Annotated in this window: 52 protein-coding genes; 23 read left to right on the forward strand and 29 right to left on the reverse strand. The window is 62.0% G+C overall.

Annotated features, from left to right (window positions below; genetic code table 11):
* Positions 1 to 188: 188 nt before the first annotated feature.
* The 5 genes from ACW9H9_RS22645 to ACW9H9_RS22665 form a co-directional block, all read right to left on the reverse strand.
* Positions 189 to 572, reverse strand: a complete 384-nt coding sequence (locus ACW9H9_RS22645; protein ID WP_457345469.1) for a DUF7079 family protein — start codon at positions 570 to 572, stop codon at positions 189 to 191.
* Positions 557 to 1,339: a hypothetical protein gene (locus tag ACW9H9_RS22650; protein ID WP_457345467.1), complete on the reverse strand. Its 783-nt coding sequence runs from the start codon at positions 1,337 to 1,339 to the stop codon at positions 557 to 559. The genes ACW9H9_RS22645 and ACW9H9_RS22650 overlap by 16 nt, the downstream gene beginning before the upstream one ends.
* Before the next feature lie 10 nt (positions 1,340 to 1,349).
* A complete protein-coding gene (locus ACW9H9_RS22655; RefSeq protein WP_457345465.1) occupies positions 1,350 to 1,895 on the reverse strand; it encodes a PAAR domain-containing protein in 546 nt (181 codons plus the stop codon).
* 191 nt (positions 1,896 to 2,086) lie between these two features.
* Positions 2,087 to 2,554 (reverse strand): cupin domain-containing protein, encoded by a 468-nt coding sequence (locus ACW9H9_RS22660; RefSeq protein WP_457345463.1) that lies wholly within the window; start codon positions 2,552 to 2,554, stop codon positions 2,087 to 2,089.
* 154 nt (positions 2,555 to 2,708) lie between these two features.
* Positions 2,709 to 3,917 carry an MFS transporter gene (locus tag ACW9H9_RS22665; RefSeq protein WP_457345461.1) on the reverse strand — a complete coding sequence of 403 codons (1,209 nt, stop codon included), beginning with the start codon at positions 3,915 to 3,917 and terminating at the stop codon, positions 2,709 to 2,711.
* Positions 3,918 to 4,146: 229 nt separating this feature from the next.
* Here ACW9H9_RS22665 and ACW9H9_RS22670 point away from each other — a divergent pair, with 229 nt between their 5' ends.
* The 5 genes from ACW9H9_RS22670 to ACW9H9_RS22690 all read left to right on the forward strand — a co-directional run bounded on the left by ACW9H9_RS22670 (position 4,147) and on the right by ACW9H9_RS22690 (position 8,450).
* The gene (locus tag ACW9H9_RS22670) at positions 4,147 to 5,808 is read left to right on the forward strand and encodes a protein kinase domain-containing protein (RefSeq protein WP_457345459.1); all 1,662 of its coding nucleotides are present in this window, start codon (positions 4,147 to 4,149) and stop codon (positions 5,806 to 5,808) included.
* 172 nt (positions 5,809 to 5,980) lie between these two features.
* Positions 5,981 to 6,538, forward strand: a complete 558-nt coding sequence (locus ACW9H9_RS22675; RefSeq protein WP_457345457.1) for a cytochrome b — start codon at positions 5,981 to 5,983, stop codon at positions 6,536 to 6,538.
* Positions 6,539 to 6,582: 44 nt separating this feature from the next.
* Positions 6,583 to 7,134, forward strand: a complete 552-nt coding sequence (locus ACW9H9_RS22680) for a tetratricopeptide repeat protein (RefSeq protein WP_457345456.1) — start codon at positions 6,583 to 6,585, stop codon at positions 7,132 to 7,134.
* A 96-nt stretch (positions 7,135 to 7,230) separates the two neighbouring features.
* The gene (locus tag ACW9H9_RS22685) at positions 7,231 to 7,686 is read left to right on the forward strand and encodes an RNA polymerase sigma factor (RefSeq protein ID WP_457370439.1); all 456 of its coding nucleotides are present in this window, start codon (positions 7,231 to 7,233) and stop codon (positions 7,684 to 7,686) included.
* A complete protein-coding gene (locus ACW9H9_RS22690) occupies positions 7,683 to 8,450 on the forward strand; it encodes an anti-sigma factor family protein (RefSeq protein WP_457345452.1) in 768 nt (255 codons plus the stop codon). Before ACW9H9_RS22685 ends, ACW9H9_RS22690 begins: the two co-directional genes overlap by 4 nt.
* A 2-nt stretch (positions 8,451 to 8,452) precedes the next feature.
* On the opposite strand, the gene ACW9H9_RS22695 is transcribed toward ACW9H9_RS22690, so the two are convergent.
* From ACW9H9_RS22695 to ACW9H9_RS22715, 5 genes are all read right to left on the reverse strand, one after another.
* Positions 8,453 to 9,481 carry an AraC family transcriptional regulator ligand-binding domain-containing protein gene (locus ACW9H9_RS22695; RefSeq protein WP_457345450.1) on the reverse strand — a complete coding sequence of 343 codons (1,029 nt, stop codon included), beginning with the start codon at positions 9,479 to 9,481 and terminating at the stop codon, positions 8,453 to 8,455.
* A gap of 26 nt (positions 9,482 to 9,507) precedes the next feature.
* The gene (locus ACW9H9_RS22700) at positions 9,508 to 10,329 is read right to left on the reverse strand and encodes an SDR family NAD(P)-dependent oxidoreductase (RefSeq protein WP_457345448.1); all 822 of its coding nucleotides are present in this window, start codon (positions 10,327 to 10,329) and stop codon (positions 9,508 to 9,510) included.
* A 147-nt stretch (positions 10,330 to 10,476) separates the two neighbouring features.
* Entirely contained in the window at positions 10,477 to 10,848 is a 372-nt protein-coding gene (locus ACW9H9_RS22705; RefSeq protein WP_457345446.1) for a helix-turn-helix domain-containing protein, read from the reverse strand.
* 3 nt (positions 10,849 to 10,851) lie between these two features.
* Complete coding sequence (locus ACW9H9_RS22710; protein WP_457345445.1) at positions 10,852 to 11,154, reverse strand: type II toxin-antitoxin system HigB family toxin; 303 nt, start codon at positions 11,152 to 11,154, stop codon at positions 10,852 to 10,854.
* Between the two features lie 84 nt (positions 11,155 to 11,238).
* On the reverse strand, positions 11,239 to 12,093 hold the full coding sequence (locus ACW9H9_RS22715; RefSeq protein ID WP_457345443.1) for a hypothetical protein: 855 nt from the start codon (positions 12,091 to 12,093) through the stop codon (positions 11,239 to 11,241).
* A 178-nt stretch (positions 12,094 to 12,271) separates the two neighbouring features.
* Between ACW9H9_RS22715 and ACW9H9_RS22720 the strand changes: the two genes are divergently transcribed.
* Positions 12,272 to 13,174, forward strand: a complete 903-nt coding sequence (locus tag ACW9H9_RS22720; protein WP_457345441.1) for a LysR family transcriptional regulator — start codon at positions 12,272 to 12,274, stop codon at positions 13,172 to 13,174.
* Here the strand turns inward: ACW9H9_RS22720 and ACW9H9_RS22725 are convergent.
* Together ACW9H9_RS22725 and tcuC are read right to left on the reverse strand one after the other, a co-directional pair.
* Entirely contained in the window at positions 13,166 to 13,924 is a 759-nt protein-coding gene (locus ACW9H9_RS22725; RefSeq protein WP_457345440.1) for a substrate-binding domain-containing protein, read from the reverse strand. The genes ACW9H9_RS22720 and ACW9H9_RS22725 overlap by 9 nt on opposite strands.
* 12 nt (positions 13,925 to 13,936) lie before the next feature.
* Positions 13,937 to 15,232 (reverse strand): tricarballylate/proton symporter TcuC, encoded by a 1,296-nt coding sequence (gene tcuC / locus ACW9H9_RS22730; protein ID WP_457345439.1) that lies wholly within the window; start codon positions 15,230 to 15,232, stop codon positions 13,937 to 13,939.
* A 438-nt stretch (positions 15,233 to 15,670) separates the two neighbouring features.
* On the opposite strand from tcuC, the gene ACW9H9_RS22735 reads away from it, so the two are divergent.
* On the forward strand, positions 15,671 to 15,817 hold the full coding sequence (locus tag ACW9H9_RS22735) for a hypothetical protein (protein WP_457345437.1): 147 nt from the start codon (positions 15,671 to 15,673) through the stop codon (positions 15,815 to 15,817).
* Positions 15,818 to 15,880: 63 nt separating this feature from the next.
* Here ACW9H9_RS22735 and ACW9H9_RS22740 read toward each other — a convergent pair whose 3' ends face one another.
* Positions 15,881 to 16,057 (reverse strand): hypothetical protein, encoded by a 177-nt coding sequence (locus ACW9H9_RS22740; protein ID WP_457345435.1) that lies wholly within the window; start codon positions 16,055 to 16,057, stop codon positions 15,881 to 15,883.
* 127 nt (positions 16,058 to 16,184) lie between these two features.
* Between ACW9H9_RS22740 and ACW9H9_RS22745 the strand changes: the two genes are divergently transcribed.
* Positions 16,185 to 17,120, forward strand: a complete 936-nt coding sequence (locus ACW9H9_RS22745; RefSeq protein WP_457345433.1) for a LysR substrate-binding domain-containing protein — start codon at positions 16,185 to 16,187, stop codon at positions 17,118 to 17,120.
* A gap of 120 nt (positions 17,121 to 17,240) precedes the next feature.
* On the forward strand, positions 17,241 to 17,603 hold the full coding sequence (locus ACW9H9_RS22750) for a 5-carboxymethyl-2-hydroxymuconate Delta-isomerase (protein ID WP_457345432.1): 363 nt from the start codon (positions 17,241 to 17,243) through the stop codon (positions 17,601 to 17,603).
* Between the two features lie 10 nt (positions 17,604 to 17,613).
* Here the strand turns inward: ACW9H9_RS22750 and ACW9H9_RS22755 are convergent, their stop codons facing one another.
* The 4 genes from ACW9H9_RS22755 to ACW9H9_RS22770 all read right to left on the reverse strand — a co-directional run bounded on the left by ACW9H9_RS22755 (position 17,614) and on the right by ACW9H9_RS22770 (position 23,053).
* A complete protein-coding gene (locus ACW9H9_RS22755) occupies positions 17,614 to 18,549 on the reverse strand; it encodes a LysR family transcriptional regulator (RefSeq protein ID WP_457345430.1) in 936 nt (311 codons plus the stop codon).
* A gap of 139 nt (positions 18,550 to 18,688) precedes the next feature.
* A complete protein-coding gene (locus ACW9H9_RS22760) occupies positions 18,689 to 19,876 on the reverse strand; it encodes a cyanate transporter (RefSeq protein ID WP_457345428.1) in 1,188 nt (395 codons plus the stop codon).
* A 112-nt stretch (positions 19,877 to 19,988) separates the two neighbouring features.
* Entirely contained in the window at positions 19,989 to 21,431 is a 1,443-nt protein-coding gene (locus ACW9H9_RS22765; RefSeq protein ID WP_457345426.1) for an aldehyde dehydrogenase family protein, read from the reverse strand.
* Positions 21,428 to 23,053 carry a 5-guanidino-2-oxopentanoate decarboxylase gene (locus ACW9H9_RS22770; protein ID WP_457345424.1) on the reverse strand — a complete coding sequence of 542 codons (1,626 nt, stop codon included), beginning with the start codon at positions 23,051 to 23,053 and terminating at the stop codon, positions 21,428 to 21,430. Before ACW9H9_RS22770 ends, ACW9H9_RS22765 begins: the two co-directional genes overlap by 4 nt.
* A gap of 111 nt (positions 23,054 to 23,164) precedes the next feature.
* On the opposite strand from ACW9H9_RS22770, the gene ACW9H9_RS22775 reads away from it, so the two are divergent.
* Positions 23,165 to 24,043, forward strand: a complete 879-nt coding sequence (locus tag ACW9H9_RS22775) for a LysR substrate-binding domain-containing protein (RefSeq protein WP_457345422.1) — start codon at positions 23,165 to 23,167, stop codon at positions 24,041 to 24,043.
* A 31-nt stretch (positions 24,044 to 24,074) separates the two neighbouring features.
* Here the strand turns inward: ACW9H9_RS22775 and ACW9H9_RS22780 are convergent, their stop codons facing one another.
* On the reverse strand, positions 24,075 to 24,941 hold the full coding sequence (locus ACW9H9_RS22780) for an MBL fold metallo-hydrolase (RefSeq protein ID WP_457345421.1): 867 nt from the start codon (positions 24,939 to 24,941) through the stop codon (positions 24,075 to 24,077).
* 104 nt (positions 24,942 to 25,045) lie between these two features.
* Between ACW9H9_RS22780 and ACW9H9_RS22785 the strand changes: the two genes are divergently transcribed.
* Both ACW9H9_RS22785 and ACW9H9_RS22790 read left to right on the forward strand, forming a co-directional pair.
* Positions 25,046 to 25,951, forward strand: a complete 906-nt coding sequence (locus ACW9H9_RS22785) for a LysR family transcriptional regulator (RefSeq protein ID WP_457345419.1) — start codon at positions 25,046 to 25,048, stop codon at positions 25,949 to 25,951.
* 100 nt (positions 25,952 to 26,051) lie between these two features.
* Positions 26,052 to 26,228, forward strand: coding sequence for a hypothetical protein (locus ACW9H9_RS22790; protein WP_457345417.1), 177 nt, complete (start codon positions 26,052 to 26,054; stop codon positions 26,226 to 26,228).
* On the opposite strand, the gene ACW9H9_RS22795 is transcribed toward ACW9H9_RS22790, so the two are convergent.
* Positions 26,212 to 27,108, reverse strand: coding sequence for a helix-turn-helix domain-containing protein (locus ACW9H9_RS22795; RefSeq protein WP_457345415.1), 897 nt, complete (start codon positions 27,106 to 27,108; stop codon positions 26,212 to 26,214). The genes ACW9H9_RS22790 and ACW9H9_RS22795 overlap by 17 nt on opposite strands.
* A gap of 189 nt (positions 27,109 to 27,297) precedes the next feature.
* Here ACW9H9_RS22795 and pobA point away from each other — a divergent pair, with 189 nt between their 5' ends.
* Together pobA and ACW9H9_RS22805 are read left to right on the forward strand one after the other, a co-directional pair.
* A complete protein-coding gene (gene pobA, locus ACW9H9_RS22800) occupies positions 27,298 to 28,482 on the forward strand; it encodes a 4-hydroxybenzoate 3-monooxygenase (RefSeq protein ID WP_457345471.1) in 1,185 nt (394 codons plus the stop codon).
* Positions 28,483 to 28,558: 76 nt separating this feature from the next.
* The gene (locus tag ACW9H9_RS22805) at positions 28,559 to 30,076 is read left to right on the forward strand and encodes an MDR family MFS transporter (RefSeq protein WP_457345413.1); all 1,518 of its coding nucleotides are present in this window, start codon (positions 28,559 to 28,561) and stop codon (positions 30,074 to 30,076) included.
* A 10-nt stretch (positions 30,077 to 30,086) separates the two neighbouring features.
* Here ACW9H9_RS22805 and ACW9H9_RS22810 read toward each other — a convergent pair whose 3' ends face one another.
* Positions 30,087 to 30,926, reverse strand: coding sequence for a cache domain-containing protein (locus ACW9H9_RS22810; protein WP_457345411.1), 840 nt, complete (start codon positions 30,924 to 30,926; stop codon positions 30,087 to 30,089).
* 394 nt (positions 30,927 to 31,320) lie between these two features.
* On the opposite strand from ACW9H9_RS22810, the gene ACW9H9_RS22815 reads away from it, so the two are divergent.
* The 5 genes from ACW9H9_RS22815 to ACW9H9_RS22835 all read left to right on the forward strand — a co-directional run bounded on the left by ACW9H9_RS22815 (position 31,321) and on the right by ACW9H9_RS22835 (position 36,035).
* The gene (locus ACW9H9_RS22815; RefSeq protein ID WP_457345409.1) at positions 31,321 to 32,694 is read left to right on the forward strand and encodes a glutamine synthetase family protein; all 1,374 of its coding nucleotides are present in this window, start codon (positions 31,321 to 31,323) and stop codon (positions 32,692 to 32,694) included.
* A 153-nt stretch (positions 32,695 to 32,847) separates the two neighbouring features.
* The gene (locus tag ACW9H9_RS22820; protein ID WP_457345407.1) at positions 32,848 to 33,456 is read left to right on the forward strand and encodes a class I SAM-dependent methyltransferase; all 609 of its coding nucleotides are present in this window, start codon (positions 32,848 to 32,850) and stop codon (positions 33,454 to 33,456) included.
* 113 nt (positions 33,457 to 33,569) lie between these two features.
* A complete protein-coding gene (gene rnd / locus ACW9H9_RS22825; protein ID WP_457345405.1) occupies positions 33,570 to 34,703 on the forward strand; it encodes a ribonuclease D in 1,134 nt (377 codons plus the stop codon).
* Positions 34,700 to 34,993 carry a YcgL domain-containing protein gene (locus ACW9H9_RS22830; protein WP_457345403.1) on the forward strand — a complete coding sequence of 98 codons (294 nt, stop codon included), beginning with the start codon at positions 34,700 to 34,702 and terminating at the stop codon, positions 34,991 to 34,993. The genes rnd and ACW9H9_RS22830 overlap by 4 nt, the downstream gene beginning before the upstream one ends.
* A gap of 109 nt (positions 34,994 to 35,102) precedes the next feature.
* On the forward strand, positions 35,103 to 36,035 hold the full coding sequence (locus ACW9H9_RS22835; protein WP_457345401.1) for a D-2-hydroxyacid dehydrogenase: 933 nt from the start codon (positions 35,103 to 35,105) through the stop codon (positions 36,033 to 36,035).
* A 209-nt stretch (positions 36,036 to 36,244) separates the two neighbouring features.
* Here ACW9H9_RS22835 and ACW9H9_RS22840 read toward each other — a convergent pair whose 3' ends face one another.
* Positions 36,245 to 36,838: a nitroreductase family protein gene (locus ACW9H9_RS22840; protein ID WP_457345399.1), complete on the reverse strand. Its 594-nt coding sequence runs from the start codon at positions 36,836 to 36,838 to the stop codon at positions 36,245 to 36,247.
* A 153-nt stretch (positions 36,839 to 36,991) separates the two neighbouring features.
* Here ACW9H9_RS22840 and ACW9H9_RS22845 point away from each other — a divergent pair, with 153 nt between their 5' ends.
* Both ACW9H9_RS22845 and ACW9H9_RS22850 read left to right on the forward strand, forming a co-directional pair.
* Complete coding sequence (locus ACW9H9_RS22845) at positions 36,992 to 37,441, forward strand: YcgN family cysteine cluster protein (RefSeq protein ID WP_457345397.1); 450 nt, start codon at positions 36,992 to 36,994, stop codon at positions 37,439 to 37,441.
* Positions 37,442 to 37,454: 13 nt separating this feature from the next.
* Positions 37,455 to 38,693 carry a hypothetical protein gene (locus ACW9H9_RS22850; RefSeq protein ID WP_457345395.1) on the forward strand — a complete coding sequence of 413 codons (1,239 nt, stop codon included), beginning with the start codon at positions 37,455 to 37,457 and terminating at the stop codon, positions 38,691 to 38,693.
* Between the two features lie 14 nt (positions 38,694 to 38,707).
* On the opposite strand, the gene ACW9H9_RS22855 is transcribed toward ACW9H9_RS22850, so the two are convergent.
* From ACW9H9_RS22855 to ACW9H9_RS22865, 3 genes are all read right to left on the reverse strand, one after another.
* Positions 38,708 to 39,058 carry a YgaP family membrane protein gene (locus tag ACW9H9_RS22855; protein WP_457345393.1) on the reverse strand — a complete coding sequence of 117 codons (351 nt, stop codon included), beginning with the start codon at positions 39,056 to 39,058 and terminating at the stop codon, positions 38,708 to 38,710.
* A 69-nt stretch (positions 39,059 to 39,127) separates the two neighbouring features.
* Positions 39,128 to 39,595 carry an RNA methyltransferase gene (locus ACW9H9_RS22860; protein WP_457345391.1) on the reverse strand — a complete coding sequence of 156 codons (468 nt, stop codon included), beginning with the start codon at positions 39,593 to 39,595 and terminating at the stop codon, positions 39,128 to 39,130.
* 102 nt (positions 39,596 to 39,697) lie between these two features.
* Entirely contained in the window at positions 39,698 to 40,072 is a 375-nt protein-coding gene (locus tag ACW9H9_RS22865; RefSeq protein ID WP_457345390.1) for a YajD family HNH nuclease, read from the reverse strand.
* Positions 40,073 to 40,219: 147 nt separating this feature from the next.
* On the opposite strand from ACW9H9_RS22865, the gene ACW9H9_RS22870 reads away from it, so the two are divergent.
* A complete protein-coding gene (locus tag ACW9H9_RS22870) occupies positions 40,220 to 41,140 on the forward strand; it encodes a ParB/Srx family N-terminal domain-containing protein (protein ID WP_457345388.1) in 921 nt (306 codons plus the stop codon).
* A 1-nt stretch (position 41,141) separates the two neighbouring features.
* Here ACW9H9_RS22870 and ACW9H9_RS22875 read toward each other — a convergent pair whose 3' ends face one another.
* Positions 41,142 to 41,828, reverse strand: a complete 687-nt coding sequence (locus ACW9H9_RS22875; RefSeq protein WP_457345386.1) for a spermidine synthase — start codon at positions 41,826 to 41,828, stop codon at positions 41,142 to 41,144.
* 78 nt (positions 41,829 to 41,906) lie between these two features.
* Here ACW9H9_RS22875 and ACW9H9_RS22880 point away from each other — a divergent pair, with 78 nt between their 5' ends.
* Positions 41,907 to 42,194: a hypothetical protein gene (locus ACW9H9_RS22880; RefSeq protein ID WP_457345385.1), complete on the forward strand. Its 288-nt coding sequence runs from the start codon at positions 41,907 to 41,909 to the stop codon at positions 42,192 to 42,194.
* Here the strand turns inward: ACW9H9_RS22880 and ACW9H9_RS22885 are convergent.
* The 4 genes from ACW9H9_RS22885 to ACW9H9_RS22900 all read right to left on the reverse strand — a co-directional run bounded on the left by ACW9H9_RS22885 (position 42,191) and on the right by ACW9H9_RS22900 (position 46,140).
* Positions 42,191 to 42,664 (reverse strand): cyclic nucleotide-binding domain-containing protein, encoded by a 474-nt coding sequence (locus ACW9H9_RS22885; RefSeq protein WP_457345384.1) that lies wholly within the window; start codon positions 42,662 to 42,664, stop codon positions 42,191 to 42,193. The genes ACW9H9_RS22880 and ACW9H9_RS22885 overlap by 4 nt on opposite strands.
* Positions 42,665 to 42,745: 81 nt before the next feature.
* On the reverse strand, positions 42,746 to 44,797 hold the full coding sequence (locus ACW9H9_RS22890; protein WP_457345383.1) for a S9 family peptidase: 2,052 nt from the start codon (positions 44,795 to 44,797) through the stop codon (positions 42,746 to 42,748).
* 127 nt (positions 44,798 to 44,924) lie between these two features.
* On the reverse strand, positions 44,925 to 45,305 hold the full coding sequence (locus ACW9H9_RS22895; protein ID WP_457345382.1) for a histidine kinase: 381 nt from the start codon (positions 45,303 to 45,305) through the stop codon (positions 44,925 to 44,927).
* A gap of 91 nt (positions 45,306 to 45,396) precedes the next feature.
* Entirely contained in the window at positions 45,397 to 46,140 is a 744-nt protein-coding gene (locus tag ACW9H9_RS22900; RefSeq protein WP_457345381.1) for an EAL domain-containing protein, read from the reverse strand.
* Between the last annotated feature and the right edge of the window lie 59 nt (positions 46,141 to 46,199).

Raw genomic sequence — 46,199 nt, forward strand, 5'->3', positions numbered from 1 at the left:
ATGAGGCCCCCTCTTCAATTCAATGACCGTGTTGCACTCGGTTCCTGCAACCGCCCTCTTTAAAGCCAAAGCAGCCTGTCGTTAGAGTTAATATTTATCATCGTTAGTGCTAATTTGGTCGTGCTTGATTTTAGTGTGGTAAGTATCAAAAAATTTAGTGGCGAATAAAAATTGTCGATGGCGTCAGTTTAATTGTGTTGCTGAAATTGGCTGCTTTGGTAGTGTCTGGCTATTTCTAACCAAATATAGTTATAGCGATAACGAAGCCATTTGATGAATAATCTATCCAGCTGGCGCCGAAAAAAACTTTGCTTTCGTGCTTCAAGCATTTTTTCAATGTCGAATTCTAATTCTTTTCTGTTGAAACAAAGCCATATTGTGGGGAGAATACTCTCAAGATTAGAGTGGCAAACGGGCGCGACCTCTGAATAAAGGATGTTTTTTATTTCCGCCATGTCAAAATTTTTTATCTGTTTTACAATCGCGGCGTAGTCAACTTCGTTATCAACGAATGCGTCCGACAATGCCCATCGTATGTCTGCTCGTTCTTGTTTGCTTATAGAGTCTTCCATTTGGAAAACTCCTCTAATTCTTCATCCAGACTATCGGCAGCCATACTGCCAGCAATACCGCCGGCAATGCTGCCAGCAAGAACTATCGCTACGGCACATACCAAAGCACCAGGGCCGCACAGTGCTGATACGCCGAGGCCTGCGAGTCCACCACCAGCGGCGCCACCGCCAATGATTATGCTTTGTCGAGCCGTTTCCTTTACTTTGTTATCTGCATTCATGATTTCATAAACAGCAAAAGTTGCAGTGATAAGAATGCCAACCTTCCCCATGAGTCTCAATTTTTTTGTGACGTTGCTTACAGCGGCATTATCGCGGCCGGATGACTCTAGGATTGAATAATGAACTCTGTTTTTTTGTTCTGCTGTCAGTTTGTTATATTCGATCTTTTCTGCACGCAGAGCATATTTGTCGAGAGTTTCCTGTAGCGTTGGTGGGAGCTTCTTTTTTCGCTCTGCAAAAGCCAGGCCTTGAGCAGAGGTAAATTTTCGATGTTCCAGCATGATTCGGTTGCGCATTTCCTGGCAAAACTCGACTCCCTCACGAGCGCTAATTTTTCCTGCGATCACTTCGGCTTTAGTCTCAATCGATATGCGTTTGATATTGCTTATATAGTTGGCGCGAGTTTTTGCATCGGATATTGCATCCATTGAAAATCTAGTTGCAGCGCCTTCCATGCCGGCAATTGCCATGTCTAATGGGGAGTTCTCTAGCGTGTGTGCCTTTTGAATAACGTAACTGCCAGTTACGAGTAAAGGTTCAGACATGAAATGTTCCTTATTTCAATGCTGCATTAAGAAGGGTATCGAACATGGATTCACCATCCATTTCGGATGGAGTGCCGAAGTCGAGTTTTTGGCAGACCCTTCCACTAGTGTTGGCGAATTTCACAACGTTATTTGCATCGAACACGCCCGACATGGATGTCCCGTCTTCAAAGTGCGCGATGCAGGTCAGGTCCTTATACGACTCAGTTGCTGGAATGCTGAAGCTGATCCAGCTCGAGAGGATATTCATGGGGGTTGGAGGGGTGAACGGGGCGGGTGTGTGTGAGTCACCGATGATCACTGTGCCGGAACCTCCAATCACGATGTTGCCGTGAGTGCCGCCACTGCTCTGTAATGCGGCATTCTTGCCGTTAATGAACACTGTCGAGGACAGTCCCGAAGACAAAGCACTACCGCATGTGCAGGTATCGCCTTGGCTAGCAGCTGCAAGTCCATCGAAGAAGACGTTGGGGGAGCCTGTAGCAATTGCTTTTGGGCCGTGCCCAGGAATAGGGCAACTGGTTGGATCGGTGATACGTGCGGCTGGCTTTGCCATGCTTGACTCCCTGTCAACGAATTTACTAGGGCCGACTGTATCAGACTTGCATGGACCGCAGCTGTGGAAGAAGTGTTCGAGTGGCGCCTGGAGAGCTGGAGGTGTATGTCGGCGCCGAATCCGGACCGGATGTATCTCAAAAAAGCCCTACACCTCAATAACCGCAGGGCTCCTGCGCCTCTACCGTCGACTCAATGCCCCGCCGGAAAATGCGTGTCATATTCCAAGCTAAGCGCCACCGCCTTGGCCGGAGTAAACCCACCGCCGCTTGCCAATTCGTCGATCGCCTTGAAATACCGGTCCTGCCCGCCCGGCAAGGTCCAATCCAGCATGCGGGCGGGGGTGGTGCCGATGTTTTTGAAGCTGTGGACGGTGCCGCGTGGAATGAACAGCAAGGTGCCAGCGCCTACGGTTTGTTCGGCGCCATCGACGCGGACGCTGTAGGTGCCCTCCACCACAAAGATGAATTCTTCCTGTGAGTGGTGAAGATGGTCGGGCGGGCCTTCGCCGGGGTTGTGGGTGGCGATGAGCACGGAGGTAGCGCCGCCACTGGCTTCGGTGCTCAGCATCAGCCGTATATCCAGGCCGAATGGGCGCAGGGGCGTGGCGTCTTCGGGGGTTACGATCAGCGGAATCAGCGGCGAGTGTGATGTGCTCATGGTGTCCATCTTGCTGTTATCGACCGAGTGGAAAGGGGCCTGGGAAGCCCCCCTCGTTAATAACAAAACGCTTGATGGCCCGCTTTATTCCCGGCGTATACCGCAGGGCATAAAAACGGGGGGCGATGGTAGGAAATCGCCCCGTCAGACCCCGTCAGGCTGGCTGCGCTGCCAAGCTGTTGCTGACTTTGCGGCCCGCCACCAGCACGATCACAAAACCGACGCCCACCAGTGCCGTGGCCAGGCTCAGCAGTACCGCGCTGCCCATCTGGTCGACGATCCGCCCGCCAAAGAACGAACCCAAGGCAATGATAACCTGGAACAAGGCGACGAACAGCGGCATGCCGCGTTCGACGTCCTGGGGGGCGACGACGAACATCCAGATACTGGCGCAGGCCGGGAAGGCGCCAAAAGCGAAGCCCCAGAGGGCGATAAGCATTCCGGCGCCGGTCAGGCCGGTGGCGAAGTGAGGGAACAGTGCGGTGCTGGTGCCAATCATCACGGCCACAAGCAGCAGGGTGTAGCGCACGCTGCGGTTGGCGGCGAAACCGGCAAAGATGTTACCCAACACCCCCGCCACGCCAAACAGCAGCAGCAACGAGCCGATGGTGGGGCCGTCGAAACCGGCGCTGTTCTTGAAGAAAGGCGCCACATAGGTGTACGCCGCAAAGTGCGCCAGGCCGATCAGCAACACGGCGATCAGCCCGACCCGCGCCCGTGGGTTGATAAACAGGGCCGGCAGGTCGCGGATGAGAATGGCTTTTTCCGGGTAGAGCCGGGGTAGCAGCAAGACCTGCGCCAACAGCACCGGCACACCCAGCAGGGCGGTGGCCAGGAAGGTCATGCGCCAGCCCATCAGGCCGCTGAGCCAGGTGCCCACGGGCACACCTAGGACGGTGGCCAGGGTCACGCCCACCATGATAATCGACGTGGCCTGTGCCACCCCGACGCCCTTGGGGGCCAAGCGGCCGCTGAGGGCGATGGCGGTCGCCCAGAAACCGCCGATGCTGATGCCCAGCAGTACCCGGCCGAATAACAGGAGGTTGAAGTCACTGGCAAAGGCCACCACCGAGTTGGCGATGATCATGATCAGCGTCAGGCCGATCAGCAGGTAGCGGCGGTCCATCTTGCCAATAAGCACAGACAGCAACGGCGCGGCCAGGGCGCCCATGATACCGGGCAGGGTGACCATCAGGCCGGCGTGGCCCGCACTGATACCCAGGTCGCTGGCGACGTCGTTGAGTACGCCGACCGGCAGAAACTCACTGGTCACCAGGGCGAAGGCACCCACGGCGACGGAAAGTATCGCGAGCCACTGCTGTTTGACACTCTGTTGATCATGTTCGGGTAGGCCGCTTGGCATGGTGTTGTATTCCGGGGTAAATGTCGCCTGAAGCCAGACGCGGGGAAAATTGAGAGGCGATTATATAAATCAGCGGCGTGTAACACGCAGGCGAGCCGTTCGATAGTAATCATCAGCGCCATCAATGAGGCCCGCTGATACATAAAAGTGAACCGTACGTCAGCGCAGAGGGAACGCGAATCCGGTGGCAAACCACCCACTCATTTCAGACTTATTCAGGAGTCGCGCCATGCCGCCGGTCGACCAGAGCTCTCTCAGTGTTTCTTTGCCCCCCTCTCACTCCACGGCGCCCGCACCGGCAACCCTGCCAGCTGGGGCGTTGAAGTTGCCGGGGCACGCTGGCTGGGTCAACCCGCAAGCCTTGGGCTGGCTCAAGGAGGGGCCGCATGGCGCCACCGGGCAGGCAATTATCCACGCCATTGGGGCCGGGAATATTTTCCCGCAGGGTAAAAGTGGCCCCTCCACGGTGTTCAGTTCACCGGCCGTATCCGGCACCGATGGCAAGACCTTGCGTCCGGTATTGAGTTTCTCGCCGGTCAAGGGGGCGGGTGACGAGCCCCGTGAACTGGCGCTGGATCATGTGCAATTGCAGCGTGACGACGGTCACCAGGAACAATGGTCGGCGCCACGGCAACCCGCGTCGGGCGAGCGAGCGGCGCCCCCCCCATTGGCACCCGTGCCCCAACAAGGTGGGCCCGCCAGTACGGTTAAAGCGGGCCCGGCGCCCAGGCCCGTGGCACTCAACTCGGTGGTCACGCGCTTGCAAAACCCCACCGCGCCTTCGGGTGGCGCGCCGCTTGGGATGTCGAAAAAGCGCAAAAATGTACCCTCGTTGTCCGCAGGCGAGATGGGCAGGGCGAACAAGCGCACCAAGTACGCAGACTCGCTGCCCGCCGCGCTGCAAGACAAAAAACTCACCTTTGCGGCGCAGCGTTTTGGTGCTGGCAGCAACGGCGTGGTGTGCGGGTTGTCGGTGGACGGCCAAGTGTCGAATAACTTTGTGGTTAAAACTGCGCTGATGCAGGGCGATCGACCCAGTGAAGCGACCATGGACATGCTGCGCAAAGAGATTGGCTTGAACCAAGAGTTGGGCCGAATCAATAGCCTCAAGCCGATGCCTGGGATTGTGGTCGGCGCCGGTTCGGCAGAGTTGGAAAATCAACTGTGCCTGATACTGCCGCGCGTACACGGCGGCGCCATGACCCATCACATTGACGCGTTGTATGACGATTGCCTGGCCGGCAAATCGTCGCCCGCTGACTTTGCACACCAACTGCGTGAGCAAATAAAACCGGTCATCGACAGCATGGCGGTGCTGCACGAGAACGGCTTCATCGTGAACGATTTCAACGCTGGCAACCTTTTGCACGACAGCACAGCCAAGCACGGTAAGTTGATTGACTTCGGTTGCGCCGGGCATACCGGCGATTTCGTGAAGCCGGGTACGGTGGGCACCATCGCGCCTGAACGCATCGAGTCATCCGAACACGCCCCGCAAAGTCCTGGCCCGCGCAACAGGCCGTTGATGCCAGCCTCGGATGCTTACTCCATGGGGTGTGTATTGCATTTTCTGGTACACAACCGCTACCCGACCTGGAGCGACAAAGCGGCAGGGCTTAGCGATGAACAACAACTCCACGAATTGAGCGCCAGCACCGAGGCGTTCTTGAACCGTGGCAGTTTGTTCCCGGACGCTCACGCTGCGCTCAACCGCGACCTGCGCAGCACTGAGCATCCCCTGGCGGAAAAACAGCTGCGCGAACAGCTCAATGCAGCGGGCTTTTATGAGCTGGTAGAAGGGCTGACACGCCCCGATCCGGAAAAACGCCTGACGTTGGCCCAGGCAATGGACAGCCGCTTCCTGAACCCTGCGCCTGCGGCACGCCCGTAACGCCAGTGGTTAACCCCGTACATCGCTGCACAGAAAAGCCTTGGCACTGAAAAGTGACAAGGTTTTTTCTTTTCCGGTGTTTGCCGGGGCAGCACCCGCAAATTATTTGTGCGGGTGCCGAATAACTTCTCCCGCTGCCGTGTTCAGTACACAGACCACACAGAGAACGCCCATGAACACGCCCACCGACCACTACGACCGCCTGACTCGCCTTTTCCATTGGCTCACCGCTGCCCTGGTGATTTTCATGTTTGCCAGCGCCCATATCTGGGAAAACCTGGAGCGGGGCACGCCGCTGCGCAAAGGCTTGCAGTCGGTGCACATCTCATTGGGGATTGCCATGGCGGTGCTGATTGCCGCGCGTATCGTCTGGCGACTGATCGGTGGCAATCACCCTCGGCCCCACACCCCGGCGGTGGTCAATCTCGCCGCGAAAGTGGCGCACGGCTGTTTATACCTGTTGTTGCTGGCGCAGGTGATGCTCGGGTTTCTGTTTCGCTGGGCGCAAGGTGAGCCGTTCACTTTTTTCGGTTTGTTCCCCGTTTCGGCGCCGCTGGTCATCGACCGCGAGTTGCGCGGCACCCTGGGTGGCCTGCACAACAACGTGGCGTGGGCCATTATTTTGCTGGCCGGGGTGCATGCCATCGCAGCGCTATGGCACCACTACGTCATGCGCGACGGCACGCTGCGCCGCATGCTGCCTGCGCCCCGGCGTGATGTTCAACACTGATTTCTGCTGCTGTACTCCCCCCAACGTTACGGAGCATGACAACCATGAGTAATCGTCACGAACACGCCATCAGTTCCCGCACCGCGCTGTTTTTTGGCGCCTGCCTGGCCGCTGCACTGCTGGCTGGCCAAGCCCGCGCTTCGGGTGACGAGCCCGCGCCGCCCAAGCCTAACTGCCCCAAAGGCCAGGTCTGGGACAGCAAGACCGGCAAGTGTGCGCTGCAAACCAGCAAGGCCACCTCTGATGCCGACCGTACCGACTATGCTTACCGCCTGGCCAAGCACGGGCGCTTCGAGGAAGCCCTGACGCTGCTGGACACCCTGCAAAACCCCAACACGGCCAAGGCCCTGAACTACCGCGGCTATGCCACCCGCAAGCTGGGACGTACCGACGAAGGCATCGGCTATTACCTGCAGTCGGTGGCGCTGGACCCTAACTACGCGCAAGTGCGTGAATACCTGGGCGAGGCGTATGTGATCAAGGGCCGCGTTGACCTGGCCCAGGAGCAACTGGTGAAAATCAAAGCCCTGTGCAGCACCACCTGCGAAGAATACGAAGACCTGGCACACGCCATCGCCACCGCACCGCAGGCGTGATACCGGTGAGCCGAAAGCCGGGAGGCGGTCATCGCCAATGACGTTGATGTTCGCCGCGAGCTAGGCCCGCTGTTGCCCCGTCTGTGGCGATACGGGTTGTTGCTGTCGCGAAAAAAACACCTGGCCGATGACCTGGTGCAGGCCACCTGCGTGCGGGCGTTGGAGCGTGCTGGCCAGTTTGTGGCTGGCACGCGGCTGGACCGCTGGCTGCTGGCGATCATGCACTCGATATGGCTCAACGAACTGCGCTCGCAACGCGTGCGGCAAGGGCGCGGTTTTGTGGATGCCGAGCAAGAGTTGTTTTTTGACGGCGAAAGCCAGGCCCAGGAACACGTGCTGGCCGCGCAGGTGATCCGGCGCGTGAACGCGTTGCCGGATGCCCAGCGTGAAACGGTTTTTCTGGCCTATGTCGAAGGGCTTTCGTACAAGGAAATTGCCGAGGTTCTGACGATCCCCATCGGCACGGTCATGAGTCGGTTGGCAGCCGCCCGCTTAAAACTGGCTGAAACCACACGCGTCCCGTCGGACGTATCAAGCGGAGAACGACGATGACTCAACTTTCCTCCCCGTCGGATGAACTGTTGGTGGCTTATCTGGACGGTGAAGTGGCCCCCGAACAAGCCCGGGTGATCGATGACCTGCTGCGTACCGACCCCGCCGTTGCCGCGCGCCTGGAGCATTTGACCTGTGGCGATTTGCCGATCAAGGCCGCGTTCGACTCACTGCTCGACCAGGCCCCGACCCAGCGCTTGCGAACCCTGCTCGACGCGGTGCCTTCCACGCAAACGCCAACCCTGAGTCGGCGCCGTTTCCTGGCGGTGGCGGCAAGCTTCGCCGTGGCGGGCGTGGTCGCCGACCGTTTGTTCATGAGCCGGGCCCGCCCTGCGCCCGGTCAGGGCTGGCGTGCGTCGGTCGCCGAATACATGGCGCTCTACACGCCCCAGACCCTGGAAAACCTCAGCACCGACCCGCTCTCCCATATCGCTCAACTGAGTTCGGTGGGGCGCCAACTCAACTTGCCGCTGACCCCCGACGCCGTCAGCCTGGCGGGGGCGGACTTTCGTCGTGCGCAGGTGCTTGACTACGACGGCGTGTTGATCGGCCAGTTGACCTACCTGGACCCACGTCACGGCCCGTTGGCGCTGTGCATCACCGCCGCCCGCACAGGCGCGGTGGCCATGGCGACCGAACAGCGCCGGGGCATGAACGTGGTGTATTGGTCCAGCCCGTCTCATGCCTTCATGTTGATCGGCAGAAATCCGTTCGACGCCTTAGAGCGCATGGCGCAGGGTGTCGAGCGCTCGTTACCGGGCTAGGTTCAATGACGGGAGGAGGGCGCCTGCAACGCCCGCCAGCGTGCCGGGGTCGTGCCTTCCCACGTACGAAAGGCGCGGTAAAACGAGTTGGTGTCTTCGTACCCCACCAGGCAGGCGATTTCATCGATTTCCACCGACGGCTCGCTGAGTAGATGGCGCACCATTTCTTGACGGGTCTCCAGCATCAGTTGCCGAAAATGCGTGCCCTCTTCGGTGATGCGCCGTTGTAACGTACGTTCGCTCATACCGAGTTCCCGAGCCACCTCGACCATCTCGGGACGCCCGCTGGCCAGGGTGCGCTTGAGCACCGCCTTGACCTGCTGGCTCACCGTTGCCGCCGCGGTCGCTTGGGCCAACGCCGTCACCAATGCCGGGTTCAGCAGGGCCAGCAGGTCCGGGTTATGGCCTGGGAAGGGCCGGGCCAGGTCATTGGCGTCGAGCACCAGGGCATTGCGGGCGGCGCCAAAGCGCACGGGGCAGCCGAAGAACTTGGCGAGTGTGCCGCTGCCATCATCGGCGCGGGCCAGTTCCACCACGCGCGCGTCGATCGCCGTGGCGCAGCCCCGCCGACCCAGTTCGATCACCGAGGCAAACACCGCGTCAACCAACAGCGGCGGTGGCGGCTGCGGGGTATACAGCCAGTCAACGGTGACGGTACAAAGGCCGCCGCCTTCAACCAGCAGCACACGCTCGCCCGTGCACAATTGCTTGAACCGGGCCAGGCGGTGCAGGCCGTCGCGATAGTCGCGTGCGATAAACGCGGCAAAGCTCGACGGTGGCAGCGACGTGACTTCCAGCCCCGAGGCCAGTAAAACGCCGGCTGCGGGGTCGGGGTTGAGCGCGTGTATGGCGTCCCACAGGCGAAACAATTCCTGGGTGTTCACATGGCGCCGGTCGCGCCGCTCGCGCAGGTTGAGGGTGACCGGCAGCCCGGCCTGACGCAGCACGGCCGCCGGTGCCAACCCGATCGTGCCCAGGCCCTGCCAGAACACGTCCGGGATATTGAAGCGGGGTTGGCGCGCCTCAGGCATGGATCACCTCCTTTCACACCGTGAAATCAATCCGAGGCCGACACACTGAGGTCACGCCATTTTTCGTCGCTGGCCGCCAGGGCTGCTGCTGCGGCTGCACCGTAGTGCACGGCATCACTGCCAATCAGCAGGCGCAGGGGCGCATCGTCGCGCAGCGCCAATTCCAGCAAGATCTGCGCGACCCTTTCAGGGCCGGTCACCAGAATACCGGGGGTGTTTTGCAAATCAATCAGCGCGCCGATCGTTTTTTGGTAAGGCTCACTGATTGGCGGCACCTTCATCGACACACTTGCCCATTCGGTGCGCATGCCGCCAGGTTCCAGCACGGTGACCTGAATGCCCAACGGCCCGACTTCCTGCGCCAGTACGGTCGAAAAGCCGCCCACCGCCCACTTCGCGCTTTGGTAGGCCGAAAGCCCGGCCATGCCGATACGCCCGCCAATCGACGATACCTGGAAGATATGGCCATGCCCTTGGGCGCGCATAACGGGAACCACGGCTTTGCTGACGTACACCACGCCATAGAAATTGGTGTCGATCTGCGCCGAAAAATCCTCCAGCGTCACGTCCTCAAGCGCAGCGAGGTCGCCGTAGCCCGCGTTGTTCACCACCACGTCAAGGCGCCCAAAATGCGCCACCGCAGCGTCCACCGCCCGCACCACCTGGTCATTGCGGCTCACGTCCAGCGCCAGCGGGTAAACCGCGTCACCGTAGCGGGCCACTAGCGCCTGCAAGTCGCGGGGGTTGCGGGCGGTGGCCGCGACCCGATCGCCGGCCTGCAACGCCGCTTCGGCAATAGCACGGCCAAGGCCACGGGAACTGCCGGTGATAAACCAGATTTTGGACATACGCACACCTTTTCGTCTGAGGCTGCATGAGCAGCGGGTCAACGAATGATGGCCAACGGGCGCTGTTGCGACACTAGCGGAAGGGTGCCAGACGACTTGCACATTGCGCCAAAAAACGGCGCAAGGGCTGTTTGAAACGGTGTGGCGTCAGGCGGTCTTTACCGGCTTGATCAAGCTTTCTGCCGGGATGCCAAACATTTCGTGCAGCTTCCAGATCATGGGCAGTGTGAGCGCACGTTTGCCGTTGAGCACTTCATACACCCGGTTTTGCCGGCCGATGGCGGGCACCAGGTCGGAGGGTGAAAGGCCCGATTGCTCCATCCGGAAACGTATGGCGTCCACCGGGTTGGGCAGGTCGATAGGGAAGTGTTTGTTCTCGTAGGCTTCGATCAGGGTGAGCATCACATCAAAGTAATCGCCCTGCTCTGTGCCGGGCTGCGGCTCGTTGTCGAACAGCGGGGAGACAGATTTCAGCGCGGCTCGGTAGTCCTGTTCGGTATGGAGGGGACGGATATTCATGGGTTACTCCGTTTCGACGGTATCGGCATTGATCGCGTCGTACTGTTTGTGGGTTCCGACGAATTTGATGTAGAGCGCGCCATAGCGGTACGCCACGGCAACGATGAGCCGGTAATCGTTGCCTTTGATGTTGAAGACGATTCTGCGGCTCTTGAGAACGCTGGCAGTGCAGAACTGTTCCTTGATCTGTGCAGGTGTTGACCAGTTGGCCTTTCTCGCCTCGTCAATCCAGGCGAGGAGCGGTTGTTCTGAGTCCGGGTACTGTTGCCAAAAAGACTTGAGTTGGCTGATCGCGATAATTCTCATGGGGACCCTAGTCCCGCAGTGGGACTTGTGCAAGCGAGCGCTGATAGAAGGGCGAGTGGTTTCCTGAGTCGGCAGGTGTCTTTTTCAGTCAGCCGGAACCAATTCCAACACCCTGTCACGCCCCCCTTCGGCCACCAGATAAGTCCCTTTCCCGGTCGGCACAATCGACTGCGGCGCCTTCAGGAACGAAAGAATCGTCTGTTGTTTTCCCGCCGGGTCCACCAGCAGCAAGCGTGCGCGGTGGGTCGAGTCTTCGTTGATCCATAGCCCGCGTTCATCGCACATCAAAAACGTCGGTTTGTTGAGGTGGGCCAGCACCACCGGGTCGCGGCCGTCGTCGGTCAGTTCGCGGATGACGCCTTTCTTTTTCTCGGTGTAGAGCAGGCGGCCGTCGGTGCAGCGGGTGATCGACTCGCCTTCGTTCAACTGGTCACACAGCACGCTCAGCGTCTGGTCACTCCAGCGGTAGCGCAGCAAGCGCCCGTGCTCCTTGCGGTCTTCGATGGCATACAGGTCGTCGCCTTCGCTCCACAAGCCTTGCACGTATTCGCCTTTGAACAGCTCGGTGACGGCACCGTCCTTGAGGAAGCTGACCGGCGCATCGGCCGATTCCTGGCTGAACACCCAGCCGCCACGGGTGGCCACCATGCCGTCGGGTTTGGACAGTTTGCCCACCACCACTTCACGGGCGCCGCTGGGCAGGATGCGCACGATGCTGCCTTTTGCGTCGTCCAGTTCTTGGCTGACCATCAACGCCCCATCCGGTAGGGGCATCAGGGAGGCGGCTTTGGGCACGTCACGGTGTAGGACCTGATAACGCCAGCCGTGGGCGGCCTGCACCGGGTAAAAACTTTGCCAGGCAAAAAAGCCCAGGGTGGCGCAGAGGAGCAGGCCGATAAATCCCAGGCCTGCCTTGAACATTTTTACGGTTTTATTCATTAAACGAGGTGCCAGTAACGATGAGTGAATAGAGACGTGCGGGGCAGGCACAGTATCGTTTGCCGACGTGTGGCAGCAAGTTGTTCACGCGCCGTGCCTGTTGCGGGGTCGCGCCAATGGCATCGCGCTATCCCCCGTACGATAATGCCAGCTGTCTCTGACCACCAATGGCCCGCCCGTGATCATCAACTTCGACCTCAACGACCTCCAGGCCTTCCGCGCCGTCGTGGACAAGGGCAGCTTTCGCGCCGCCGCCGAGGCCATCCGTATCTCCCAGCCGGCCCTGAGCCGTCGCATCGAAAAGCTTGAATCGGCGCTGGACGTCAAGCTGTTCGAGCGCACCACCCGCCGCGTCAGCCTCACCATGGTGGGCCGTGCCTTCCTGCCGCAAGTGGAGCGCATGCTCGATGACCTCGACGTGGCGCTGATGGGCATCAGCAACGTCGCGTCCACGCGCATGGGCAATGTGACCATCGCGTGTGTGCCCTCGACGGCGTATTACTTCATGCCCCACGTGATCTCCGAATTCCACAAGCTCTATCCGAAAATTCGCGTGCGGGTGCTCGATGCCAGTGCGGGCGAAGTGTGTAACGCAGTGGAAAGTGGCGAGGCGGATTTGGGCGTGAGCTTCAGCGGCAGCCTGGCCGACGAGGTGGAGTTCGAGCTGTTGTTGCAGGAGCGCTACGTACTGGCCTGCCGACGCGATCATCCGTTGGCGGGGCGCGCCAGTGTGGCGTGGGCCGAGGCCTACGAGCATGAGTACATCACGGTGGACAAGACCTCCGGCAACCGCTTTTTGCTCGACCAGGCGCTGCGTGGCGTGCGGGTGAAGAAGCCGAGTATCTGCGAAACCCACCACGTCACGACGATGATCGGGCTGGTGGAGGCGGGGCTGGGGGTGGCGATGGTGCCGTCGATCGCGATGCCGGCCAGCACTCACCCGATTCTGGTGAGTGTGCCGCTGGTGGAGCCTGAAGTGCTGCGCAATGTGGGGTTGATCAAACGCCGCGGGCGCACATTGCCGCCCGCGGCGCTGGAGTTGGAACGGCTGGTGCGCGAGATGCCGTTTCGGTCAGCGTGACACCGAGTCCAGGCCGGTGGATTGCACCACCGGCTGCGCCTGGGGCGACGCCAGAAAGCGCAGCAGCGCCTGGGCTTCGGCTGGGTGTTCGGCGTTCACCGGAATGCCAGCGGCAAAACGGGTGACGGACTGCACGTCTTCGGGGATCTTGCCTACATAGGTCACACCCGCAATCGGCAACAGTTCAGACACCTGCTGTAGGCCCACCTCGTAATCACCCTTGGCCACCTGCGAGGCCACCGGGATGCGTTCGATCATGGTGCCCTTGGCCGGGATGCCGAGCTTTTTGAACAGCTCCTTCTCCACATACACACCGCTGGCGCTGTCCGAATACGCCACGGACTTGGCCTTGAGCAGCACCGCTTTGAGTTGCGCGTCGGTGCCGATCAGCGGCTTGGCGGCGCCTTCCTTGACCACCAGGCCGATGCGCGAGTCCGCCAGTTCCACACGGGACGCCTTGTCGACCTTCCCCTGCTGGATCAAGTCGTCCAGCGCGTAGCCCACCATAATCACCACATCGGCGTGTTCGCCACGGGCCAGGCGGTTGGGAATCGCTTCCGGCGCCTTGCCCATCGACGGGCCGAGAACGGTATCGAGGGTGTCGCCGCTCTGGGCCGTGTATTGCGGCCCGAGCAGTTTATAGGCGGCGGTGAAGCCGCCCGAAGTCATCACGGTCAGCGATTGGGCCTGCACATTCAGTGCCCCAGCGCCGATCACCAGTGCCGTCAACGCCTTGAACAGTCTGTTCATCGGGATGACTCCTCAGGCTGCTTGGAAACGGGCGCTGTTGGCGCGGCGGTACAAGGCCAGTGTCGCGCCCAGGGCGCACAGCGCGGCGAACATCAGCCAGTAGGCCGGTGATGCCTTGTCTTCGGTGGCGTGGATGAACCAGGTGGAAATCGCTGGGGTAAAGCCGCCGAAAATAGCTGTCGCCAGGCTGTAGGCCAGGGAGAAGCCCGCCACGCGCACTTCGGCCGGCATGATTTCGGTCAGGGCCGGGATCATTGCGCCGTTGTACATGCCGTACAGGAACGAGAACCACAGCAGGGTTTCCAGCATGTGGGCAAAGCTTGGGTTCTGTACGACGTAGGACAGTGCTGGGTAGGCGGTCAGCACTGTCAGCGTGGTCATGGCGATCAGTACTGGCTTGCGGCCGAAACGGTCACTGAGGGTGCCGCCGATTGGCAGCCATACAAAGTTGGACACGGCCACCAGCAACGTCACCAGCAAGGCGTCGGCGGTGCTCAGGTTCAGCACGGTTTTACCAAAGGTCGGCGCATACACGGTGATCAGGTAAAAGGCGGTCGTGGTCATGGCCACCATCAGCATGCCGGCGATCACCACGGTCCAGTTCTTCACCAGGGTGGCCATCACTTCACGCATGCTCGGACGGTGTTGGCGCTGGCTGAACGCTTCGGTTTCCTGCAGGTTGCGGCGCAGCACAAAGATGAACGGTACGATCACGCAGCCCACGGCGAACGGCACGCGCCAGCCCCAGTCGGCCACATCGGCAGGCGACATCCACTGGTTCAGGCCGTAACCCAGTGCGGCTGCGACCACGATGGAAATCTGCTGGCTGCCTGACTGCCAGGCGGTATAGAAACCCTTGCGGCCCGGGGTGGCCATCTCGGCCAGATACACCGACACACCGCCCAGTTCCGCGCCGGCAGAGAAGCCCTGCAGCAACCGGCCCAGCAGCACCAGCAACGGTGCCCACAGGCCAATGGTCTGGTAACCCGGCACCAGCACGATCAGCAGCGTGCCGCTGGCCATGATCGAGAGGGTCACGATCAAGCCTTTGCGACGACCCACGTCATCGATGTATGCACCCAGGATCACCGCACCCAGCGGGCGCATCAGGAAACCTGCGCCAAACACGGCAAAGGTCATCATCAGCGAGGCGAATTCGTTGGCGGACGGGAAGAACGCGGCGGCGATATAGGTGGCGTAAAAGCCGAACAGGAAGAAGTCGAACTGTTCGAGAAAGTTGCCGGAGGTGACGCGAAGTACCGCGCCGACTTTTGAGCGGGCAGAGTCAGGCCGTGAAGGGTTTTGCATGTGTTTGTGTCTCCAGCGTTCTTTTTAAAGTGCTTGTTTCGCTTAAGACCGTGGATAGTGGCTGACACATTTAGAAATGATAAGTGAGTAATTTACATGAATTAATGCGCACTCGTTATCAATTGGCAAAGGGCCGCCATGGGGGCGGCTGGTTTTACCCGTTGAAACGCCTTGATGAAGAGGGCCGTCAAAAATAGTGCTAAATCGTTTCATCTGTCACCAAGAGCATTAATGGACGCTGCGATTGCCTCCCTGATACGCTCACACACTGATGACTAAAAAGAATAGAAGCCGGGTGCAGGGTTTGGCGGCCTCAAGGAGGCGCCGTTGCACCGCTGTCTTTGGGGAGCGTGCAGTGCCTGGCGTGCCAGCGTCGGTTGTACATCTGTGTTCTATGCTCTTCTAGGTGTTACCAATTCTTACGGACGGGAGGTGGTTATGACCGAAGCATCCAAGCCGCACGATGAGGCTGAGCAAGAGCGCGCCAGGCGGCGTCGCGAAGAGGAAAAGCCGCAGACCTGGAAACACCCGGACGATGGCACCGAGCTGTCGGAGCGGGACCAGGAGCGCCCGCTCAAGCCCTGAGTGCACGGGGCAACGGCGCGTGTGGGGCCGTTCCTCGCGCGCCGTCGCTCCCTCGCACAGCGCTCATATCAGCAGCCAGGCATGAAACCCTGACGCCAACACCAGAAACGCCGCCACTGCGGCCAGACACAATCCTACAAAAAACCGCAACAACGTACGGGCGGTGGGGTGGGTAATGAATTTGATGGCCCAGAGCAGGAACCCGGCAAGCAGGGTGCTCAAGGCAAAAATGACCAACACGGTAGCGCTCTCGATAACCTTTGAGCTGTCTTATAGTCCCAATGGCCCGGGTTGAACAGTGCATGCGTAGACGCCGCCTGCGGCGCTTCCTACACTGCCCGCTGTCTTGGGGAGTAGGCAGGCGCCAATGAATCGCAATGAATTACGCAAGGCCGACATCAACCTGATGGTGGTTTTTGAAACCCTGATGCTTGAGCGCAACGTGACCCGGGTCGCCGAGAAGCTGTTTCTGGGGCAGCCCACCATCAGTTCGGCGCTCAACCGCTTGCGGACGTTGTTCAACGACCCGCTGTTTATTCGCGTCGGCCACCGCATGGAGCCCACCGCGCGGGCCGAAGAGATCATCAAGCACTTGTCGCCAGCCCTGGACTCACTCTCGTCGGCCCTGAGCCTGACCCACGATTTCGACCCGTCTATCAGCACCATGACCTTTCGCATCGGCTTGTCGGATGATGTCGAGTTCGGCCTGCTGCCACCGTTGCTGCGTGCCTTGCGCCAGGAAGCGCCGCAGGTGGTGTTTGTGGTGCAACACGCGGACTACTGGCGCATTCCCGACCTGCTGGCTTCGGGCGACATCACCGTGGGCATCACCCAAACACGCGGTCTGCCGGCCAACGCCAAGCGCAAGTTGCTGCGCCATATCCGCCCGAGCCTCTTGCGCGCCGATGCTTCGGACACGCCGCTCACCCTCGACGAATATTGCTCACGCCCCCATGTGCTGGTTTCCCACACGGCCAACGTGGCCGGTTTTGCCGACGAATGGCTGGCGGAAATCGGACGCAAACGCCATGTGGTGTTGTCGGTGCCGCAATACAGCGCATTGCCTGCGCTGCTGGCTGGCACCGACCTGATCGCCAGCCTGCCGGACTACACCGCCCAGGCCATGGCCGCATCAGGCCACCTGTTCTGCGAGCCGTTTCCGTTCGATACCCCCACGCTTGACCTGTCCATGGTCTGGCTCAGCCACGTGGACACCGACCCGGCCGAGCGCTGGATGCGTTCGCGGCTGGAAGCGTTCATGAGTGAGCGGGCGGTGTTGCCCGGCGTTGCAGAAAACCCCTGAGCCACTCCGCTGCCGGACGCATTGGCCTGGGCTGACGCAGGTTTCATGTTGAAAGCGGCGAGGCCTGGCCGCTGCTGTGGTATATCTCAGGACCTTTCCTACAACAGTCCGGAGCTTTTCATGCCTCATCTGCATCTGGAATACACCGCCAACCTGGCCGACCTCGAGGTAGAGAGAACCCTGCTGCGCCTCAACAATGCGTTGATGGCGTCCGGGCAGTTCGGTGCCGAGGCAGACATTAAAAGCCGGGCGCGTAAAGTCGAGCGTTTCCAGGTGGGCACCGCCCTGACGCCGCGCGGTTTTATCGCGGTGAAACTGTCGTTGCTCAGCGGGCGTTCGCCCCAGGTTAAAAAGCAGCTCTCGGAAAGCCTGTTGGCGGCCTTGCAGGATCACGGCGAATGGCCGGAGGGTGTGCAGGTTCAGATCAGTGTCCAGGTGGTGGACATGGATCGCGAGTCCTACAGCAAAGTAGTCATCGGCTGACGTGCTGGGGTTATAACAACCCCGGCTCGCCGCACACCTTCACCACCTGTTCCCTGAACCACGCGTTGGCCGTGGGCTGCGCGCTGTGCGCGTGCCACTGCATGTCCAGGGTGAACCCCGGCAGGCCGTTCGGGGCTTCGCAGTGGCCGAACACCGAGGTGTCCGCCAGCAATTTGTGCACCCGGCGCGGCAGGCTCACGATCAGGTCGGTGCCGGCGATCATTTTGAGCGCCGCGCTGTAGCTGTTGGTGCGCGCCACAATGTGCCGCCGCAGCGCCTGGCGCGCCAGCCAGCCGTCGATCATGTTGGTGTCGGAGGTCCAGGGCGTGGCGAACACGTGTCGGCGCGCCACAAACGATTGCAGGCTGAACGCCGGTTCACGCGGGGCGCACTGTTTGTCGAAGACGCACACCAGGTCGTCCTCCAGCAGGATCTGCGTCTTGAAGTCCTTGTGCTCGCGGTGAAAGTGCGGGCCGAAGCAAATCACCAGGTCCAGGCGGCCTTCGCGCAGGGCCTCGGCGGGAATGTCGGTTTCCAGTTTGTGCACATTGACGATCACCGGCAGGTCGGCGTGATCAAGGTTTTTGAGCAGGCGGGGCAGGATCAGTTGTTCGAAGTATTCCGGTGCGCACACGTTGAAGGTGACGGCTTGTTGAGTGGGGTCAAACGCCTGGCTGCCGGCATGGCACAGGTTGATGCTCTCGAGGATTTTTTGCACATGGCCGTACATCGTGGTGGCTTTGTACGTAGGACGCATGCCCGCCCGGGTGTTGATAAACAACTCGTCCTCAAAACTGGTGCGCAGCTTTTTCAGGCTGTAGCTCACGGTGGACTGGCTGACAAACAACGTTTCGGACACCTCGGTGACGCTGTTCTGATCGTAAACAGCGATAAACACCATCAGGTCCTGCATATCGAGCTTTCTAAGCAAGTTGCTGTTTAGCATCCGTTCCGTCCATCGACCGCTTGTACCGAGCTTGGTACAACACACGCCAAAATGTTAACGGAACGCCCGCGCCATTAGAAACAACCGTCGGACGTTTCTATTGGTTGTGTGAGACAAATACTGTTTTGAACACGACGTGTTAGCGCATATGCCGGGCGTAATGGCGGGGATCAAAGCGCAGCACCATCACCAGCATCACCCCCATTACGGCAGCCAGTGACCACCAGGCCCCTTCAAAACTGCCCAATTGATCGCGGATCACCCCGGCGATCAACGGCGACAAACCGGCGATCAGGTAACCGATGCCCTGCACAAACGCGGTCAGGCCACCGGCACGGCGGGGGTCGTCGAGGTGGTCGAGCGACAGGATCAGGCTCATCGGAAACAACCCGCCAATGCCCAGCCCCAGCAGGCACGGCCACAGCAGGCTCAGCTGCTGCGGCGACAGGATGAGGCCGCAGAAACCGGCGATGATCAACACCAGCAACACCGCCACCACGGCGCGTTTGTCCTGGCGCCGGTTGGCGATAGCGGGCGTGACAAGGCCGGAAATCACCTCCATGGCCGTCAGAAAACCCAGCAACAAACCGGCGTTTTGTTCGCTCCAGCCCTGCTCCACGTAGTACGGCGCCAACCACGCCAGCACGCAGGTGTAGGAAGCAGTGCCCAGGCCAAAAAACACCGCCAGCAGCCACGCGCGACCGTTGCCAAAAAAGGATGCCTGCGCACCCGCACCGGCCTGTGGCAAGGCGGGCAACACCGCGCGTTGCGCCGTCCAGCACAGCAGCCCCAACACCGCCAGCACCGCCCACGCCGCAAGGCCCATGCGCCAGCTGCCTGTGTGCACCTGGATAAACGGCGAGAACGACGCGGCCAACGCGGCCCCGCCCATGATCGCCGTGACATACAGCCCCATGAACAGCGAAACGTTGTCGTGAAAGCGCGACTTGATCAGCGCGGGCATCACCGCTTGAATCAGCGCAATCCCCACCCCGGCCGCCACCGCGCTCACGATCAACTCGGCGGCCGAATCCAGAAACAAACGTGACCCCGTGGCCAGGCCGATCACCAGCAGCGAGTACACAATGCTGCGGTGTTCACCCAGGCGCCTGGCCACGGCCATGCCCAAAAACATCGCCAAGCCCATGGCCATCACCGGCAGCATGGTCAGCAAGGCGGCGGTGCTGAAACTCAGTGCCACCTCGCCGCGGATCGACGACAACAACGGGCCGACCGCCGCCATCGACGGGCGCAGATTCAGGGCGACCAGCACGACGCTGACCATCAGCCAGACGGCGGTCGCAGGTTTTGCGTGAACGTTTTCCATGAGCGGGCCTTGGGTAGACAAGGGCGTCATTAGGCCGCGCAGGGGGAGGGGGGGCAAATCAGAAAGTCGTTGGAGGTATTGAAAAAATGCGCGCTTCAATACCTCCCGTTGGCTACACCGCCCGGATCACGTGCTTGATCTCCTGGAATGCCTGCAAGCCCCACGGCCCCAGCTCGCGCCCGATGCTGCTCTGCTTGTAACCGCCCCAGGCCGCCTGCGGGAAAATCACCTGCGGCGCGTTGATCCACACCATTCCCACCTGCAACGCATTGGCGACGCGCTCGGCCGCTTCAGGGGCGCGGCTGACCACGCTGGCCACCAGGCCGAACTCGCTGTCGTTGGCCAGTGCAACCGCCTCGGCCTCATCGCGCACACTGCGGACACACAGCACCGGCCCGAAGATTTCCTCGTTCCACAAGGCGCTGTCCAACGGCACCTCGGTAAACACGGTGGGCTGGATGAAATAACCGTGGGGCAGGCCTGCCGGGCGCCCGCCGCCGCACAACAGGCGTGCACCGGCCTGCACACCGCGCTCGATATGGCCGAGGACCCGCTGGTACTGCGCGCGGTTGACCAGCGCGCCCATTTCCACATCGTCCGCCAGCGGGTCCGCCACACGAATGGCCTCGGCCCTGGCCTGCACGCGGGCAAGAAACTCGTCGGCCACCGCCTGTGCGACCAACACCCGGCTAGTGGCCGAGCACATTTGCCCGGCGTTGAAGAAACCACCGCCGCAGGCCAGTTCCACGGCCAGGTCCACGTCGGCATCCGCTAGCACCAGCAGGGAGGATTTGCCGCCCAGTTCCAGGCTCACGCCCTTGACCGTTTCGGCGGCGCGCTGCATCACCTGCACGCCCACCGCGTTGCTGCCGGTGAAGGAGATTTTTGCCACCCGCGGGTCGGCCGCCAGCGGCGCACCCACGGCCAGCCCGGTGCCGCACACCAGGTTGAAGACGCCGGCGGGCAGGCCCACGGCGGCGATGATTTTCGCCAGTTCCAGCTCTGCCAACGGCGTGACTTCCGACGGTTTGAGCACCACACAGCAGCCTGCGGCCAGGGCCGGGGCGAGCTTCCAGGCGGTGGTGACCATCGGGAAGTTCCACGGCACGATCAGGCCGACCACGCCGCTTGGCTCACGGCGCAGGCGTGCGCTGAAATCCTCGCTGGGCAGCGCCACCGGGCAGTCTTGCGTCGCGTCCAGTGCATCGGCCACGCCTGCGTAGTAGTCGAAAGTGGCGATCACGTCGTCCACGTCAATGCCCGCCTCGAACAGCGGCTTGCCGTTGTTGCTCGCTTGCAGGTGCATCAACCGCTCGCGGTGTTCACGCACGCCCTGGGCGATGTGGCGCAGCAAGGCGGCGCGATCGCGGCCGGTGCTTTTTGACCAGGACACGAAGGCGGTGCTGGCGGCCTCTACCGCCCGCGCCACGGCGCCCGCATCGCCCAGGCTCACCTGCGCCAGTGGCGCCTCGGTGGCCGGGTTGATCACCTCGATCACCTCAACCCCGGCTTGCCATTGGCCGTTGATATACAGCCCGTTCAACACTGCGCTCATACCGCCACCTCGTTCATCCATTGGTCTTGATTGATCTCGATCAGTGTCGGCCCCTGACGGTCGGTGGCCACTCGCAAGGCATCACGCAACGCGTCGAGGCCCTGCACGCTGTGGGCCGCGCAGCCCAGCGCCTTGGCCACGCCGATGAAATCAGGGGTGAAAATGTCCACGCCCACCGGCTCGATGGCGCGGTTGACCATGTATTTCTTGATCTCTTCATAACCGCGGTTATTCCACAGCAGCACGATCACCGGCGTGCGGGCTTCCACCGCGCTGGCCAGTTCCGGCAGGCTGAACTGCAGGCCGCCATCGCCGATCAGGCACACCACCGGCGCGCCGTTGCCACGCCCCAGCCAGGCGCCGATGGCCGCGGGCAAGGCGTAGCCGAGGGTGCCGTAGCCAGTGGACGAGTTGAACCAGCGGCGCGGGTGGTCCAGGTTCAGGGTGAGGTTGGCGCTGTACACCGGCTGGGTGGAGTCGCCGACGATCACCGCGTCCGGCAACGCTTGCAGCACGGCGTGCACGAACTGGGTCTGGGCACGGGTGGCGGCGTCCCAGGTGGGCGCAAGCTCGGCCCACAGGCGGGCGACCCGCTGGGCGCCCCATTCGCTGTCGCGGCTGGCCAATGGCTGGCGCTGCAGGTCGGCCAGCAACGCCTGTGCGGCGATGCGGGCGTCAGCCACCAGCGCGACCTGCGGCGGGTAGTTGCGCACGGTCTGGTCGGCGTCGATGTCGATGCGCAGCAGGGCGCCGGGGATCTGGAAGCCGCCAGCGAAGGTCACGTCGTAGTCGGTTTCGGCCAGTTCGGTGCCGATGGCCAGTACCACATCCGCCTCGGCCACCAGGGCGCGGGTGGCCACCAGGGTTTGGGTGGAGCCGATCAGCAACGGGTGCTGGCTGGGCAACATACCTTTGGCGTTGATGGTCAGGGCCACCGGCGCGCCGAGCAGTTCGGCCAGCCGGGTCAGCTCGGGGGCGGCGTCGATGGCGCCGCCGCCCGCCAGGATCAACGGGCGTTTCGCGGCCGCGAGCAGGCGGGTCATCTGCGTGACCGCCGCCGGTGCGGCGCCTGCGCGGGCCACGCTGACCGGTTCACTGGCCAGCAACGCGTCGGCGTTTTCCACCAGCACGTCCAGCGGGATCTCGATGTGCACCGGGCGCGGCCGCCCGGCCTGGAACAGCGCAAACGCCCGGGCCAGCACGCCCGGCAATTCGGCGGCCGACATCAACGTATGGGAAAACGCCGCCACGCCGCTCATCATCGCGCCCTGGTTGGGCAGCTCATGCAACTTGCCGCGCCCGCCGCCCAACTGGCTGCGCGACTGCACGCTGGAAATCACCAGCATGGGGATCGAGTCGGCATAGGCCTGGCCCATGGCGGTGGTGATGTTGGTCATGCCAGGACCGGTGATGATGAAGCACACGCCGGGCTTGCCGCTGGTGCGTGCGTAGCCGTCGGCCATAAAGCCTGCGCCCTGCTCGTGGCGCGGGGTGACGTGGCGGATGCTGGAGCGCGCCAGGCCCCGGTAGAGTTCCACGGTATGCACGCCGGGAATGCCGAACACCTGGTCCACGCCGTAGCCTTCCAGCAATTTGACCAATACTTCGCCGCAGGTCGCCATTGTCGTCGCTCTTATTGTTGATAAAGGCCGGTATTGGAACGGCTGGCCCGTAGCGGCAACAATCGATAAAAAGTCATACTCGCCATGTCCTCACGTCATGGCTCGCCTCCAATGAAACGCCTCCCGCCCTTACCGGCCCTGCACACGTTTTGGGTGACCGCCCAATGCTGCAACTTCACCCGCGCCGCCGAGCAATTGCACATCACCCAAGGGGCGGTGAGCCGCCAGGTGGCGGGGCTGGAAAGCCATCTGGGTTACCCGCTGTTTCAGCGCCAGGCCCGAGGCTTGCGCCTTACCGATGAAGGCCGCGAATGGGCGCAGCGGGTGCAGCAGGTATTTGGCGTGATCGGCGAGGCGGTGGAGCAGATCGGCAGCCGCCGCGAAACCCTGCAACTCAAGGCCTCCACCTGCGTGATGCGCTGGCTGCTGCCGCGCCTGATGCAGTGGCAACAGGAACGCCCCGACGTGCCGGTGGAGCTCACCACCACTGTGGCCTACACCGTGGACTTTCACCGCGAGCAGTTCGACGCCGCCGTTATTTATGCGCCCCTTGCCGAACAGTCGGCCCAGGCGCGGCATTTGTTCGACGAGCAACTGACCCCGGTGTGCGCACCGGCCTTGCTGGCGGGCCTGCGCACCCCGGCGGACTTGCAGCAACAGGTGCTGCTGCACCCCACCCGTGACGAGCGGGATTGGGCTTTGTGGCTAAAGGCGGCCGGGACGCGCCTGAACAACCTGGCTCAGGGGCATCATTTTGAAACACTGGACTTGGCGATGACGGTGGCCTCGCAAGGTTCCGGGGTGGCAATCGGCGACCGCGCACTGATTGGCGAGGATTTGAAAGCGGGGCGGTTGGCGACGCCGTTTGAATTGAAGGTGCCGACCGGCATGGGGTACTACCTGGTGTACCCCCCGGCGACGGCGCCTTCACCGGGGCTCGAGGCCTTGATGAGCTGGCTGGTCGGCCAGGCACAGGCTTGCAGGCCCTGAGGCTGTCCTGCTCAGGGCGCTCTTTTTAATGTCACCACTGCATTTCGCCCTTGGCGACTTTGGCGCTGAGTTCCAGTGAGCTGTCGTCGGCCAGGTTCGGGTAACGCTGTTTCATCGCTGCGATCAGTGCGTCAGCGTCCTTGGCCTTGGCGGTTTCCTCGTCGAACGCCTGGATGTACTCGCCGGTGAAGGCCACCGATTGCAGCGACGGGGTGCCCAGGTAATGGCCGGGAATCACGGTGGCCGGTTTGAGCGACGCGATGCGTTGCAGGGTGGCCAGCCAGTCGGCGTGGGATTGAGCGCTCTGGGTGTCGGCCATCCACACATGGATGTTTTGCGCCACGACCACGCCGCCGACCACGGCCTTGATCGACGGGATCCACACAAAACTGCGGTCGGGTTGCGGGCCGTCCAGGCCGATGACCTCCAGGGCCTGGCCTTCCAGGTCTAGGCGATGGCCTTTGAGCACCTGGGGGATGACGGTTTTGGCGGGCTTGTCGGCGCCCATTTTCGGGCCCCAGAATTCCAGTTTTCCGACAACGGTGGCGTTGATGTGGTCCACCACGGGCTGGGGGGCCAGCACCTTGGCATCGGGGAAGGCGGCGGTCAGGGTGTTCAGGCCGAAGTAGTAATCCGGGTCGCCATGGCTGATGTAAATGGTGGTCAGGTGTTTACCGCTGGCGCGGATCTTTTGCACCAGTTCTTCGGCCTGGCCCTTGCCGAATTGCGCGTCGACCAGGATCGCGTCTTTCTTGCCGCTGACCAGCACCGAGCTCACCGGGAAAATCGCCGCTTCGCCGGGGTTGTACACCGTAAGGCTCAGGTCGGCCGCCGTGGCATGGGCGGCAAAGGCCAGGGCGGCACTCGCCAGGGCAAAACGTTTGAAGGTCAAAAACATGGGGCAGCTCCGCAATCGGTCAGGAATGCACAGAGCTTAGTTGCGTAGAACACAGCAAAAAATGCGATGCTGCGACATAGTTTGTTTCTAAAAGCGGGCAAATCATGGATCGTCTTCAGGCAATGCGGGTGTTTGTCACCGTGGTGGACCTGGGCAGCCAGTCGGCCGCCGCCGACCATCTGGACCTGTCGCGCCCGGTGGTGTCGCGGTATCTGGCAGAGCTGGAAGACTGGGTGGGCGCGCGCCTGCTGCACCGTACCACCCGCAAATTGAGCCTCACCGCCGCAGGCAGCGAAACCTTGCCCCGGTGCCGCCACCTGCTGGAGTTGAGCGACGACCTGAAGGCCGCCGTCAGCCAGCCCGACGACGCGCCACGGGGCGCTTTGCGCTTGAGCGTCAGCACCTCGTTTGGCCAAGCGCAACTGGCGCAGGCCATGGCGGACTACGTCAAACGCTACCCGCTGGTGAGCATCGATCTGCAAATGCTCGATCGCACAGTCAACTTGGTGGACGAGCGAATCGACCTGGCGATCCGCACCAGCAATGACCTAGACCCCAACCTCATCGCCCGCCCATTGACGGTGTGCCGCTCGGTGATTTGCGCCTCACCGGCCTACCTGCAAGAACATCCGCAGCCCTACACGGTGGATGACCTTGCCCGACATAACTGCCTGACCCATTCCTACTTCAGCAAAAGCCTGTGGCATTTCGAGGAGGGCGGCGAGCAAGTCTCGGTGCCGGTGCACGGCACGCTCAGTGCCAATGAAGCGGGCACCTTGTTGCGCCTGACACTGGCAGGCGCGGGCATCTCGATGCTGCCCAGTTACCAGGCCGCCGATTTTATTCGCAGCGGTGAGTTGATTCGCCTGTTGCCCCACGCCGAGCCCCGGCAGGTGAACATCTATGCGGTGTACGCCTCGCGCAAGCACATGCCGTCGGCGCTGCGCAGCCTGCTGGATTTTCTGGTGCAGCGCTTCCCGCCGGTGCCTGCGTGGGACGTGGGCCTGTAAGCCGACATAAACCTGTTGAATAGCGTCCGATAATGGCATCTCGCCTGTGCTGGCCTATGCTCAAGTCAGTACCTGCTTGATCGAACCTGAGGTGCCTGCCATGTCGATCAAAACAAGAAAGTACCTGATGATTGTCACCCTGTGCGCCGCCGCCACGGCGCTTTACGCCACCGCCGCCTACCGGGTCGAACAGACCCGCCTGCAACCGGGCTTTGCCTCCAGTTGCAATCACGATCACTGCGTGGCGCACCTGGCCAGTTTCAGCTCGCTGCGTTGAGGCTCTGGTCGGCCTTCAACTGTTCGCGAAACGCCTTGGGCGAATGGCCGACGCGTCGGCGGAACAGCCGTGAGAAGTTGGTGGGGTCGGAAAACCCCAGTACTTCTGACATCTCGTTGATGGTCATGCTGGTGTAGGTCAGCAAGCGCTTGGCTTCAAGCAATTGGCGGTCGTGCATGATCTGCAACGCCGGCTGCCCGCCCAGCTCCCGACATGTCCCGTTCAGGTGTGAGACAGAGATGCCCAGCTTGTGGGCCAAGTCTTCGATTTTGGGGTGTTCGCGGTAGTGCTGTTCCACCAGTTGGGTGAACTGGCGGAAATATTCCCGCGCCCGTGGCGGACGTGGATGACGGCGCTGGATGGCCTGGCGGCTGATCCACACCAGCAGCACGCTGACCAGCGCGTGCATCATCATGTCCCGGGCGGGCTGCTCGTCGACGTATTCATCCTGCAAGCGGGTAAACAGGCTGTTGAGGTAGTCACTGTCGCCGCCCGCCGCATAGCTGCCCAGGCTGGCCAAGCCGTCTGCGGCCGTGCCTTGCTGGGCCTGCAAATGCGCGACCAGCGGGGCCGCCAGGGTGACGACGTAGCCTTCGATGTCTTCGGAAAAACGAAACCCGTGCACACACAGCGGTGGCAGCACTTGCAGCGTCGATTCATTCAACGTGCTGCGCTGGCCTTCGATCTCCAACTGCGCCTGGCCTTTGTGCACGTACAACAACTGACACAAGTCCGCATGGCGGTGTGGCTGGATTTCCCATTGGTACTCGCGACTGCGCCTGGAGATGGTTTCACAGTGCAACAAATCCGGGGTCGGCCATTGCTGGCTTTCTCCGTAGAGTTTGAACACCGGGATCACAGGGCTGGCAGTTTTGGTCATGGTTTCAATCCGATACGCGGTGCGGTTGTGCGGTAATCGCCCCGATTGGCGAAAAGCGCAGGCTTTGGCTCAGTTTTCACCTTCTTATGCCAGCCACTCAAGTGAAAAATGCCAGCAACAAAGTGAATGACAACTCTTTCACCTAATCCGTTCGGGCAAAGACTGCGAGCCATAAAAATAATGAAAACGCTGAAAACTCAAGTCGCCATCATCGGCGCCGGTCCCTCGGGATTGTTGCTGGGCCAGTTGCTGCATAACGCCGGTATTCAAACCGTGATTCTTGAGCGCCAGGCGCCCGACTACGTGCTGGGGCGTATTCGCGCCGGGGTGCTGGAGCAAGGCATGGTCGACCTGTTGCGCCAGGCCCGCGTGGGCCAGCGCATGGACGCCGAAGGCCTGGTGCACGACGGTTTTGCCCTGGCGCTCAACGGGCAACTGACCCACATCGACCTCACCGCGTTGACCGGCGGCAAGAACGTGATGATCTACGGCCAGACCGAAGTCACCCGCGACCTGATGGCCGCCCGCACCGCCAGTGGCGCGACCACCTTTTATGAAGCCCGCGACGTACAGCCCCATGATTTGAAAAGCGACCAGCCCTGGCTGAGTTTCGAGCAGGGCGGCCAGCAGTACCGCCTGGAGTGCGACTACATCGCAGGTTGCGACGGTTTTCACGGTGTGGCGCGTCAGTCGATTCCCGCCCACGCGCTGAAGGTTTTCGAGCGTGTGTACCCGTTTGGCTGGCTGGGTATTTTGTCTGACACCCCGCCGGTCCACGATGAGCTGGTGTACGCCAAGCACCCGCGTGGTTTCGCCTTGTGCAGCATGCGTTCACCCACCCGCAGCCGTTATTACGTGCAAGTGCCGGCCGACGAGTCGGTCGACAACTGGTCCGATGCGCGCTTTTGGGACGAACTCAAGGCCCGCCTGCCCGCAGCGCTGGCCGAGCAGTTGGTGACCGGCCCGTCCATCGAGAAAAGCATCGCGCCCCTGCGCAGTTTTGTCGTAGAGCCCATGCAGTACGGCCGTCTGTTCCTGTTGGGCGATGCGGCCCATATCGTGCCGCCCACTGGCGCCAAAGGCTTGAACCTGGCGGCGAGCGATGTCAGCACCTTGTTCAATATCCTGCTCAAGGTGTACGGCGAAGGCCGCGTGGACCTGCTCCAACAATATTCGGCCATTTGCCTGCGCCGCATCTGGAAAGCCGAGCGGTTTTCCTGGTGGATGACCTCGATGCTGCACCGCTTTCCCGAGGCGGATGATTTCAGCCAGCGCATTGCCCAGAGCGAGCTGGAGTACTTTGTCGACTCAGAGGCGGGGCGCAAGACCATTGCAGAAAATTACGTCGGGCTTCCTTACGAGGCTATCGAATAGCCAGCTATCGAGTAAGATGACGAGCATTCCCGCAGGGCCTCCCTTTTCCTGCGGGCCTTTGCTTGCAGGTCCTGCCGTGACTCACCTCAATCAGCCCGCTCCCGCCGTTCCCGCTGTGCGCAGTATTCTGGTCGCCCTGATGCTGGCGATTTTCCTTGGGGCCCTGGACCAGACGATTGTCGCGGTGTCCATGCCGGCCATTTCCGCGCAATTTCATGATGTGAACCTGCTGGCCTGGGTGATTTCCGGCTACATGGTGGCCATGACCGTGGCCGTGCCGATCTACGGCAAGCTGGGCGACCTGTACGGGCGCCGCCCCATGATGCTGATCGGCATGGGCCTGTTCACCCTGGCCTCGGTGTTTTGTGGCATGGCCCAAAGCATGGAGCAACTGGTGCTGGCGCGGGTGCTGCAGGGCATCGGCGCCGGGGGCATGATTTCGGTGAGCCAGGCGATTATCGGCGACATCATCGCGCCCCGTGATCGCGGACGTTACCAGGGCTATTTCAGCAGCATGTACGCAGCCGCCAGTGTGATCGGCCCGGTGTTGGGCGGCTACATGACCGAGTACTGGTCATGGCGCTGGGTGTTCTTGATCAATATTCCCCTGGGCGCCGGTGCCTGGTGGGTGGCGCATCGCACCCTGGTGGGGCTGCCGGTGCCGCAGCGCAAACCGGTCATCGACTACCTCGGCACGCTGTTGATGATCGTGGGCCTGACCGCGCTGCTGCTGGGCATCACCGAAGTCGGCCAGGGCCATGCCGTGCGCGACCCAGAGGTGTTGAGCCTGCTGGCGTGTGCGCTGGTGGCGCTGAGCGTGTTTGTGTGGCACGAACGCCGGACGGCGGAGCCGTTGCTGCCCATGCACCTGTTTGCCAACCGCAGTGCGGTGCTGTGCTGGTGCACGATTTTCTTCACCAGTTTCCAGGCGATCTCCCTGACCGTATTGATGCCGCTGCGCTACCAGACCGTCACCGGCTCCGGCGCCGACAGTGCGGCGCTGCACTTGTTGCCGCTGGCGATGGGCTTGCCGGTGGGCGCTTATTTTGCCGGGCGCCGGACGTCGGTGACCGGGCGCTATAAACCGATGATTCTGATCGGCGCCGCGCTGAGCCCCCTGGCGATTCTGGGCATGGCGTTCAGCGCGCCCCAGGCGGTGGCCCTCACCAGCCTGTTCATGTTGCTGTGCGGGATCGCCGCCGGCATGCAGTTCCCGACGTCGCTGGTGGGCACGCAAAACTCGGTGGAGCAACGCGACATCGGCGTCGCCACCAGCACCACCAACCTGTTCCGCTCGCTGGGCGGCGCGGTGGGGGTGGCGTGCATGTCGGCCTTGCTGTTGGCGCTGTTGCAAGACGCCAGTTTTGCGCACTTGGCCAGCGGCGCCCTGACCGCCGAAGGCCATTCTGGCAATGTGCTACTCGACGGCCTCAACGCCGCTCCGGGCCCGGCGCAGGACGCGCTGCGCGGTGAGTTACTGCTGACCTTCCGGCATTTGCTGATGGTCAGCGCGGCGGTGTCGTTGCTGGGGCTGGCGGCGGCAATTGCCATGCCCAACCGCCTGTTGCGCGGGCGGGAGGACACGGCCAAGTAACCGGCGTGCATCAGGGGCTGTAATACCCCACCGCCACGACGAAATGCCCGCTCTTGCGCAAGTACGCATGTTTGTTCTCGACCTTGTCGGTCACCGGGTTTTTCCAGCGGTAGGTGTATTCCCCCTGATCCTGCTCGGCCATCAACGCCAGGATCGGCTCGCCCACGGGCTTGCCGTCCGGGTCCTTGATCTTACTGAAGTCGGTGTTCACCAGGCGCGGGTTGGTGCCGTGGGCCACGTAACGGTGGGTCTTGAGGTCGACCACAAACACATAAAGGTCGTCCTGCAGGAAGCCACCTTGCATCGCATTTATGGCTTTGATGGTGGTGCTTTCGTCCTGCTCGAGCGCCTTGACCGTCTTGTTGCGCAGCGCTCGGGCCTGTTCCGGCGAGGCCCTTGGCAGGTAATAGCCGACGGCCAGGATGCGCTGGCCGATGCGCTGGTAAAACACGTGCTTGCGCTCCACCTTGCCGTCGTTCCAGTTTTGCCAGCGGTACTCGGTCTGCTGGATGCCCTTGTCGTCGGGGGTGTTGAGTACCTGTTTGAACGACTGACGCAATTCAGGGCCCAGCACCTCGGACACATCCCGGCCGATCAGCGCGGAGGAGGGCCCGCCACTGGCCAGCAGCACGCCGTGGGTGTCGACTACGAACACATAGCGGTCCTGATCGACAAATTCGCCCTGGCGGCTGAACGCCGCGAATGCCTTGTCGCCATGGGCCCGGTAATACGCCAGGGCTTTTTCCAGCAGGGTCTTGGCGGCCTGGGCGTCCTGCGCCTCAGGTGTCGCCGCGTGCGCCTGGCTGAAACACAGCAGCAACAGGCAAACGGTGCGGGTCACAATGTTCATAAACATCTCCCTTGTTTTTGTCGGTGCCGCAAGCTTAGTCCGCCATGGCGGATGCGAAAGTTTAGCGATGGTGTAACCAAACTCCGTCAAGACTGAATTTAACTGGCCTATGCAGGCGTGTGACGCTGCCCGGCATGTTTTCTCTGTGATCCTTGCATGGACGGTTGCCCCGACACTCATCCCCAGACACTGCCTGGCGCCGTTGCGCCGAGCCGTGCGGCGGTGGTCGAAGCCTTGCCGTCCGAGCTGGCCTTTTGGGCCCTGTGGCACTGCCGTCACGCCCGCCCACCGGATAACCCTCTCCTGCGTTAAACACTCCGTGGATGCCGCGTGCCCGCACGCATCCGACTGGCGGCCGCCTGTGCCTGCCTGACGCCGACGTATGAGAGTTCCCATGAGCACCGCCTTTGCCACGCTGCACGAAGCCCAGCTGTTTCTTGCGCAAAACCCCGATATCGAACTGTTCGAGTTGTTCATCCTCGATAACAACGGCGTGTCCCGGGGCAAGCTGTTGCACCGCGATGAATTGCTCGCCGTGTATGAGAGCGGGCGGCCGTTGCCCAGCACCATCCTGGGCCTGACCATCAATGGCGACGATGTGGAAAACTCCGGCCTAGTCTGGGACGTGGGCGATATCGACTGCCGCGCCTACCCGCTGGGCGGCAGTTTGCAGCGCATGCCGTGGCGGCTGATCCCGACGGCGGCGGTGCAGGTCAGCATGCACCCCACCCAAGGCATGCCCGCCACCGTTGCCGACCCCCGGCATTTGCTGGCCAAGGTCATCGACGGGCTCAAGGCCGACGGTTACTACCCGGTAATGGCTGCGGAGTTGGAGTTCTACCTGCTCGACCAAAAGCCCGACAGCCACGGCCGGCCCCAACCGGCGCTGGACAACGACGGCGGGCGCCCGCGTGCCACGCAGGTCTACGGCCTGCGGGAGCTGGAGCAGATCGAGCCCTTTCTCGCTGACCTCTACAGCGCCTGCAAGCTGCAAGGCATTCCGGCGCGCACGGCCATTTCCGAATACGCGCCGGGCCAGGTGGAAATCACCCTGGAACATCGCAGTGATGCGTTGCAGGCCATGGACGACGCGGTGCGCTACAAGCGCCTGGTCAAAGGCGTGGCCCACAAACACGGCATGACTGCCTGCTTCATGGCCAAACCCTTCGACGACCTGGCTGGCACCGGCATGCACATGCACGTGAGCCTGGCCGACCGCGACGGTAATAACCTGTTTGCCAGCGAGGCGCCGGACGGTACGCCGCTGCTGCGCCACGCGGTGGGCGGCATGCTCGCCACGCTGCTCGATTCGTTGCTGCTGTTTTGCCCCAACGCCAACTCCTACCGGCGCTTCCAGACCAACAGCTACGCCCCGCTGGCCGCCACCTGGGGCGTGGACAACCGCACCGTGAGCCTGCGAGTGCCCGGCGGGCCTGCGTATTCGCGGCACATCGAGCACCGCATTTGCGGCGCGGACGCCAACCCGTACCTGGCCGCCGCGGCGATCCTGGCGGGCATTCATCAGGGCATCCGCCAACAACGCGACCCCGGCGCCCCGGTCGAGGGCAACGGCTACGCCCAGGCCACGGACTTGCTGCCCACCGACTGGCTTACCACGTTGCGCGCCCTGGAAGGCTCTAGCTGGGCGCGAGAGGCCTTTGGCGAGGCGTTCCTGGGGGTGTACCTGGCGGTCAAGCGCGCCGAGTATCGGCAGTTCATGGGGCAGGTGGGCGAGCAGGATTGGCGCTGGTACTTGCACCAGGCCTGAACATGAAGGCGGTGTGCCCAGACAGTCAACTGACAGCTTTTGCAGCCGATACTCGCCCTTTGTGCAGGTGACGAACGCCCGGCGTTTCTCACCTTTTTTTCACGTAGCGCTGGTTAAGCTGCGAGTGTCTGGTCCCTTTACAAGAGCTGTTTGATGCCGTCGCAAACCCCGTCTGCCATCGAAACCGAGTTCACCGAGCGTGCTGACCGCGAGCACGCCCGCGTGTGTGACGGTGCCCGCACGCCCTTGCTGCGCCGCCTGGCGTTGTGGCGCGACGCGCGCCTGGTGCGCCGGGCGCTGAAAATCGCTGGCGAGCCAGGCCTGGTGCTCGACCTGGCCTGTGGGGCCGGGCGGTTCTGGCCGGTGCTGGCCGAATATGGCAACCGGGTGGTGCTGGCGTCGGACAACTCCCAGGCCATGCTCGACCACGCCAGCAGCCATCACCCGGCCGCCTTGCTCAAGCGCATCAAGACCTTCCAGGGCTCGGCGTTTTCCATCGAACTGTCGCCCAATGCCGTGGACTGCATCTTTTGCCTTGAGCTGTTTCGGCATGTGCCGACCGCACAAGGCCGCCTGGCCTTGCTGGCGCAGTTCCATCGCGTCACGCGTGACACCGTGATCGTTTCGGTGAACAGCGACGGCAGTCATCACCCTCAGGTGGAGGAAGAGTTTCGTCAGGCGGGTTTCAAAATCCTCAACTTCCAGGAGTTCCTACCGGGCTCGGCCCTGTGGCGGGTCTATGTTCTGCGTAAGAGAGGATAACTTCCCGCTGTGTGACTACTCTTCATCCCTTGTAGGACTTTTCATGGTTGTGCGGATGCTCACCCGTCCCTTTCGCGATATATACTGCGCGCCATTCTTCAAGGGAGAGCCGTGTGGCCATCGATATTCACTGGATCTGCGACAACGATAGCCTCGGCCAGCACTGCGCCGAGTGGCAGCAGTTGCCATTCGTCGCCCTCGACACCGAATTCATGCGGGTCGACACCTTTTACCCCATCGCCGGGCTGATCCAGATTGGCGACGGCGTTCGCGCTTACCTGATCGACCCCCTGAGCATCGACAACTGGCAACCGTTGGCCGCCTTGCTGGAAAACCCGGCGGTGATCAAGGTAGTGCACGCCTGCAGCGAAGACCTGGAAGTGTTGCTGCGCCTTACCGGCAGCCTGCCGGTGCCGTTGTTTGACACCCAATTGGCGGCCGCTTACCTGAACCTGGGTTTTTCCATGGGGTATTCGCGCCTGGTCCAGGCGGTTCTCGATATCGAACTGCCCAAGGGTGAAACCCGTTCCGACTGGCTGCAGCGCCCGCTCTCCGAGACGCAAGTGAGCTACGCCGCCGAAGACGCCCTGCACCTGGCCGAAGTCTACAAGCGCCTGCGCCCCAAACTGTCTGACGACAAGTACGCCTGGGTGCTGGAAGACGGCGCGGAGCTGGTGGCCAACCTGCGCCGCGAAACCGACCCGTTTGAGGTCTACCGCGAGGCCAAGCTGGCCTGGAAACTGTCCCGTGCCCAACTGGCGGTGCTGCGTGAGCTGTGCGCCTGGCGCGAGCAGCAGGCCCGCGCCCGTGACCTGCCGCGTAACCGTATCGTGCGTGAACACTCGTTATGGCCCCTGGCCAAATCCCAGCCGGATAACCTCACCGCCCTGGGCAAAATCGAAGACATGCACCCGCGTACCGTGCGCCAGGATGGCGAGTTTTTGCTCGACCTGATCAAGCGTGCTGGCAGTGTGCCGGTCGACCAGTGGCCACCGGCCGTGCCTGAACCGTTGCCGGTGGACGCCGCCGCGCTGATCAAGCAACTGCGCGCGCTTGGCCAGGCCGAGGCCGAACGCCTGGAGATCGCACCCGAACTGATGCTGCGCAAGAAAACCCTTGAAGCCCTGGTAAAAAGTGGCTACCCCAACGGACCTTACCAATTGCCCGATTCGCTGCGTGGCTGGCGCCGCAAATTGATGGGCCAGGCACTGCTCGACAGCCTGGCCACTGCCGGAGAACAGCCTTGAAACGTATTTGCTCCATCTATCGCAGCCCCAAACGCGCCGGCATGTACCTTTACGTGCTCAAAAGTGACGCGCTGGAACGTGTGCCCGAGGGCCTGGTGGCCGTGTTCGGCAAACCCCAGCACGCGTTTGACCTGGTGCTGACCCCCGAGCGCAAGCTGTCCCAGGAAGACATTACCCAGGTGCTGGCAAACCTCGACAAGCAGGGTTACCACCTGCAAATGCCGCCTGCCGAGGACGAGTACATCGAACACTTGCCCGAAGAGCTGCTGCGTCGTAACGACCCGATGTGATGGTCGGTGCCCTGGCGGGCACCCGTGCCAATGGAATTCAACTTTTTTGGTGGTGGTCGCAAAGGACGGTGGCCTGCGCCTGCCTGCACCGTTTTTGAAGGTTTTAACCATGCGCGTTCTGATTGCCGAACACGATCACCCGTTGTACGCCGGGCTGCTGCGCGAGGCGGCGCCCGACCTTGAGGTGCTGACCAGCGGCGACTCGGCCGAACTGTCCCGCCAGGCCGCCGACTGCCCGGTATGGCTGGGCCAGCCGGACCTGCTGGCGACGCTGCTGCGCCAGGGCCATCAACCCCAGTGGCTGCAATCGACCTGGGCGGGCATCACCCCGCTGCTGGCCGAAGGCCTGCGCCGCGACTACCGCCTCACCCGTGCCGTGGGGATTTTTGGCCAAGTGATGGCTGAATACGTGCTCACCTACATCCTGGGCCACGAGCGTGAAGTACTGGCCCGGCTGGTCAGCCAGGTGGAGCGCAAGTGGGATAACCGCCTGGGCCAGAGCCTGGTGGGGCGCAAGGTGCTGATCGTCGGCACCGGCGACATCGGCCAGAGCGTGGCACAGTTCCTGCTGCCGTTCGGCGTGAAACTCTACGGCATCGCCAGCACCGCACGTGAACAGACCCCGTTTGTCGAAGTCGCCGCACTGGACCAACTGCCGCGCCTGGTGGGCGAGGTGGACTACGTGATCAACCTGCTGCCCAACACACCGGACACCCACGACCTGTACGACGCGGCCTTGTTCAAGCAATTCAAGCCCACGGCCCTGTTCATCAACGTAGGGCGCGGCGTGGCCGTGGTGGATGCCGACCTGGTGGACGCCCTGAAAGAAGGGCACCTGGCAGGGGCCGTGATTGACGTCTGCCGCCAGGAACCCTTGCCGCAACGGCACCCGTTCTGGACCGCCTGGGGCTTGCTGCTGACCGGGCACAGCTCCGCGCCCACATCGCCTGCGATGATGGTCGATTTATTTGTGCAAAACCTGCGGGCCTATCAGGCCAAGACCGCGCTGCGCGGTGAAGTCAGCTTCGAGCGAGGCTACTGACCCCAAGGCCGGCTGCTCTTGATTTAAGCGCCCTGTAAAGTCGCGCTGGGCCATGGATGGCCCAGCACGGCGAGCGTCAGCGAGGTGCCGAGTGGTGGGGCAAAGCGTTTTTGGTTACTTTTGGCGCTCTTCCAAAAGTGACCCGCCGTAAGGGCGGCCCCCCCCAGCAGCCATCACCGCAGCAACGGATAAGCCTCCAAAAGCCCACCTCAAAGACCGAAATCCCCCTCAGACACCAACTCACTCAGAGGCCTGCGCGGACTCGGCACCTCTCGCGCCTGCAGATAATCCGCCAACGTCGCCTTGTCCCCCAACTTGCCGATCGCCACTGCCGCATGCAACGCATACCCCTGCGGAATCTTCAGCTCCTTGCGCGTCAGTTCCTGATCGAACCCGGCCATGCCATGGGTATGCCAGCCACTCAAACTGGCCTGCAACGCCAAATGACCCCAGGCAGAACCCGTGTCGAAGGTATGCCACAACGCTGGCGTTTCCTCGGTGGCACCGGGCGCCAGAAAATCAGTCTTCGAGGCAATGATCACCAGCGCCGACGCATGCTGCGCCCAGCCACGGTTGAACTCGTTCAACAGGCCCAGGAAGCGCTCCCAGTCCGGCGTGTCGCGGCGCGCATAAAGAAAGCGCCAAGGCTGCGAGTTGTACGCCGACGGCGCCCAGCGCGCAGCTTCGAAAAAGCTCAGCAGGGTATCTTTGGGGATGCTTTCGCCGGTAAATGCACGGGGCGACCAGCGGTCGGTGAACTGCGGGTGGATCGGGTAATCGGCAACGCGCGCATGGGTGCTCATGAACAGATCCTGACGGAAAAACGGGGCTCAAAACTACTGCGCCACCGCACGCCTGACAAGTCTTGTCATACCGACAGTCGCTGATGCTTGGCCCCGGCGCCCTTGGGCACTAGACTGGCGGCCTTTTAACGTTACCGATACCGATGTAGAGCCATGGCCGCTAAAGTCGAACCTTTCTGGATCCGCAAAACCCTTGAGCACCTCGACCAGGAGGAATGGGAATCGCTGTGCGACGGCTGCGGCCTGTGCTGCCTGCAAAAGCTCGAAGACGAAGAGGACAACAGCGTCTACTACACGCGCATCGCCTGCAAACTGCTGGACCTCAACACCTGCCAGTGCACCGATTACCCCAACCGCCGGGCGTCGGTGCCCGACTGCATCCAGCTCACCCCGGGCCAGGCCGACCAGTTCAAATGGCTGCCGCCGACCTGCGGTTACCGCCTGGTCAGCGAGCGCAAGGACCTGCCGTTGTGGCATCACCTGGTGTGCGGCGACCGCGACGCCGTGCACCATGAACGCATTTCCCAATCCGGTCGCATGCTCAGCGAAGGCAGCGTGCCCGAGGACGATTGGGAGGATTACCTGATTTTTCGCGCAGGCTGATAAAGGAGTGTCTATGAAGGTTGCAGCCAAGCTGGCGGCGGGCCTGGTACTGCTGGCGTTGAGCGCGCAGGGATGGTGCGCGAAAAAGGTCGACTTGGATTACCACGTCAAACTGCTGCCCCAAAGCGATCAGGCCGAGGTGCGCGTGAGCCTGTCTCGGGGTTCGGCGGTGCGCAGCTTGAACTTCGACCTGGGGCACGACGGCGACTATAGCGACTTCAAGGCCGACGGCCAGTGGCACGTGACCCCGGGCGCCGCCGGGGCCAACAGCCGGGGCCTTTGGCAACCGGCCGCCGACAACGCCAGCCTGACCTACCGCGTGCGCCTGACCCATGCGCGCAAAAAAGGGGTCTATGAAGCCCGCATGACGCCCAGTTGGGCGCTGTTTCGCGGCGAAGACCTGGTGCCCACGGCAAAACTCGATCAGCAGGACGGCGTCGAGTTGGTATCACGCCTGAGCTTCGACCTGCCGCCGGGCTGGAAAAGCGTCGAAACCGCCTGGCCGCGTGTCGGTAAAAACACGTTTCGCATCGACAACGTCTCGCGCCTGTTCGACCGGCCCACCGGCTGGATGCTCGCCGGTACGCTGGGCAGCCGTCGGCTGCGCCTGGGCGAAACCGAAATCACCGTGGCCTCGCCCAAGGGCCAGGGCCTGCACCGCATGGAAGTGCTGACGCTGCTGACGTTTGTCTGGCCGCAGGTGCAGGCGGTGTTTCCGCGTCACCCGGACAAACTGCTGGTGGTGGGGGCAGGCGATCCGATGCGGCGCGGGGTGTTCGCCTCGCGAGACTCGATTTACCTCAACAGCCGCACCGCCCTAGTCAGCGAAAACGGCAGCAGCCCGTTGATACGTGAAGTGGTGCAGGCCGTTGGACGCTTCAAGGACCATCAGAACAGCGACTGGATCAGCGAAGGGCTGGCCGAGTATTACTCGATCGAGTTGCTGCGCCGCGCGGGCGGCATCAGCGATGACCGCTATACCGCGATCCAGACGCGGTTGAGCAAGCAGGGCAAGGGCGTGACCACCTTGCGCGGCGAGCGCATCAACCCGGCGGCCGTGGCCCGGGCGGTGGTGTTGCTGCAAGAGCTGGACCGCGAGATTCGCCTGAAGACCCACAACAAACGCTCGCTCGACGACGTGACGCAAGCGGTGATGCGTCTGAACAGCATCACCACCCAAGAATTCGTCGAGTTGGCGCAGAGCATCATCGGGGAGTCGTCAGTGGTGCTCGACAGCGCGTTGCTGCACTGAATGCCAGGCGGGGCTCAGACAGGCGCTTTTACGGCTTTCTCGGCAGCCACTTCGGCCTTGGTCTTGAGGTTCTTCAATTCTTCGCCCGCACGTTCAATTTTCGTGCGCACGCTGTTCATTTCCTGACGGCTTTTTTCCAGCAGTTCTTTGGCCGAGCTGTGTCCGGTAATCCCGCGGGCCAGCGCCACGCCGCCAATCGCCACTTGAATCAGGCCAAAGATCCCGCCACGGCGCAGGCCCTTGCCCATCATCACCACCCCACCGGCCACCGAGCCGATGCGCTCCCAGCCGTGCACGTTTTGCGCAGGCGGGGTCTGAAAAGGCGTGGTTTCAATAACAGGTCGCAGGGTTTTGGTGTCGCTCATGATGCGTCTCCAACAAGGGCATAAGGATATGCAGCTGACTGCGCACAGGCCGTGGATGTTCCCCAAAAATCAGTATTTGGGGCCCGAACGGGTGTTATTACCCTTGGCCAGGCGGTCGTAAAGCACCACGTTGACGGTGGCGGCGAGGTTCATGCAGCCGGTGGTCGGGATGTAGACCACGTCTTCGCACCAGTCGCGGATGTCTTTGTCCAGCGAGCCGTCCTCGGGGCCGAAGATGTACAGCGCACGGTCGGGGTGGGTGTATTCGGGAAGCGGGCGGGCGCCGTCCACCAGCTCGACCGCCACGGGGACGCAGCCCAGGGGCAGGATTTTTTTCAGGTCATCGATGCCGATCAGCGGAATGTCGTGGTGGACCTTCTTGGTGTCGGTGATGAAATCCCGCGCGCGCTCATAGCGTTTGCCGGTGTAAAACACCGACGCCACGCCATAACAACCGGCGGCGCGCATGACCGAACCGACGTTTTCCGGAGATTTGGGGTTATACAAACCGATGCAACTGTAGCGTTTATTGCCCACGGAGGGTGCTCTTGAAAAAAGGCGGCAGTATAGCGGGGAGGGGCTGAGCGACAAGCGGCAAGTGACGCGCCCGCCGCCTCTTGCCGCTGGACGCTGGGCAACTCACCCGTCTTTTTTCATCAGCCCCGCCAATGCCGCGAACGGGTTGTGCGTGGCCTTGGCAATGGTCGGGCTGCTGGTGGAGCCTTCGCCAAAGTATTGCTGGTCGGTGTACCGCGAGTGTTCGTTGTCGTGGCAGTACAGGCACAGCAATTCCCAGTTGGAGCCGTCCTGGGGGTTGTCGTCATGGTTGTGGTTGCGGTGGTGCACGGTCAGCTCGCTCAGGCGTTTGCCGGAGAACTCACGGGTGCAGCGGCCGCAGACGTGCGGGTACATTTTCAGGGCTTTGTCGCGGTAGCCCATTTCCCGGTCGCGCTGGGCATCGGCGAGGATGCGGTCCAGCTTGGCGGTGTGGGAGGGCGGGTTGGTCGAGCTCATCATGGCTCCTGTCTTTTGGTGGGTCACGGTACGGTGGATTCTAGCCGCTTGCCGGGCAATAAGCCCCTGGCTTTTTCAGCGGCGGTACAGGCTGTGTGCGGCAATTGTTTGTAATATCGGCGCACCTATCAAGAAGGATTTGTGTTCATGCGCCTGCATTCATGGCCCGTTGCGTTGCTGTTGTGTGCCTTTACCCTGCAAGCCCAGGCCTTTTCGACGCCCAAGCCCGGGCAGGTCATTGAAGTGACGCTGGCGCAACTGCACCCGACCCAGGCGGTGGTGGGGTTTGACCAGATTCACTACAGCCTGGCGGTGTTTGCCGAGTCGCCCGCCAAGGTGTTCGACGAATATTGCGAGAACAACGGCCAGGGCGATGCCGACAAAGTGCCCAAGCACGCCGACCTGCACCAGCCGTCCAGCTTTACCTGCGCGAGCCCGGTGGGCACGCATCCCGAAGAGATGAAAACGGTGATCGTCGGCCCCGGTGGCCAGTTGTACCTCACCGATGGCCATCACAGCTTTACCACGCTGTGGGAACAGCCCGGCGCGGGCCCGCAATTGAAAATGTGGGTACGTGTGACGGATGACTTCAGCGACAGCCCGGACCTCGCCACGTTCTGGGCGCGCATGCAGCAGACGCACAAGACCTGGCTCAAGGACGGCCAGGGCCGCCCGCTGGCCCCGGCGCAATTGCCGGCGCACCTGGGCTTTGCGCAGATGCAGGACGACCCTTTTCGCAGCCTGGTGTACTTCACGCGCAAGGCGGCCTATGGCAAGCCGGATTCGGGGGCGGTGGCGCCGGAGTTTCTTGAGTTCTATTGGGGCGACTGGCTGCGCACGCAGATTGACCTGCACACGTTCAACTTGAACAAAAAGCGGGGCTACCAGCAGGCGATCGAGGCGGTGGCCCAGCGCATGGTGAGCCTCGCGCCTGACGCGCCAGTGGGCGACAGCGGGTTTACCGCCCGGCAACTGGGCGGGCTGGGGACGCTTGATCGCAAGGAGTTGAACAAGACCCTCGACAAAAAAGTGCCCTACGTGATCGAGTACCGCAGCTCATCGCACTGATTCAGCCCTTGAGTTTTTCGGCGATCCAGATGGTATGCCGCGTGCCCTTGTTGCCGTGGGCATACACCTGCACTTCCTCGGCCTTGAACCCGGCCTTGCGCAGTTTTTCGCTGAAGTGCCTGTCGGCACTGGCCGACCACACGGCCAGCACGCCCTTGGGCCGCAGGGCCTTGGCGCAGGCGCTCAGGCCACCGGCGGAATACAGCCAGCTGTTGGCCTTTTGCGTGAGGCCTTCGGGGCCGTTGTCGACGTCCAGCATGATCGCGTCAAAGCCGTTCGGCTCGGCTTGCAGCACCTTGGCCACGTCTTCCTGGCGGATCAGGGTGCGTGGGTCTTGCAGCGGCTGGCCGGACTTGTCCCCCAGCGGCCCGCGATTCCACTCCACCACGCCGGGCACCAGTTCGGCGACCACCACTTGCGCATCCTTGCCCAGGTGCTTGAGGGCCGAGGCGAGCGTAAAGCCCATGCCCAGGCCGCCGATCAACACCCGTGAACCGGGCCGCCCGGCGACCTTGCGGCAGGGGATTTCGGCCAGGGCGTCTTCAGAGCCATGCATGCGCGTGTTCATCAACTGACCACCGTCGCCGCCCTGGATCTTGATGACAAAGTCTTCGCCGTATTCAAACAGGCACAAGGCGCCGCCATTGCCAGGGATGGGAGCGGTGTCCAGCAGAACGAAACGTTTCATGTAAATCTCATTGGGAAGGGCATTCTTGCGCGGTTGAGAGTAGCCTTGCGGCATTACGGTCAGGCCATGGAGCCATCGATGAAGTGCAGCATTCTAACGGTCATTGTATGCAGCGCGCTCACCCTTGCCGGTGCAGCGGGCGCTCAGGAGTTGCAAACCGTGCCGATTCCGCCCGCGCCCACCCCGGGTGCGCCGGGTACGGCAACGCCCACGCCCTACCCACAAGTGACGCCGCCGGTCACGCCCAAACCGGCCGGCAGCGGTGAGCCGTTGTTGCCGCCGATCGAGATGCCCAAGCCGCCCAAGGACCAGACGCTGCCGGGCCTGCAACAAAACGACAGCAAACCCAAGTCGCCCGGCGGCTAAAGCGTTTGGGAGAGTAACTGCCCGTCCGCCATGCGCAGGCGTTTGGACAGGGCAATGGCAATCGCGCGGATAATTTTGGCCGCAATTTTGGGCGCCTCGTTGAGCATTTTTTCCAGGGAATCCTTGCCCAGGTTCAACAGCATGCAGTCGCTGGCCGCCACGCAGGTGGCTGAACGCCGCTCGCCGTCGAGTACCGCCATCTCGCCAAAGGCGCGACCGCTGCGCAGGATGGCGATGGTCATGCGCTGGCCCGTGTGGTTGGTTTTTTGCACCGCCACCTGGCCGGAGTGAAGGATGCACATGAAGGTGCCCGCATCGCCCTCCAGGAAAATCACCTGGTCGCGGGCGATGGTGCTGATGTTGAAATACCCGGCAGCCACGTGAAAGTCTTCCGGCAGCAGCGGGTCGAACAGGCCGCAGTCCATCAGCATGTCGCGAATTTCGGTGTTGAGTAGCATGGCTTCAGGCATCGCTTGCAGTCTTTTCGGTCGGTCAGTCTGGGCGGTTCGCCCGGCGGTGCAGTCTTCGACAAGGCCGCCGGGCAGAGTTCCTTAAACCCGTCCCAGCGCCTTGAAAAAAAATGCATATTCGAGCGCTACGTCACGTAATCCCTGATACCGCCCGCTCATGCCGCCGTGGCCTGCGCCCAGTTCGGTCTTGAGCAGCAAGGGGTGGTCATCGGTCTTGGTGTCGCGCAGCTTGGCCACCCACTTGGCCGCCTCCCAGTACTGCACGCGGCTGTCGTTGTAACCGGCGATCACCAGCATGGCCGGGTAGGCCTGGGCGCGTACGTTTTCGTACGGCGCGTAGGCCTTGATGCGCGCATACACCTCGGGCTCCTGGGGGTTGCCCCATTCGTCGTATTCGGTGACGGTCAGCGGCAGATCCGGGTCGAGCATGGTGTTGAGCGTATCGACAAACGGCACTTCGGCGATCGCCACCTTGAAAAGCTCCGGGCGTTGATTGAGTACCGCCCCCATCAGCAGCCCCCCGGCGCTGCCGCCGCTGATGGCCAGCTGCTGGGGCGTGGTCAGCCCTTCGGCGATCAAGTGTTCGGCGCAGGCAATAAAGTCGCTGAAGCTGTTTTGCTTGTGCTCCTGCTTGCCTGCGCGATACCAGGCTTCACCCAGCTCGCCGCCACCGCGCACGTGCGCAATCGCAAAGGCCACGCCACGGTCCAGCAGGCTCAGGCGGGCATGCGAGAACCACGGGTCGAGGCTGTGGCCGTAGGCACCGTAGCCGTACAGGTACAGCGGCGTTGGCTGACCCAACTGGTCGCGGCGTACCACAAGGCTGATGGGCACTTGCGTACCGTCGACCGACGTGGCCCACAGGCGCTGGCTGACGTAATCGTCGGCGTTGAACACCCCCAGCACCGGGGTTTCCTTGAGTACCTGCTGGGCGCCGTCTGCCAGTGCCAGGCGGCGGATCTGGGCCGGGCGGTTCAGGGCTTCGTAACGCAAGCGGATGTGGTCGCTGGAAAACTCCAGGCTGTTTTGTACGTGCAGGCTGTAGGCCGCGTCTGGCAGGTCGACGCGATAAGCCGGCTGGCCTTGTGGGTGAACTTCGATGACCGGCAAGCCGCCCACCCGCAGGCTCAAGGTCATGGCCGACGCGTTGAGGGTCACGCCGTCGAGCATCACGGCGTCATCGTGGGGGATCAGGTTTTGCCAGTCGGCCTCGGTGGGCACATGAGCGGTGTCGGGTGCCTGGAACAGGGCGAAGTTGATGCCGTCGCGGTTGCTGCGGATAAACCAGGCCCACTGGCCGTCCAGCAGGCCGTGGTCGACGTCGTAGTCATGGTGCTCGACCCGCGGCGCCAGGCAGGTGAATGCCTGTTGCGGCTGGTTGGCGTCCAGCGCCCAGGTTTCGCTGGTGGTCTTGCTGCCCAGGGTCAGCAGCAGCTTCTGCTCGGAGCTTGAGCGGTAGCAGTGCAGGAAGAAACGTCCGTCGGGCTCGTGGAACATTTCGTGCGCACCGCTGCCGCCCAGGTGGTAGCGGTACAGTTTGTGCGGACGGTGGGTGTCATCCAGCTCGCCAAAAAACAGGGTCTGGCTGTCGTTGGCCCAGGTCATGCTGCCGTCGCAGTCCTCAAAGGGCAGTTCGCTGACGTCGCCGGTGGTCAGGTCCTTCACGTACAGGGTGTAAATCTCGTCGCCGCTGGTGTCCAGGCTGTAGGCCAGGCGGCTGTGGTCGGGGCTGACGCTGAAGGCGCCCAGGGAGAAAAAGCCGCCATTGGCCAGCGCGTTGGCGTCCAGCAACAGTTCCTCGGCGCTTTCGTCTACCCGCAGGCTGTCATCGGCCGGACGCGGGCAGCGGTAGTGGCGGGCGTACTCGTCACCGGCGGTGGTGCGGCTGTAATACAAGTACGGGCCCCACGGGGAGGGCAGCGACAGGTCGGTTTCGAGGATGCGGCCCTTGATCTCCTCGAAGAGGGTTTCGCGCAGGGCCTGTTGGTCGGCCGTTTGCGCCTCTTGCCAGGCATTTTCTGCCTTGAGGTAGTCGAGCACTTCGCCGCTGTCGCGGTCCTGCAACCAGGCATACGGGTCGGCGCCCGGGGCTTTGCGGGCGATCGGGGCAGTGAGGGGCGTCGATGAAGGCATGGATCACTCTCGGTCTGGCGGTGGGCCGATGGGAGTGCCGCGTCGGCACGGGAAAGTGTCCATCATAACGGCTCCGTGCCGGGCGCGCTTGGCGCGACTTGATGTTCCAGGGCGCCAGGCGACACTGTCACGGATCGATAGCCTGCATGAAGGCCTTGATGGTTTCGTGATCAGGCGGATGGGCAAGGGTTTTGATCGTCTTTGAACCGGGCGCCGGTAGCAAGGTGAGCGGATCAAGCGGCGGGCTTTCGTAAATCAAGGTGTGGCGAACAGCAGAGCAATAGCGAAAGAGCGCAACGAGGCTGGATGCCGAGGTGCCTGTCAACGCGCTGTTAACCACCAACAGATCAAACGGCGTCACCGCGTTTTCCACCATGGTCAAAAGCTCATCGAGACTTGTGACCGGCGCTATTCGATGGTAGCCCTGGTGATTGAGCATTTTTTCGATGCTCAGGCAGCGCTCGTGCAGCGTGTCCACCACTAGGATACGTAAAGAGGATGTCGGCATTTTTAATCCCTGTGTGGCATAGGTAGAGAAGGCAGGCGGCATCCATGCCCGCCCGCAGGCGTACGTCGAACTGTCTTGATTAACGGATTGGTCAAGGCTGGAGGTGCCCCGTTTGCGGGTCGGCTTTTGGGTAAAACCCGCTGCAGAGATCGTTGTGGGTCATTGGCTTTGCAAAGAAATAGCCCTGCCCGTAACGGCAGCCCATCTCTCTCAGTTGTTTGTGTTGTTGCGTTGTTTCAATGCCTTCCGCCACGACGGACACGCCCAGGGATTCGCCCAACGCGAGCGTGCTGCTGATAACGGCGCGCGAGCGCGGGCCTTCATCAAGTGTGCGAACGAATTCGGCGTCCAGTTTGATTTCGTTGAAGGGCAACTGACACAAGCGGTGCAGGGATGAAAACCCGCTGCCGAAGTCGTCTATGGATAACCCGCAGCCCATCATGCGCAATCGCACCAGGTTTTCCAGGCACGTGGCGCAGGCGTCCATCAGGCCGGTTTCTGTCAGCTCGAAAGTGATCCCGGACGCCGGTAGCTGGAAGCTCGACAGGGCAGCCTCGATCCGGGAAACCAGCGCGGTGCCCGAGAGCTGTGAAGTGTCCAGGTTGAACGCGATATTCAGCGATTTTCCCTGCTGTAAAAAAGACCGCTGTAATTGCAACCCCTGATTCAGTTGTTGGAAAAACAGCTCATCGAATAAATGGCAGCGCTCAATGACCTGCATAAAAACAGCCGGTGACACAAGCTGCCCCGAAGGATGGTTCCAGCGCGTGAGCGCCTCGACGCCGGACATCTGACGGGTGACCAGATTGAATTTTGGTTGGAAATAGGCCTGCATCTGGCCTAGTGTACTGTTTTCGAAATAATTTACTTATTGACTACGGCTTCAAGTGCCTC

It is taken from the genome of Pseudomonas sp. SDO5215_S409 (genome assembly GCF_054071325.1).

What these genes read in the sequence shown, in the direction of transcription:
- ACW9H9_RS22670 (WP_457345459.1), top strand. Translation starts at nt 4,147, where the DNA reads ATGCCGCCGGTCGACCAGAGCTCTCTCAGTGTTTCTTTGCCCCCCTCT.
- ACW9H9_RS22710 (WP_457345445.1), bottom strand. Translation starts at nt 11,154, where the DNA reads ATGAGAATTATCGCGATCAGCCAACTCAAGTCTTTTTGGCAACAGTAC.
- ACW9H9_RS22885 (WP_457345384.1), bottom strand. Translation starts at nt 42,664, where the DNA reads ATGCCTGAAGCCATGCTACTCAACACCGAAATTCGCGACATGCTGATG.
- ACW9H9_RS22695 (WP_457345450.1), bottom strand. Translation starts at nt 9,481, where the DNA reads ATGCCTGAGGCGCGCCAACCCCGCTTCAATATCCCGGACGTGTTCTGG.
- ACW9H9_RS22835 (WP_457345401.1), top strand. Translation starts at nt 35,103, where the DNA reads ATGCGCGTTCTGATTGCCGAACACGATCACCCGTTGTACGCCGGGCTG.
- ACW9H9_RS22895 (WP_457345382.1), bottom strand. Translation starts at nt 45,305, where the DNA reads ATGCCGACATCCTCTTTACGTATCCTAGTGGTGGACACGCTGCACGAG.
- ACW9H9_RS22820 (WP_457345407.1), top strand. Translation starts at nt 32,848, where the DNA reads ATGCCGTCGCAAACCCCGTCTGCCATCGAAACCGAGTTCACCGAGCGT.
- ACW9H9_RS22650 (WP_457345467.1), bottom strand. Translation starts at nt 1,339, where the DNA reads ATGTCTGAACCTTTACTCGTAACTGGCAGTTACGTTATTCAAAAGGCA.
- ACW9H9_RS22760 (WP_457345428.1), bottom strand. Translation starts at nt 19,876, where the DNA reads ATGGAAAACGTTCACGCAAAACCTGCGACCGCCGTCTGGCTGATGGTC.
- ACW9H9_RS22690 (WP_457345452.1), top strand. Translation starts at nt 7,683, where the DNA reads ATGACTCAACTTTCCTCCCCGTCGGATGAACTGTTGGTGGCTTATCTG.
- ACW9H9_RS22850 (WP_457345395.1), top strand. Translation starts at nt 37,455, where the DNA reads ATGAAGGTTGCAGCCAAGCTGGCGGCGGGCCTGGTACTGCTGGCGTTG.
- ACW9H9_RS22660 (WP_457345463.1), bottom strand. Translation starts at nt 2,554, where the DNA reads ATGAGCACATCACACTCGCCGCTGATTCCGCTGATCGTAACCCCCGAA.
- ACW9H9_RS22665 (WP_457345461.1), bottom strand. Translation starts at nt 3,917, where the DNA reads ATGCCAAGCGGCCTACCCGAACATGATCAACAGAGTGTCAAACAGCAG.
- ACW9H9_RS22880 (WP_457345385.1), top strand. Translation starts at nt 41,907, where the DNA reads ATGAAGTGCAGCATTCTAACGGTCATTGTATGCAGCGCGCTCACCCTT.
- ACW9H9_RS22680 (WP_457345456.1), top strand. Translation starts at nt 6,583, where the DNA reads ATGAGTAATCGTCACGAACACGCCATCAGTTCCCGCACCGCGCTGTTT.
- ACW9H9_RS22780 (WP_457345421.1), bottom strand. Translation starts at nt 24,941, where the DNA reads ATGTTTTTGACCTTCAAACGTTTTGCCCTGGCGAGTGCCGCCCTGGCC.
- ACW9H9_RS22865 (WP_457345390.1), bottom strand. Translation starts at nt 40,072, where the DNA reads ATGAGCTCGACCAACCCGCCCTCCCACACCGCCAAGCTGGACCGCATC.
- ACW9H9_RS22795 (WP_457345415.1), bottom strand. Translation starts at nt 27,108, where the DNA reads ATGACCAAAACTGCCAGCCCTGTGATCCCGGTGTTCAAACTCTACGGA.
- ACW9H9_RS22735 (WP_457345437.1), top strand. Translation starts at nt 15,671, where the DNA reads ATGACCGAAGCATCCAAGCCGCACGATGAGGCTGAGCAAGAGCGCGCC.
- tcuC (WP_457345439.1), bottom strand. Translation starts at nt 15,232, where the DNA reads ATGCAAAACCCTTCACGGCCTGACTCTGCCCGCTCAAAAGTCGGCGCG.
- ACW9H9_RS22785 (WP_457345419.1), top strand. Translation starts at nt 25,046, where the DNA reads ATGGATCGTCTTCAGGCAATGCGGGTGTTTGTCACCGTGGTGGACCTG.
- ACW9H9_RS22840 (WP_457345399.1), bottom strand. Translation starts at nt 36,838, where the DNA reads ATGAGCACCCATGCGCGCGTTGCCGATTACCCGATCCACCCGCAGTTC.
- ACW9H9_RS22900 (WP_457345381.1), bottom strand. Translation starts at nt 46,140, where the DNA reads ATGCAGGCCTATTTCCAACCAAAATTCAATCTGGTCACCCGTCAGATG.
- ACW9H9_RS22715 (WP_457345443.1), bottom strand. Translation starts at nt 12,093, where the DNA reads ATGAATAAAACCGTAAAAATGTTCAAGGCAGGCCTGGGATTTATCGGC.
- ACW9H9_RS22755 (WP_457345430.1), bottom strand. Translation starts at nt 18,549, where the DNA reads ATGCTAAACAGCAACTTGCTTAGAAAGCTCGATATGCAGGACCTGATG.
- ACW9H9_RS22870 (WP_457345388.1), top strand. Translation starts at nt 40,220, where the DNA reads ATGCGCCTGCATTCATGGCCCGTTGCGTTGCTGTTGTGTGCCTTTACC.
- ACW9H9_RS22855 (WP_457345393.1), bottom strand. Translation starts at nt 39,058, where the DNA reads ATGAGCGACACCAAAACCCTGCGACCTGTTATTGAAACCACGCCTTTT.
- ACW9H9_RS22775 (WP_457345422.1), top strand. Translation starts at nt 23,165, where the DNA reads ATGAAACGCCTCCCGCCCTTACCGGCCCTGCACACGTTTTGGGTGACC.
- ACW9H9_RS22655 (WP_457345465.1), bottom strand. Translation starts at nt 1,895, where the DNA reads ATGGCAAAGCCAGCCGCACGTATCACCGATCCAACCAGTTGCCCTATT.
- ACW9H9_RS22790 (WP_457345417.1), top strand. Translation starts at nt 26,052, where the DNA reads ATGTCGATCAAAACAAGAAAGTACCTGATGATTGTCACCCTGTGCGCC.
- ACW9H9_RS22875 (WP_457345386.1), bottom strand. Translation starts at nt 41,828, where the DNA reads ATGAAACGTTTCGTTCTGCTGGACACCGCTCCCATCCCTGGCAATGGC.
- ACW9H9_RS22770 (WP_457345424.1), bottom strand. Translation starts at nt 23,053, where the DNA reads ATGGCGACCTGCGGCGAAGTATTGGTCAAATTGCTGGAAGGCTACGGC.
- ACW9H9_RS22750 (WP_457345432.1), top strand. Translation starts at nt 17,241, where the DNA reads ATGCCTCATCTGCATCTGGAATACACCGCCAACCTGGCCGACCTCGAG.
- ACW9H9_RS22815 (WP_457345409.1), top strand. Translation starts at nt 31,321, where the DNA reads ATGAGCACCGCCTTTGCCACGCTGCACGAAGCCCAGCTGTTTCTTGCG.
- ACW9H9_RS22745 (WP_457345433.1), top strand. Translation starts at nt 16,185, where the DNA reads ATGAATCGCAATGAATTACGCAAGGCCGACATCAACCTGATGGTGGTT.
- ACW9H9_RS22810 (WP_457345411.1), bottom strand. Translation starts at nt 30,926, where the DNA reads ATGAACATTGTGACCCGCACCGTTTGCCTGTTGCTGCTGTGTTTCAGC.
- ACW9H9_RS22700 (WP_457345448.1), bottom strand. Translation starts at nt 10,329, where the DNA reads ATGTCCAAAATCTGGTTTATCACCGGCAGTTCCCGTGGCCTTGGCCGT.
- ACW9H9_RS22675 (WP_457345457.1), top strand. Translation starts at nt 5,981, where the DNA reads ATGAACACGCCCACCGACCACTACGACCGCCTGACTCGCCTTTTCCAT.
- ACW9H9_RS22890 (WP_457345383.1), bottom strand. Translation starts at nt 44,797, where the DNA reads ATGCCTTCATCGACGCCCCTCACTGCCCCGATCGCCCGCAAAGCCCCG.
- ACW9H9_RS22705 (WP_457345446.1), bottom strand. Translation starts at nt 10,848, where the DNA reads ATGAATATCCGTCCCCTCCATACCGAACAGGACTACCGAGCCGCGCTG.
- ACW9H9_RS22725 (WP_457345440.1), bottom strand. Translation starts at nt 13,924, where the DNA reads ATGAACAGACTGTTCAAGGCGTTGACGGCACTGGTGATCGGCGCTGGG.
- ACW9H9_RS22845 (WP_457345397.1), top strand. Translation starts at nt 36,992, where the DNA reads ATGGCCGCTAAAGTCGAACCTTTCTGGATCCGCAAAACCCTTGAGCAC.
- ACW9H9_RS22765 (WP_457345426.1), bottom strand. Translation starts at nt 21,431, where the DNA reads ATGAGCGCAGTGTTGAACGGGCTGTATATCAACGGCCAATGGCAAGCC.
- ACW9H9_RS22645 (WP_457345469.1), bottom strand. Translation starts at nt 572, where the DNA reads ATGGAAGACTCTATAAGCAAACAAGAACGAGCAGACATACGATGGGCA.